Below are 57,435 nucleotides of genomic sequence, written 5' to 3'. Positions count from 1 at the left end.
GCTCCAGCCCGATGCGCTCAGCCACCGCCGGCGACGCGGCGAAGGACAACATGAAGCCGATGCCCATCAGAAAGATGAACATCGCCAGGAAAAAGCGGTCGATGGTCCAAAACCAATCGGCCAGAGGCCCACGTTCCGCGCGGCTTACCATGTCATTTATCTCCTGTTGCCGAACCGATCAGCATGGTGATTCCGTCGAGCGCTGCCACATGGCTGACAAATGCATCGCCCCTGACTTCAAAGTTCTTATATTGGTCGAAGCTTGCGCAAGCCGGGGATAACATCACGGCCGATGGGCCATTTTGATCTTTTTCGGCATCCGCGGCCGCGTGTGCGACGGCTCGTTCCAATGTTCCCGAGATTTCGTAGGCAACGGCGTCCCCCAGGGTCGCCGCAAATTCCGCCGCCGCCTCACCGATCAGGTAGGCCTTGGCGATACGCGGGAAGAAGGGAGCAAGCGTCGTAATCCCGCCAGCCTTCGGCAAGCCGCCTGCGATCCAGTAGATGCGGTCGTAACTCGACAGCGCCGGAGCCGCGGCGTCCGCGTTCGTGGCCTTCGAGTCGTTGACGAAAACGACATTGCCCCGACGACCCACAGGCTGCATGCGATGCTTGAGACCCGGAAACGACGCCAGACCGATACGGATGTCCTCGACGGAGACACCGACGGCCAAACAGGCGGCGATGGCCGCGGCTGCATTCTGGGCGTTGTGGCTCCCGCGCAGGGTCTGGATGCCATCGAGGTTGGCGATCAGATGGGCTGCGCCCTCAGAGGCCTGAAGCAGCTTTGCGCCTTCCGCGTAGATGCCATTGGCCAGCGGCTGGCGTCTGGAAATGCGCATGACCTTGGTCCCAGCCCGCTCGACGTGATCGGCGATCATCTCGCAATAGCTGTCGTCGACGCCGATCACGGCAACGCCACTGCCGGCCACCAGCCGCTCCTTGACGTCGGCATAGTGCTGCATCGTTCCGTGCCGATCGAGATGATCAGGCGTCAGGTTGAGCAGGATCCCGGCGGACGGATTGAGCGTCGGTGCCAGATCGATCTGGTAGGACGAGCACTCGACGACATAAAAGCGCCCGGCCCTCGGTGGCTCCAGCGTCAGCACTGCGGTCCCTATATTGCCGCCGAGCTGCGTATCCCGCCCGCTCGCCTCGAGTATATGCGCGATCAGCGCCGTGGTCGTCGATTTGCCGTTGGTGCCGGTGATCGCGATGAAAGCGCAATCCGGCGCGTGTGCGCGGCGTTCGCGAACGAAGAGTTCGACATCGCCGACGATATCGACGCCTGCGGCGCGCGCCAGATCGACAGTCCAGTGCGGCTTGGGATGCGTCAGTGGCACGCCCGGCGAAAGTACGAAAAGCGACTGGACGCCCCAGTCGATGGTTCTGAGGTCGGCGGTATGAATTCCCTCGGCAGCCGCCTTCGTCACGCTATCAGGATTGTCGTCCCAGGCCGTGACGTCAGCACCGCCAAGGATCAGCGCGCGGGCGGTGGCAAAACCGGAACCACCGAGCCCAAAGAGCGCGACCTTCTTTCCTGCAAGCGTGGTGACCGGGATCATGGCCGTCTCACCGCAGCTTCAGGGTCGAAAGGCCGAGCAGAGCAAGGCCAACCGCGATGATCCAGAAGCGGATCACGACCTGGCTTTCCGTCCAGCCCTTCTTTTCGAAGTGGTGATGGATCGGCGCCATCAGGAACACGCGGCGTCCCGTCAGCTTGAAGAAGCCGACCTGAATGATCACGGACAGCGTTTCCATGACGAAGAGACCGCCGATGATCGCCATGACGATCTCGTGCTTGGTGGCGACGGCAACCGTGCCGATCGTGCCGCCCAGCGCCAGCGAACCGGTGTCGCCCATGAAAATAGCCGCCGGCGGTGCGTTGAACCACAGAAAGCCGAGGCCGGCGCCGATGACCGCGCCAAGCACGACCGAAAGCTCGCCGGTACCAGGTACGAAATTGATCTGCAGATAATTGGCGAAAACCGCGTTACCCGCAAGGTAGGCGATGACGCCGAACGATGCCGCTGCGATCATCACAGGCACGATGGCAAGGCCATCGAGGCCGTCCGTGAGATTCACCGCGTTGCCGGCGCTGACGATCACGAAGCCGCCGAAGACGACGAACATGATGCCGAGATTGAGCATGAAGTCCTTGACGAACGGAAAAGCGATCGACGATCCGAAGGTCGAGCCGGCGGTGCCCGATGCAAGCGCTGCCCGCATCATGAAGAAGACGGCGATGCCGGCGATCACGAACTCGATGCCAAGGCGAGCCTTACCGGAAAAGCCCTTGTGGCTCTGCTTGCTGACCTTGAGATAGTCGTCATAGAAGCCGATCGCGCCGAACCCGAGCGTGACGAGCAGCGTCGCGACGACATAGACGTTGGAAAGATCAGCCCAGAGCAGCGACGAACCGACGATGCCGGCGAGGATCATCAGGCCGCCCATGGTCGGCGTACCGGCCTTCTTGAAATGCGTCTGCGGCCCGTCGGCGCGGATCGGCTGGCCCTTGCCCTGCCGAATGCGCAGCGAATTGATGATCATGGGTCCGAAAAGAAAGACGATCAGCGCAGAGGTAAACAGGGAGGCGCCCGTGCGGAAGGTAATGTACCTGAAGAGGTTCAAAAACTTCAGGTGTTCCGACAGTTCGACTAGCCAAATCAGCATTCAGGGCCCCTTGTTTACCCGCTCAAAATTCGCGTTGCGTGTCGGCAAATGGCGGGAACTTGTCAAGGAGCGCGGCGACAATCTTGCCGAAACCGATGCCCAGTGACGATTTTACCATCAGCACGTCGCCTGGCGCGACCGAGTCCAATACATATTCGATGAGATCTTCCGTCTTCTCGCGGTGCTCGACCTGTACGCTCTCCGGAAGCGATTCCTTGAGCGCGACCATTTCGGGACCAGCAAGCCAGACATGTTCGATGCCGGCCGCAAGCAACGGTCCAGCGAGATCAGAGTGCACCTTCTGGGCGTAGTCGCCCATCTCCAGCATATCGCCAAGCACGGCGATGCGGCGGCCGGTTCCCGTAGGAACCGAGCTTGCGAGCACGGCAATCGCCGCGCGCATCGAAGCCGGGTTGGCATTGTAGCTTTCGTCGACAACAGTAAAGGTGCCGTGATTGATCGACAGCTTGTGGCGTCGGCCCCTGCCCTTTTCCGGCTGGAGCGTCGCGAGCGCCGCGATCGCCTGCTGCAGATCGGCACCAACGATGGTCACCACGCCGAGCGCCGCAAGCGCATTTTCGGCAATGTGACGACCAGGCGCGCCGATCGCGACTTCCTTGGTCTCGCCGTCGATCGTGATCCAGAGCGTCGAGCTCTGATCGGCGCCATTGAATTCCGCAAGCCGGAACTCCGCCTTCGCATGCTGCCCAAACGAGTGGATATGCCCGATGCCGAGCGATTGTGCCGTGCGGTTGAGGAAATTGAACTGGTCGTTGTCGCGATTGAGCACCACATGGCCGCCGGGCACGACGCCCTCGAAGATCTCGGCCTTGGCGGTCGCGATTTCCTTGATGCTCTTGAAATTGCCGAGATGCGCCGGCGCGATCGTGGTAATGACGGCGACATGCGGCTCGATCATCTTCACCAGCGGACGGATTTCGTCGGGGTGGTTCATGCCCACTTCGAAGACGCCGAAATAGGTGTCGAGCGGCATGCGCGCGAGCGTGAGCGGTACACCCCAGTGGTTATTGAAGGATGCGACGGAGGCGTGAACCTTGCCCGACGGAGAAAGGACGCGCCGCAGCATTTCCTTGGTGGTCGTCTTTCCGACGGAGCCGGTGACGGCAATGATCTGTGCGCGGGAACGCGCACGTGCGGCCAGACCGAGCTTGCCGAGCGCCGCCAATACGTCCTCGACGACGATCATGGGAACGGTCAGGCGGCCCATGGCCGGAAGACGTGACTCGCTGACGACGAGAAGAGATGCACCATTGGCCATCGCCATCGACGCATAATCATGGCCGTCGACGCGATCGCCCTTGATGGCGAAAAAAGCTTCGCCGGGACCGATGGAGCGGCTATCGATGGAAATACCGGTAATGCCCTCAGGCAGGGCCCCGAAGGGGCGTCCCGCCATTGCGGCAATCATGTCTTCCGTGGTCCAAAGCCAGTTCACGATTTCAGCTCCTCCAAAGCCTTACGCAATTCGGCATGATCCGAAAACGGTAGGGTGACGCCTCCGATCGTCTGCCCTTCCTCATGGCCCTTGCCGGCCACGATCAGCGTATCGCCCGACGTCAGCATGCCCACAGCTTCACGGATGGCCGTTGCGCGGTCGCCGATTTCGGATGCGCAGCCCGCAGCCGCCATGATCTCGGCACGGATCATGGCGGGCTCTTCCGAGCGCGGATTGTCGTCGGTAACGATCACGACGTCAGCCAGACGGCAGGCGATTTCGCCCATGATCGGACGCTTTCCCCGATCGCGATCGCCGCCACAGCCGAACACGACGATGACGCGACCCGTCGTGAACGGGCGCACGGACTCCAGAACATTGGCCAGTGCATCGGGCTTGTGCGCGTAGTCGACATAGGCCAGCGCGCCATCCCTGGTATGGCCGACGAGTTCGAGACGACCGGACGCGCCCTGAAGCTTCTCCAGCGCTGCCATGGCAACCTTGGCCGGAACGCCTGTGGACATCGCAAGGCCCGCGGCAACGAGCGCGTTAGCCACCTGGAAATCGCCCGCGAGCGGAATATCCACTTCGAAGATCTCGCCGTCGACATGGATCTCCGCGACCTGCTTGTGCCGGAAATGCTCGACACGCTTCAACGTCAGATAATCGCCCTTGCGGCCCACGGTGCGAACATCGTGCCCCGCGTCTTTCGCCGCGGCGATCGCCTGCGCCGACCAGGCATCATCGGCGAAGATCACCGCCGGCGAGCCCTTTGGCAACAGCGTATCGAACAGCCGCATCTTCGCGGCCATGTAGCTCTCGATCGTCGGATGATAGTCCATGTGATCGCGGCCGAGATTGGTGAAGGCGGCAGCCGCGAGCTTCACGCCATCGAGCCGGCACTGGTCAAGGCCGTGGCTGGATGCTTCCATCGACGCGTGGGTCACACCCTCGTCGGAAAGCTCCGCCAGAAGCGCATGCAGGGAAACCGGATCAGGCGTCGTCAGCGAGCCGTATTCGTTGCGGGTTGGCGAGACGACGCCGGTCGTGCCGATCATCGCTGCTGGGTGCCCCGCATGGGCCCAGATCTGGCGGGTGAAGGAGGCGACGGAGGTCTTGCCGGCGGTGCCCGTGACGGCGACCGTCGTTTCCGGCTGCTTGCCGTAGAAATGCGAAGCGCCGATGGACAGGAACCGGCGAGGCTCGCTCACCACAAGAACCGGAATGGAGGCATCGGCGCTGTGGGCAGCAATGGCGACGGCGGCACCGCGCGCCGCCGCGTCGGCGATGAAGCCAGCGCCATCGGCCTTGGTACCGGCAACGGCAACGAACGCCATGCCGGGCGCAATCTTCCTGCTATCGGAGGAAAGGCCGGAAATCTCCAGCCCGCCTACCAGTCCGTCCAGCTGGTCCTTGAGTTCAGGAAACGCGTTTCCCGCGAGGTCTCTCAATCTCATCGAATGTACTTTTCTTCTTCGAGCCGCCGCGCCCCCATGGCGAATCGGCTGCGACATTCATTCAGACTCAATAAGACACCAACATGGCCGATCCGTCGTCACCGAACTTCGGTTCCACACCAAGGATTGGTGCGGCACGTGCAATGATGTTCTTGACCATCGGAGCAGCGGTATAAGCGGCGATGTTCTGCCCCTTCTCGCCATTGTGCGGTTCGTCACAGAATGTCAGCACCACATACTTCGGATCGTCGATCGGAAATGCCGCCAGGAAGGCATTGAAGTTGAGGTTCGACGCATAGCGTCCGTTGACGACCTTGTCGGCCGTCCCGGTCTTGCCGCCGACGTTGAATCCCGGAACGTCGGCGTTACGGCCGGATCCCTTGATGCCGTTCAGCTTGAAGAGATAGCGCACATCATCGCTCGTGGTCTTCTTGACGACCACTTCGGCAACATCGTCTGCCTGTTCGCGCGTTCTGGGCAGGAAGGTCGGCTCGATCAGCTTGCCGCCATTGACGAGTGCGGCACCCGCAACGGCCGTCTGCAGCGGTGTCGTGGAGACACCGTGACCGAAGGAGATCGTCACCGAGTTGATCTTCTTCCAGACTTTCGGCTGGCTCGGCATCTTCACCTCGGGCAGCTCCGTCTGCATCTTCGTCAGCAGGCCGAGCTTCGTCAGGTAGTCCTTCTGCGCGTCGATGCCGACGATGTCGATGATGCGCGCAGTACCGACGTTGGACGAATACTGGAAGACTTCGGGAAGGGTCAGCCAGCGGCGCTGGCCATGGAAATCGTGAATGGTGAAACCGCCGATATGAATCGGCTGCGTCGCGTCGAAGCTATCGGTCAGCTTGACCTTGCCGGTATCGAGCGCCATCGCCAGGGAGAAGGTCTTGAAGGTCGAGCCCATTTCGAACGTGCCGTTCGACATGCGGTTCAGCCAGCCTTCCTTGGCGCCTTCCATCGGATTGTTCGGATCGAAGTCGGGTGCCGAGGCCATGGCCAGCACTTCACCCGTGTGAATGTCGAGGACGACGGCACCGGCGCCCTTGGCCTCGTAGTTGGTGACGGCATTGGCAACGACATCACGCACGATATTCTGGACACGAATGTCGATCGACAGCTTAACCGGCTCAAGCGGCTGGTCGCTCGTCATACCGACGGAAGCGAGATCCGCCAATCCCTGGTCGTCGATATACTTCTCCATGCCGGCAACGCCGCGGTTGTCGATATTGACGTAACCGAGAATGTGCGCGGCCGTCGCGCCGCCCGGATAGAAGCGACGCTTCTCCGGGCGGAAGCCGATACCAGGAATGCCAAGCGCCAGGATCTGGCTCTGCTGCTTCGGCGTAAGCTGGCGGCGCAGCCATGCAAAGTGAGAGTTGCGATTGGCGAGCTTCTTGTACGTACCTTTCACATCAAGGTCGGGCAGAACCGTCGAAAGCTTTTCGACGGCCTCGTCGGCGTCGACGACCTTGTTCGGCTCGGCAAACAGCGAAACGGTGCGGATATCGGTGGCAAGAACCTCGCCATTCCGGTCGAGAATGTCAGGGCGGGACGCCATCAGGCGATCCGGCGGCAGGATGCTCGATACCACATCGGGATCACGGATCGCATATTCCACCAAACGACCGCCGATCACGCAGTAGACGCCAAGGAAGGCGACAATCAGCAGGCCGACGCGGCTTTTTGCCTGTCCCGCGCGCTTCTTGCGCGATCCCTGGATCGCGACGTTGCCTGAGGGGCCGCCAAAACGACTGTAAACGCCGGCGGAAAAATGCGCTTGGCTCTTTGAAACCATGATGCGTGAAAGAAAGGACATCTCTACTCCACAGATCCGGTTGCCATCAAATCGTCGTCCTCAGCTTCGGGCTTCGCGGGCACAGCCTTTGGCTTGCTCTTCGTGCCGCCCGCCTTGGCCTCGGTCACATCAGGCACGGGAACCTGCGACTTCAGCATCGGCAGCTCCTTGGCGTGAACAAGCGACGTCGATGGCGTCGGCTGCAGCTGGAGCTCACTGTTGTAATTATTGACCAGCCGCTCGAGCCGGTTCGGCTGCGACTGCAGCGCCCAATCCGCTTTCAGGAGGTCGATCGTATCCCGTTCGAGCTTGATCTCGGCTTCGAGGCGATGAACCTCTTCCAGCTTCAGCTCGGCACGATGCTTGATCGTATAGGTCACGGCGGCCGCTGCCGTCATGACACCGATGAGGATAAGATCGAAGGTTCTCAGCATATCAGGCTCCGAGCTTTCCGAGACTTGCAAGATTGGGCAGACCGAAGATCGACAGATCCGCAGGTTCAGCGGCAGCATCGGTCCGCAGTCCGGCACGCAGCTTGGCCGAACGCGCCCGCGGATTTGCCTCGGCTTCCGCTTCGCTCGCAGACACCATCGGCTTTCCGATCCGGTCGAAGGTCGCGGCGCGCTCATGCGCGACCGGCAGGTGGCGCGAACCGGAGGCCTTGCCGGCGCGATCGGAGAAGAACGTCTTCACGATGCGGTCTTCCAGGGAATGAAAGGTGACAACGACGAGACGACCACCGGGCTTCAGGGCGCGCTCGGCCGCAAACAGCGCCTGCGCCAGCTCGCCAAGCTCGTCATTCACGAAGATGCGCAGAGCCTGGAATACGCGCGTCGCCGGATGAATCTTGTCCTTCATCTTGCGCGGGGTAACGATCTCGATCAGACCAGCCAGATCGCGCGTCGTTTCAAATGGCTTTTCAGCGCGGCGCTTCTCGATCGCGTGAGCGATACGCGGCGCCTGGCTTTCCTCGCCAAGGAAGTGAAAGATGCGAATAAGCTCGGCCACCTTGGCGCGATTGACGACATCCGCGGCGGACACGCCCGCGGCCGACATGCGCATATCCAGCGGCCCGGACTTCTGGAAGGAAAAGCCGCGCTCGGCCTCATCGATCTGCATCGACGACACGCCGATATCGAGCACGACGCCATCCAGCCCACCGGCGGGCGCGTGATCGGCCAATTGGGAGAACTGCGAGTGAACAAGCCGGAGGTGGCCGCCGTGCGCCGCCACCAATGCCTGACCGGCGGCAATCGCCGTCGGATCGCGATCGAGCGCAACCACATCGGCACCGGCCGCCAGGATCGCCGAGGTATAACCACCGGCACCAAACGTCCCGTCCAGAATAATCTTACCGGAAGACGGCTCAAGCGCCGCAAGAACCTCGTTCAGAAGAACCGGAATATGGCGAATCGATCCGCCACCGGCATCAGATGAACCTCCGCCAGGATTCGCCACCATTCCGTTCCCTCGTTCTAGTTGGAACGCCTGCCCGCCAGCCTGCGTTCCCCTCGTGCCTGTGCCTGGGCAGCCTGAAATGCCTGCGGCTGCCACAGCTGAAAATGATCCGCCCGACCAACGAATGTCACTTCGTCCGAGATACCGGTGAAGTCGCGAATGAAATCCGTGACCATCAGCCGCCCCTCGGCGTCGAGCTTCATGAAGACCCCGCCCCCATGAACAAGAAGCGACATCTCGTTCGCGTCCGGCGAAAACGGATCCTCCGCAGCAATCTGCCGCTCGAACCTTTCGAGAAGATCCGAACCGCCGACGCTGATCGCCGGAAACACAAAGTCCTGAAAGCAATAAAGCTCCTGAACGTTGCGCTGCGCCAGTACGGAACGAAATGCCGCCGGCACGGAAACCCGGCCCTTGGAATCGATCCCGTTGGTCGCATTTGAAAGGAAGCGGCTCATGACACGAAACATCCGTTCCCGAAAGAGCCCGGACAAAAATCAGACGCCCGGAACCTCGAAATTCAGACACGGCCTCGCAAGCCGAACGAGACAAACCTCGTTCGGCGCTCCCACAGCGGGAGGCGCCTTGGCTTTGCGATGAATGGGCACCTGATTGCCCTTGCGCAGTGCATGAATGGGATAACATGGGACCATATGGGCGTCAATGGGAAACGCCCGTCTCACGATGAGCGCAGTATCGAAAATTTATAAGCTGTTAAGTTTAACAAAGGGTTAGGATCGACTGATTATGGGGCAGGCAGGCCGCCCCTTTTGCGCGCCCTGAGTGCGCCGCCAGAAATGGATTACGACTGGAAATAAGTGACCAGAAACAGGCAATTAGCCGCAGCGCCTGCAATCTCTCATCGAGCAAGCAGCACATTTTCCATGTTGGGTGTTATCTTTTGCTCGCCATATAGAGCGATGTAGTCTTCGCGGGTGATGCGCCCGGAAGCGATACCGCTGATGATGCGGTTGCAGGCCACGACACCCACACGATCTTCCGACACCTTCAGCGCCGCAGCCGCCTCCTTGCGCGACTTTTCGGAAATGCGCCTCTCGATGCATGTCTGGATGACGGAGCTTCGTGCCGCGCTGCCACCCCTGAGATAGTAGGCAACGGCGTCATATTCCGAGCCATAGGATGAACAACCGCTTGCCGTTACACATGCCACAAGAACAAACGCTGCTACGCGACGCATACCGATCTCCCAACAGAACGTGAAAGAACTATGCGATGGATCGAGACTTCGCAACCTCAGCGAGACGGCACAACAGCCACTGCCCAGCAGACAACCTGGGCGAGACAAAACTAACCAATCCGATCGAAAGACAGCCGTACGCGCCTTTTTCAAGGGCTCCACCGCACTACCTTCGGATGAGTTTAGATAGTCTAAAATAGCGCTGCACCGGGCAATTGATTACCCGCCATCCGACCACATATTACCAACCTCTAAAACAAAGACGGTGGAGTAATGCGATGACGAACTTCACATTGAAGGGGCTTCTTTCCGGGTGGGCACACGCACAGGTGCCGGTCCCGATCAAGAAGGGCATGACCGCCGACATCCGATGCGACGGCTGCGGAACGATATTCAAGCGCTGGTCCGTTCTCGCACACAGCAGCACTCTTTGCGAAGAGTGCCTGGCGAAATTGCCGACGGCACACTGACCCGATCGGGGCTCGCGGCCGACACGTCGGCGTGTGGAGGGATAATCGCCAGTTGGCCTGTAAGCCGGGTTCTGTATGGCTCCGGCCGAAACCGGAACGTGGCAGCCATTCCTCTGGGACAGCGCTCGCGCGCTGCCTCTCGCAACCCACCCGGATGACTGGCCTGGAAACCAGCCGGCCAGCTTTCGCTGGCCGCGTCATCCCTATTCGGTCTTGCTCCCGGTGGGGTTTACCTTGCCATCGCCGTTGCCGGAGATGCGGTGGGCTCTTACCCCACCCTTTCACCCTTACCTGCCAAGGCAGGCGGTTTGCTTTCTGTGGCACTTTCCCTGAGGTCGCCCTCGCCGGACGTTATCCGGCACCGTGTTTCCGTGGAGCCCGGACTTTCCTCACCCTACCGTCTTTCGACATTGGTAAAGCGCGGCTGCCCGGCCAACTGGCATGGCTCCCTTAACGGACTGTCCTGACGATTGCTACCGAAATATCGGCAGTACTCACCGGAAGTATGGCCGGAAATCGGTCACATAGCCCTGATCGCCGATTTCTCCCTCGATCAGCAGTTCAGCGCCCAGCCTTCCGATCTCGTCGGAACTCTTGGCAGCTGTTCCGCAGCCGCCGGTCAGGACGGCAATGCGCGGTGACGAAGTAAACCCGATCATCGGATAGCCGCTCGGCGTATGCGATACAACGCAGGACGCCGTGGATGTCGAAAGTGGCTCCAGCGATGGCACCAGGCGCGATATGATGCGGGTCAGGTGCGCCTGAACGCTCTCGCGCCCATCCCCCTTGAACCAGCTACGCAGCTCCGGTTCGCTGCCGAGCACCATATCATCAGGGTCGCCGCCAATCTTCAGATAGAGCCTGCCATCGGGATAGCGGATCGGCGGCAGCATATAGATGCTGTCCCGCCCTTCGCCATCATGAGCAATCAGCGCCGGCATATCGCCGAAAGCCCCGGCAGCCGCTTCGCTGATCTCGTAGAAAGCGACGGTGCGGGCATGAACCTTCATGTCAACTGGCCGCGGCAAGAGATTCTCCGCAATGGAAAAACCGCCGGCCGCCAAGAGAACTTTCTCCCCGCGATAGCACGCGCCATCCGATGTCTCGACACAGACGCCATCGGCCGTGTCGCGGATCGAGACGGCGAAATCCCTGATAACGGTGGCACCCGCCCTCTCCGCCGCCAGCGATTGCGCCTTCACGAGATTGCGCGGGCTGACATGGCCGGCCGCAGTCGCCTCGTGAACACCTTCGCTTGCGGAAGGAAAGGCAAAAAATGGAAATCTCTCCCGCAGCTGGTCGTCGCTCAGGATCGACGTCTCGATATCGAGCGAGGCCGCCGCCGCGACCGTCCGGGCCACATAGTCATCGACGCCGCCGCGTTCCGGGCCAACCACCAGGCAGCCCGCCGGCGTGTAGAAACCGATGCCGCTTTCGCGCTCTGTTTCATGATATCGCGCGATCGATCGGTGCGCGAGCAAGGCCCAATCGCGATCCGGATCGATCGTGCGCGTGATCCGGCCTTCGTCGTAATGGCTTCCAAAGACGCCACCGTGATGCTTCCGATCGACGGGTTCATCTGGGCCGATGACCGCGACGCCGTCCACCCTGCGCGCCAGATGGCGTGCCGCAGCAGCGCCCATCAGCCCGCGACCCACAACGATGTACTTGTAATTCCCGATCATGGCCGCCTGCATCTATCGAAACACCGGCGTCAGTTCCCGGCCGAAGTCCTCTTCGCCCAGTCGCCCTTGGGTTATGACGACTGCACCGAGGCGGCCCAGTTCGTCGGAGGATTTCGCGGCCACGAAGTTGCCACCGGTCAGAACGGCAATCCGCGGCGAATCCGTGTAGCCCGCATAGGGATAGCTCGTCGGCGTAAAGGTCGCGACACAGGGCGCCGCGGTGACAGGGCATCCCGCAAGCCCCGGCATCAACTGCAAGGCCGTCTCGACCAACAGGTCGCGCTCGGCGGCATCGCCATCCGAGCGGAACCAGGCACCGGCGTCTTCGAGCGTATCGAAAACCCGGGCTTCCGTATCTCCACCAAGTTTCAGGTAGGTCTTGCCATCGGGGTAGCGCACCGGGGGAAGAATATAGACGTGATCCTCGTCACGATCGCCGAAGACGATGCTGGACGGCATTTTCCCGAACAGCGCCAGTTCGCGTTCGCCGAGTTCAAAGAAGACGACCGTGCGCGCCGCCACGCGAATGTCCACCGGCGCAGGAAGAAGCTGATTGAAATTGCTGAACCCGCCGGCCGCCACGAGGACCCGCTCGGCGGTGTGGATCACGCCAGCCGCTGTGACCTCGACATGCGAGCCCGTGTCGCGAACGGCGGTAACGGTCGCGTCGATGATCGCGACCCCACCCTGCTTGGCGAGTTTGGCCTGGGCCTTGACGAGCGCGCGCGGATTGACGTGCCCCGCCCGGCGCCCTTCAAAGTAGCCCTTGAAAGACGGATCGAGGGAAAATTGCGGGAAGCGCTCGCACAACGCGGAGGGCTCCAGTGTCTCGACAGTCAGCCCGAGCGTTTCGCTGAGCTGAAGTGCCCGACCGATATACCCTTCGCCGGGACGCGGCGAAGGTCCGGCGAACAGGCAACCGGCTTCCGTATAGAAGGAAATACCGCTCTTTTCCTCGATGTCCGCGTAGCGATCGAGAGAGCGTGCCGCAAGCGTTGCCCATACCAGGTTATCGTCGAAAGTGCGCGTAATACGCGCCTCGTCATAATGGCTGGCGAAGACACCATGATGGCTCTTGCGCTCCGCCGGCTCGCGCGGACCAATCAGCGCGACGCCTTCGATCATCCCGGAAAGATGGCGGGCAGCTGCCGCGCCCATCATTCCGCATCCGACCACGATTACCTTGAAATCGACTGCCATGCTTCACCTCGTTTCGAGGTCAGATAGCACGGCTGCCGCGTTGAATCACATTCTTAAGTGGGAGCCTTAAGTGATTCACGAACAAGGATTTGCAGAGGATCAGTCGATCATTGCGAGCACTTTGCCGCAATAAGCCTTCGAAACCGGGTTCATCCGGGTTGCCGCATGTCCTGCATTGTACTTCAGGATCGTGCCACAGGTCTCGCCGCCGCCCAGCTGGTGCGCCGCCGCCAAATACTTCATGCCGTACTTGATGTTGGTTTCCGGGTCGAACAGGCCCTTGCGCGTTCCTGAATAGCCCATCATGCGTGCTGTCGCAGGCTTGATCTGCATGAGCCCGATTTCGCCGGCGCTGCCGCGAGCATTCGGATTGAAGTTACTCTCGACACGAACGACCGCGCTCGCAAGCTCGACGGGAACATTGTACTGCTTGGCGTATTTTACGATGATAGCCGAATACTTGTTGGCTGCATAATTTGGAACTGCGAAACCGGTGGTGCGATCGACAGTCTTCAAAAGCACTGTCTTCTCTGACTCAGGCCCCAATTCACCCGCGAAGGCGCAATTCAATCCCATCAGCAGTGCGCTGGCGCACACCACAGCAGAAATAATCTTTCTCATGTAGTCTATTTTCTCCGACAAAAAGAATTGCCATGGCACAATAAAAGCAATGCCAAGGTACACGTCGGCAGCATTATTCATTTAAGCTGCAGACATTCTTTTATGTTTTCAATTGACGCACACCCAAACCCAAAACAAGACGAACGGCGCCGTTCAGCGAGGCGTTTAGACCATCGCAATGAGGAGATAATAGGGAAATGATGTGGCAGCGCCCCGTACCCCTAAAATCTAGGGATGTCGGGCGTTGCTGGGATGCAGCGTTACGCCGAGTATTCCGGGAGCGTTGTCAGAAGCCGGTGAAGCGTATCGATGGTCGAAAAATCCGCAATTCCGTCAACACGTTCAGGTCGAAAGTGACGCTGGAAGGCCTCGACCTCTCCGGCCATCTTGTCCGAGAATTCGCCTGATATCTCAGTCGCGTAACCGTAGAGCGACAGCATTGATTGCAATGCTTCGACCGGCTGCCCCCGATCGCCACGCTGGAAGAACCGACCGCCGGTGATGGGCGCAGGCTCGACCCAATGGCCCACACCCGCGCGATGAAGCTCCGCCCAAGGGAACTTTTCACCCGGATCCACCTTGCGAACTGGGGCGACATCGGAGTGTCCAAGCACCCTTTCAGGCGAAATTGACCAACGTTGGCCACAATCGCGACACAATTCGATCACTGCCTGGATCTGTTCTGCAGGATAGTCGGGCAACCCGCCCGGGTGTCCGGCATTGGCGATCTCGATGCCAATGGACATGGAATTGATATCGCTCTCGCCACGCCACGTGCTCTTGCCCGCGTGCCAGGCGCGACGCGCCTCCGGCACGAGTTGCACGACCTCGCCGTTCTCGTGAACAAAATAGTGGCTGGAAACCTGGCTCTCTTCCCGACAGAGCCACTCGAGAGCGCCCTCTGGCGTCGGCATTCCTGTATAATGAAGCAGGATCATATCTGGGCGACGATCGCCCACGCGTTCACCATGGTTCGGCGATGCCTTTACGGTCGCCTTCCGATAATCCGCCTCGAACGAGGTCATGCTGCCCGGCGTTCCTTCTCGATCGCTTCATAGGCGGCATTGAGAGCCGCCATGCGTTCATTGGCGATTGCATGGAATTCTGCCGGCACACCACGCGAAATCAGCCGATCGGGGTGATGTTCACTGACAAGACCGTGGTAGCGCCGACGAATGGTCGTGAAGTCATCCGACGGCGAGACACCGAGCACCTTGTAAGGATCCCGGCCCATGGAAACATGGCGCACGGCGATGCGATCGAAGCGCTCGTCGCTCATGTGGAAGATCTCTGCCACATGCCTGAGGAACTCCATTTCTTTCTCGTGGATCAGCCCATCGGCCTTGGCGATATGGAAGAGCCCGTCGAGAACTTCCTCCAGCACGGGGCAATTCGCGGCACAGGTTACGCAAAGCGACGACAGACGCTCCGCATAGGCTTCGTATCCGGCGACGTCCTGACGAGCGAGATTATAGAGACGGGCAACGTTCTTGGCCTGCTCCGGCGGAAACTCGAAGATCTCGCGAAACGCATCGACCTCCTTCTCCGTCACGATCCCGTCAGCCTTGGCCATCTTGGCAGACAGCGCGATGATCGCCACCGAAAACGCGACCTTTCGGCGGGTTTCCGGATCGCCTTCAAAAACCGTGCGGATTGCCTCGACCACTGCGGAAAGCGCGTTTCCGGCGGCATTTCCGATGGCATTCAGCAGTTTTTCCCAGAAGGACATCAACGTCTCGCGTGTAGCAAAAGGAGAAACACCTTGACCAAATAAAGGTTGCGTTTGCAAGACGACGATTGGTCGTAGCGTTGAAAACATCTTTCACAATTCGGTAATTATCGCCGTGGATTGCGCATTCATCGCATTCGCGTGGCGTCGCATAAATCAAATGAATTGGACACAATCGCGTGACGATGGCAGCGCTCTCGCCATTCATTTGCGAGAGATTCCATGCCATTTTCCGACCGACCGCAGATCTTCGGGCTCATTCTGGGCTTTATAGGGGTTCTCATTTTTGGCGCGACGCTGCCGATGACGCACATCGCCCTGCAAGGTTTCTCGCCATACTTCATCACTCTGGGGCGCGCCGCGATCGCCTCCGTTGCCGCCATGATCGCTCTGGCTGTCTTCCGCCGCCCGTTTCCGAGGAAGCATTTTCCAGCGCTCTTCGGCGCCGGTGTCGGCGTCGTCTTCGGCTTTCCCGGTTTTTCCTCGATCGCCATGCAGACGATCCCGGCGACCCACGGCGGCGTCGTGCTCGGCGTCCTGCCGCTGCTGACATCGATCTTCGCGGCGATCATCGACGGCGAGCGACCCGGCCCGCTCTTCTGGGCATGCGGCGTGGCCGGCGCGCTGATCGTCATCATCTTCTCGATAAGAGGCAGCGGCTTTCATCTCTCCGCCGGCGACCTCTGGCTTCTCGCTGCGGCCGTGTCGGCAGCGCTTGGATATGTGCTCCTTGCCCGCCTGTCGCGCGACCTGTCCGGCTGGGAGGCGATTTCCTGGGCCTTGGTGGTTACGTTTCCGCTCTCGCTGCTCGGCACCATTCTCGTCGCGCCATCCGGTATTCACGCCCCCGGCGCCGGTGAATATGGAGCGCTTGCCTATCTCAGCCTGATGTCGATGTTCGGCGGTTTCGTCTTCTGGAACGCCGGGCTTGCGATTGGCGGAATCGCGCGGGTGGCACAGGTCCAGCTGCTCCAGTCCTTCGTGACGCTGGCGATTTCCACAACCCTTCTGAAAGAGCAACTCGGGCTTGAAACGATTATATTCGCACTTCTCGTCGCCTTCGTGGTTTGGCTGGGGCGAAAGGCTCGATTTTCATAGAAACAACACTTTACAGGTCTCTTTCCCTGCCGCATCCATGCGTTACCTACGCCGCACATAACAGTGCAGATACGATCGAGGAGAGATCATGGCCAAACAGAAAGTCGCGTTGCTCACCGCCGGAGGCCTGGCCCCTTGTCTCTCCTCCGCGGTCGGCGGCCTTATCGAACGCTACAGCGACGTAGCTCCCGACCTCGAGCTGATTGCCTATCGCTCGGGCTACCAGGGCGTGCTGCTGGGCGACAGCATCAAGATCACCCCCGAGATGCGGGAAAAGGCCCCTCTCCTGCACCGCTATGGTGGCTCGCCGATCGGCAATAGCCGCGTCAAGCTCACCAACGCCGCCGATTGCGTCAAACGCGGACTGGTCAAGGAAGGCGAAAACCCGTTGCGCGTCGCCGCCGAGCGCCTCGCGAACGACGGCGTCACCATCCTCCACACTATCGGTGGCGATGACACCAACACCACCGCCGCCGACCTCGCTGCCTATCTGGCTGCAAACGGCTACAATCTGACCGTCGTCGGACTGCCGAAGACGGTCGACAACGACGTTGTTCCGATCCGTCAATCGCTCGGCGCATGGACGGCTGCTGAAGTCGGTGCTCACTTCTTCGACAATGTCAGCAACGAGCAGACGGCCGCGCCGCGCACGCTGATCATTCATGAAGTCATGGGACGCCATTGCGGCTGGCTGACGGCTGCCACCGCCCGCGCATACCTGCAGCGCACCAAGCATTATGAATATGTCGATGGCTTTATGACCAACACCAAAATGAAGAGCATCGATGCGGTCTACTTGCCTGAAACGGTCTTCGACCTCGACCAGGAAGCCGCGCGCCTGAAAGAGGTCATGGACCGTACCGGCCATGCAACGGTGTTCGTCTCGGAAGGCGCCTGCCTCGACGCGATCGTAGCCGAGCGCGAAGCAGCCGGCGATACCGTCAAGCGCGACGCTTTCGGCCACGTCAAGATCGACACGATCAATGTCGGCGCCTGGTTCCAGAAGCAGTTTGCAAGCCTTCTGGATGCCGAACGCTCGCTGGTTCAGAAGTCCGGTTATTTTGCGCGCTCCGCACCGGCAAATGTCGACGATCTACGCCTGATCCAGAGCATGACCGACCTTGCCGTCGAAAGCGCTCTCAACAAGGTATCGGGCGTCACCGGCCACGACGAGGCGCAGAATGGCAAGCTCCGCACGATCGAATTCCCACGGATCAAGGGCGGCAAGGCCTTCGATACGTCGGTTGCCTGGTTTGCGGAAGTGATGGACACGATCGGGCAGAAATACAAAGAAGCATGATTGACGCAAGGCCGATATGGTGTCTTTGCTTCTATCGTAATGGATAGGAGGAGATTCCATGTCGCTCGAAGCTTGGCTCGCTTTCGCCGCCGCGTCCGCCATTATGCTTGCCATTCCCGGACCGACGATCCTGCTCGTCGTTTCCTATGCGCTCGGGCATGGCAAGAAGACGGCGTTTGCGACGGTCAGCGGAGTGGCACTCGGCGACTTCACCGCCATGACGGCATCGTTGTTCGGCCTCGGTGCTGTTCTCGCGGCATCGGCGACGCTCTTTACAGTGCTCAAATGGATTGGCGGCGCCTATCTCATCTGGCTCGGCATCAAGCTCTGGCGGGCGCCTATCCTGAGTGAGCCGATGGCTGACAACGACAATCTGCCGGAGCAGAAGTCGCTGAAGATTTTCCTCCATGCCTACATCGTTACGGCCCTGAACCCGAAGAGCATCGTCTTCTTCGTTGCCTTCGTTCCGCAATTTCTCAATCCGGCCCTGCCCTTCTTCGGCCAGATGCTGATCATGGAAGCGACATTCCTGGTTCTTGCGACCATCAATGCCTCCACCTACGCACTGGCCGCCCACGCAGCGCGTGGCCTGATCCGCAAGGCGAGCGTGCAGCGCGCTGTCAACAGGACAGGCGGCACATTGCTGATCGCCGCGGGCGCCGTTACCGCCGGATACCGGCGTATCGCTGCGTAACGAAATCCGGCGGGTTGCCGGGAAGCAACGAATAGGTTAATTGGCAAATCAGGGCATAAGGTTCTTGGTAACTTTTAACGCTGCCGGGGCGGCGCGTTTCACGAGAGTGAGAGTATGGTAGCGATCGGATTTTCCGGCCTTAGACGCAGTTTCATCGTGTCCACGATGCTGTGTGGCGTAGTGGCTGGATGCTCCAGTGTCGAATACACGTCCCAGGCGGACCTGATGGCCGAACAGATGGTCATCCCAACACCGAAGCCCGGCGAAGATGCGACGTTCGCAGCCATTCCCGCCGGCGAAGGCACGCCTGCCTCCTCCCCGATCGCCGATCAGATAGCACCGTCGGTTGCGACAGCTGCCATGCCAGTTACCGATCCGGCTCAGCCGGACGCCCAGCTCCAGCCGGCGGCTTATGCACAGATTCCACTCACGCCCGAGATGACCGCGATTCAGTCGGTCGTCCCGACGCCACGGCCCGGTACGCCGTCTCCGTCGACCCAGCTTGCTTTCGCAGCGACACCGCAGAACGGCGCGATTGCCGCACTGTCGGCGATCGATACGACCCCGCACGCGATGATGGACTACGGCTTCGACACATCCGGCCCGATGGATCCACCGACAGCACCGCCGATGTTCAGCGATGACGACACCGACGATGGCGCTCCGACTGTGGAAAAGAGCGAGATCACGAAGATCATCGAGAAATACTCGAAGATCTATCAGGTCCCGGCATCGCTGCTTCACCGCGTCGTTCATCGCGAAAGCCGTTACAATCCAAAGGCCTATAACAAGCGCGGCTATTTCGGCCTGATGCAGATCAAGTACAATACCGCGAAGTCCATGGGTTACGAGGGGCAGCCAGAAGGCCTGTTCGATGCCGAAACCAACATCAAGTACGCCGCAAAATACCTGCGTGGCGCATGGCTGGTGTCGGATAGCAGCGAAGACAATGCGGTCCGTCTCTATGCACGCGGCTACTATTACGACGCCAAGCGCAAGGGCATGTCCGACGTGGCCCAGGGCAGCTACTGATCAGGTTGACTGATCGCCTGCCGGCAAGACCGCCAGAATTTCCTTCAATAGTGACTGCGATGTGTATTTGTAGCTGCTCGGCGTCAGTCCCATTCTGACGACAACGAGCTTGGCGGATGGCACAATCGCCGTGCTCTGCCCGTCATGCCCTTCCATCCAGAAGGTGTCGGACGGAAGCCCGGCCTCCGCATTGGTCACGGCACCAGGCAACTTCGCCCAGGCTTGGCCAGCCGTATAGCGTCCGTCGGATGCCTCGGTCGGCGTTCGCATCATGGCGACAAATCCCTCCGGCAACAGCTGCTGCTCTTTCCATTTCCCATCCATCAGCAGGAACTGACCGAAGCGCGCCCAGTCTCGTGCCGTCGCATAGAGGTAGGAGCCGCCAGCGAAGGTTCCGTGCGCATCCGCCTCGAAGACCGCACTCGACATGCCGAGAGGCCCGAACAGCGCCTGCCGCGGATAGTCAAACGCGGTCTGCGGGTTACCGACGCGATCCATCCAGATTCGTGAGAGCAACACCGACGTGCCACTGGAGTAGTTGAACGTCCCTCTGTCGGCCTCCTTCAGCAATTTGCCGGCCGGAAGCTGTGTCTGGTCCGTATTCAAATACAGCATGCGCGTGACATCGGAGACGATGTCATAGTCTTCGCTGAATTGGAGACCGCTCTCCATCGCAAGCAGGTTTGCGACAGTGATCTTCGATCGCCAGTCGCCCGCCCATTGTGGCAGAAGATTTGCGTCGTCGAGCCCGACCCTGTGCTCTTCCACCGCACGCCCGAGGATGGCCGCGTTGACTGTCTTCGTCATAGACCAGCCGATGAGCGGTGTCGTTGGCCCGAATCCGTCACCGTAGGTCTCAGCCACGATGCGCCCGTCATGAACCACGACGACGGCACGCATCCCCTCGCCCGTGAGCGCGGGTCTTGTCAGCAGCGTTGCGATTCGCGGATCACCGTCGTCGGCGGTATCATCGCCATCCGGCCAAGGCGCATGGCGTTCTGCTAGCGGCTGGCGAGGTTCGTCGGGAACCGAGCGCCGCGCCGCCTCAAAGTCTCCGTCAGGCACGTTGGCGCAGCCAAAGGTCCCACGATAGACCGCGTAGTTCGGCGCAAGCCATCCGAGGATGCGCGCCGTCACCCGCTTTTGCTCGTGGTCGACATCGACCCGCACCAGCTTCAACAGCGGATTGCCCGGCGCCTGAACGTCCTTGGACAAGATCGTATCGGGATCCCGCCCAGCGATAAAGACGTTTGAACACATGATCTTAGCGGCATAGCCGTCTCCGACCTTGAGGAGATCCGACAGAGTCACGAAAAGCCAGGCAGCGCCAACGACAATTGCGGAAACGGCCACAACGGCCAGTGTTTTAAGGATACGTCGCAGAAGTCGCATATGTCTCCTCCATCGCCCTAGAGAAGCAGGAAATCTCGCGACACGGAAGCCCCCCACATATCGGCACCGCCGGCACACCGGAAATCGTCGTCAACCACGTCCACAGCCCGCGTCATCAAACTGTAGTGCCGGCGCGCTAAACGCCCTGAACGCTAAATGGGTGAAAGACTCACATGACGGAATTTGCACCGGATGCCGGCTTCCGCAAGAACCGGAAACTCAAGGCAGCCCTTCTCCGCCACAAGGCACTTTCCAAGGACGGCCTCTCGGAGCGCCTGTTCGGATTGCTGTTCTCCGGCCTCGTCTACCCGCAGATCTGGGCAGACCCCGATCTGGACATGCAGGCGATGGAGCTCCAGCCTCACCATCGCATCGTCACGATCGGCTCCGGCGGCTGCAACATGCTCGCCTACCTCTCCAAGAGCCCAGCCTCGATCGACGTCGTCGACCTCAACCCGCACCACATCGCCCTCAATCGCCTGAAGCTCGCGGCATTCCGCAACCTTCCTGGCCATGCCGACCTCGTGCGCTTCCTTGCCCAGCCGAACGAAGCCACCAACAGCAGCGCTTTCGATCAGTTTCTCGCGGCAAACCTCGACGAGACCACGCGCAGCTACTGGAACGGCCGCAAATTCGGACGTCGGCGTATCACCGTATTCGACCGTAACATTTACAAGACGGGCCTTCTCGGTCGCTTCATCGGCGCCGCCCACCTGCTGGCGCGCCTGCACGGCATCGACCTCACCGAGATCACCAGAACCCGCTCGGTACGCGAACAGCGCCAGTTCTTTGACGAGAAGATCGCTCCGCTGTTTGAAAAGCCCATCGTCCGCTGGATCACCAGCCGCAAGAGCTCGCTCTTCGGACTCGGAATTCCGCCGCAGCAGTATGACGAGCTGGCAAGCCTTGCCGCCGATCAGTCGATCGCGCCCGTGCTTCGCCACCGCCTCGAAAAGCTCGCCTGTCATTTCCCGATGCGCGACAACTACTTCGCCTGGCAGGCGTTTGCGCGCCGCTACGCACCAGAAGGCGAAGGTCCGCTGCCGACCTATCTGAAGCGGGAGCACTATGAAGCGATCCGCGACAACGTCGACCGTGTCGGCGTACACCACGCAAGCTTCACCGAACTGCTCTCACGCGAACCGGCCGCATCGCGCGACCGCTATGTCCTGCTCGATGCCCAGGATTGGATGACGGACCAGCAGCTGAACGACCTATGGACGGAAATCACGCGCACGGCCCGAAGCGGCGCCCGGGTCATTTTCCGCACGGCGGCTGAAAAGAGCATCATTGAAGGACGGCTGTCGCCGGCGCTCCGCGACCAGTGGACTTATCTGGAAGATCGCTCGCGCGAACTCACATCCCTAGACCGCTCGGCGATCTATGGCGGCTTCCACATCTACGAGAAGACGGCGTGAGCAAAGTCGAAACGACCACCGCACCCTCCGACGATCATGCCGGCCTTATGGACGGCATGTACAGGTACCAGCGGCATATCTACGACCTCACCCGCAAATACTACCTGCTCGGCCGTGACCGCACCATTCGCGGTCTCAATGTACCGGCGGGAGGCACCCTGCTCGAGGTCGGCTGCGGGACCGGCCGCAATCTGGCGCTCGCGCACCAGCACTTCCCTCAGGCGGCACTCTACGGCCTCGACATATCGCAGGAGATGCTGATCTCCGCGCGCAAGACCTTTGCGGGCAAGGCAGTCGTCCCGGAGTTCCGCGTGGCCGATGCCACCGCTTTCACGCCAGGCGAATTCGGCTGCACGGGTTTCGACCGGATCCTGATCTCCTACGCGCTGTCGATGATTCCCGATTGGGAGCGTGCGATAGCCTCCGCCATCGCCGCGCTCAACCCCGGCGGCGAGTTGCACGTCGTCGATTTCGGTCAGCAGGAGCGCCTGCCCGGCTGGTTTCGAGCGGTCCTGAAATCTTGGCTGTGCAAATTTCATGTCACGCCGCGCGCTACCTTGCGTGAAACACTCCAGGTGCAAGCAACTGAAAATGATGCACAATTTCACTTCACGTCGGTGTATGGCGGCTACGCGTGGCAGGCGCGCATTATTACCAAGCGCTAACATTTCGCTTGAAACTAACCGATTTTTTACGTTGATATGATTAAAAGAGGGGCATCTCTCTGCTGGACGCGTCTTTCACGAAGGTCGAGCTGTGGGGCACAAAGATCATTCGGTTCACGATGGAACACCTATGCGCCGGCTCCTGTTTTGCGTCTTGCCGTTGGCTGTCTTGCTCGCCGGTTGCACTTCGTCGGGCTATGACTATCTCGAAACAGCGTCCGTAAAGCCGAAAACCCGGTTCCAGGACACCGATCCGCAGGACTTCGGACCGAAGCATCCGCAGCAGAACCCTGTTCACGGCATCGACATCTCCAAGTGGCAGGGCGATATCGACTGGCAGACGGTTAAGAATTCCGGCGTTGCCTTCGCCTTCATCAAGGCCACGGAAGGCAAGGATCGCGTCGATCCTCGCTTCAACGAGTACTGGCAACGTGCCCGGGCGGTCGGCATCCCGCACGCCCCCTATCATTTCTACTACTTCTGCTCGACGCCGGACGAGCAGGCCGACTGGTTCATCAGCAACGTGCCGAAGGAGTCCATGCGCCTGCCGCCGGTGCTGGACGTTGAATGGAACTCGGAATCCAAGACGTGCCGCCTCCGCCCGGATCCGGCAACAGTGCGCGCGCAGTTGCAGCGCTTCATGGATCGCCTCGAGGCCTATTACGGCAAGCGCCCGATCATCTACACCTCCGTGGACTTCCACCGCGACAATCTGGTCGGATACTTCCAGGACTATCACTTCTGGGTCCGCTCGGTCGCAAAGCACCCCGAAGTCACCTATGCCGACCGCCGCTGGGCCTTCTGGCAATACACATCCACGGGTGTTATTCCCGGCATCAAGGGACCGACTGACATTAATGTGTTCGCTGGTTCGGCGAAGAACTGGAACAACTGGGTAGCGGCGGTTTCCAAAGACACGAATTCTTAGTAACGTCCCGCCTTCTTTCTTGCTTCTGTCACAATCATTTGGGACATCGACAGCAATTTTAGCAATGACGAGGATTAAAGCTATGTTCCGCACGCCCGCAAGCCGTTCTGCGCTCGCTCTCCTGTTCGCCGCCGGTATCGCCACGGGTGCTGCAGCACAAACAGCGGCACCTGCCGCTCAGGCTCCCGCAGCAGCTGCGGCACCGGCTCCTGCCTGCGATGGCGACCTCTCCGCGTTCCTGGCTGGCATCAAGGCCGAGGCGATCGCTGCCGGCGCATCCGCCGAAGCAGCCGACAGGGCGCTTGCCGGCGCACAGATCGATCCCAAGGTGATCAGCCGCGACCGTGCCCAGGGTGTGTTCAAGCAGACCTTCCTGGAATTCTCGCAGCGCACCGTGAGCCAGGCGCGCCTTGATATCGGCCGCCAGAAGATGAAGCAGCACGCCGACGTCTTCGCCCGCGCAGAACAGGAATTCGGCGTCCCGGCCGGCGTCATCACCGCCTTCTGGGCGATGGAGACCGACTTTGGCGCCGTGCAAGGCGATTTCAACACCCGCAATGCTCTCGTGACCCTCGCTCACGATTGCCGCCGCCCCGAACTCTTCCGTCCGCAGCTGATCGCGCTCATCGAGATGGTTCAGCACGGTGACCTCGACCCGGCAACCAACACCGGCGCCTGGGCCGGCGAAATCGGCCAGGTCCAGATGCTGCCGCGCGATATCGTCGCCTACGGCATGGACGGCGATGGAGATGGGCATGTACGCCTCAAGCAGAGCGGCCCGGACGCCATCCTGACCGCCGCCAAGTTCATCCAGCATCTCGGCTTCCAGAAGGGTCAGCCGTGGCTGCAGGAGGTCACCATTCCTGAAAGCCTGCCCTTCGAGAAGTCCGGCCTCGGCGGCACGATGACCGCTGGCGAGTGGTTCGCGCTTGGCGTCAAGCCGCGCAACGGCGACACGAGCTTCGGTAGCCTGCGTGGTGACCTGGTCCTGCCGCAGGGTCGTCTCGGACCTGCCTTCATCGCCTACCCCAACTTCGGCATCTATCTCGAGTGGAACAAGTCGTTCATCTACACCACCTCAGCCGCTTACTTTGCGACCCGGCTTGCTGGCGCGGAGCCCTACCTGAAGGGCACCCCGGAACAGGGCCTGACCAACGACCAGATGAAAGAGCTTCAGACCAAGCTCGACACCCTCGGTCATGATGTCGGCGCGATCGACGGCATTCTCGGTTCGGGCACGCGCATAGCCATCCAGAAGCAGCAGCAGCGATTGGGCATGCCTGCCGACGGCTGGGCAACGCCAGCCCTGCTCGGCGCACTCTGATAACAGGCTGAAATCTGCTGCTGAAGCCGGGCCATTGGCCCGGCTTTTCAGTCCCCGGATTTCCCTCATGTTTTCAGGAGGTTCGGGCACGCCCTGATCTTGCCGCAGCGGTAAACGCCCCATTCGCCGGATTTTACACTTCGTTAAAATCTGTGAATAATTTTGCACCCAGGTTTTCTATTGAATTTCAGATGCTTGGCGTCTTCAGTGTCGCAGAGATGTGACATTTTCGCCGCACCGCAGCATAAAATGTGCTTTTCAAGCGTCGTTTTCCCGACATATTATCCGGCTGTTAACGCGAGGAGACAGACATGGGACTCACACGATCCTTGAATGTCCTTTTGATCGGTGCGGCGTTTTTATTTGTGTTGTCGATGCTTTTCATCTGACCTGCCTGCCGCCCGAAATGGACTATGCCGAGACTCCTGAGTAGCGAACATCTCTGCGGAATTAAAAAAGCGCATGCCTTGAGAGCATGCGCTTTTTTAACGTCTGGAGTGTCCTGAAAGACCCGGCAGGCCTATGCGGCGGCCCCGGCCTTTTTCGTCGCCTCGCGCTTGAAGCCAAGATTAGTCAGAACCGCCGATACCAGCGGCGCGCGGTTCATCGTATAGAGATGAAAATCCTCGATCCCCCGGCGGGCAAGATCTTCGATCTGCTCCGCGGCGACCTCGGCAGCAACTTTCGCCCGCTCTTCCGGCTTGTCGTCGAAGCCCGCGAAGCGCTCGTCGAGAAATTGCGGAACGACGGTGCCGCAGGCGCCGGCGAAGCGCTTCAGCTGCGTCAGGTTCTGGATCGGCATGATACCCGGAACGATAGGGATGCGAATGCCGGCCGCGCGGACCTTTTCGAGGTACCGCTCGAAATTGTCGTTGTCGAAGAAGAACTGCGTCAGTGCGCGATCGGCACCGTTGTCCGCCTTGCGCTTCAGCATCTCGATGTCAGCGGCAGTGTCGCGGCTTTCGGGATGCTTTTCCGGATAGGCGGAAACCGAAATCTCGAAGTCGCCGATATCGCGCAACCCAGCAACAAGCTCAGCCGCATTGGCATAGCCGCCCGGATGCGGTTGATAAGGCGCACCGACGCCACCAGGCGCATCGCCGCGCAGTGCGACGAAATGCTTGACCCCAACATTCCGGAAGCTTTCGATGACGCTATGCGTCTCTTCCTTCGTCGCACCGACACAGGTCAGGTGCGAAGCGGTAGCAAGCGGCGTCGCCGAAAGGAACCGCGAGACCGTCGCCAATGTCGGCGCCTTGGTGGTGCCACCCGCGCCGTAGGTCACAGATACGAAGTCAGGGTTCCAGTCCTGCAGCTCGTTGACCGTATTCCACAGCTGGCCTTCCATCTCCTCCGACTTCGGTGGGAAGAACTCGAAGGAAATGCCGATCCTGCGGCGCGCGTCGGTGTTCGAAGCCATGTTTACTCTCTCCCGGCAAATGTGGGTACGGCGCTGTCGCTCTCGATGGAAGCCATCAAGCGCCTCGGGTCGCGGGCGAGCCAGATAGTGACTGTCAGCCCCTGCCCGCCTTGATGCCCCGGATGAAGATCGACGACCTGCTCGACGTCGAGCCCGGCCTTGCGCAGCCAGTCGGACATCGACTGATGCGAAAAACCGAGACGGACATGCGCGTGCTCGTCGCGAAGATATTCCAGCGTATGCGGCGCCAGATCGATCACGACCAGCCGCCCACCGGGCCGCAACATACGCGCCGCCTCGCCGATGGCGATTTCGGGCTGGTCGAAAAAATGAAGAACCTGATGGATCGTGACCAGATCGAAATCCTGCGCCTCGAACGGAAGGTTCAGGATGTCGGCATGACGAACCGAGGCCTTGTTAATGCCTGACTTATCGAGGTTGGCGCGCGCCACGCTCAGCATGTCACGGCTGGCATCGACACCGATTGCGCGGCGATAGATACCCGAAAGCAGCTCGAGGATGCGGCCGGTACCGGTACCGAGGTCCAGCAGCGAGTCGATCGGCTGGTTGCCGACCAAGCGGATAACCGCGGCATCGACCTCCTCGTCGGCCGCATGCAGCCGGCGCAATTCGTCCCACTCGGCGGCGTTGCGACTGAAATAGGCTTGCGCACGCTCGGCACGCTGGCGCTTGACGGCAGCGAGCCGCTCGCCGTCGCGCTGGATGACCGGGTCGTTCTCCGAGGCGTGCGTCAGCAGGCTCCGGACGAATGCGACCGCCTTGCCCTCCTGACGCAGTCGGAAATAGGCCCAGGCGCCTTCCTGATAACGATCGATGAGGTCAGCCTCACCAAGCAGCTTCAGGTGGCGGGAGATGCGCGGTTGGGATTGGCCGAGAATTTCGGTAAGATCGGTCACCGTCAGATCGCCGGCGGCGAGAAGCGAAAGCAGACGAAGGCGCGTCGGCTCTCCGGCCGCCCTCAAGACGTCCACCAACGCATCCAATCCCAGTCTGATAGGCTCACCCATACTCGATCCAATCAACATATAAAGATATCTTTATGTGAATTGCATTGGGCTGGCAAGCAGCAATTCCACCCATTCACGAAATTCGCTGCGCAAATAGCGACATAGGGCACCCCACAAAAAAGCCCCGGCGAACCGGGGCTTTTGTCGTCATCCCTAGAATGCAGGAATTAGCGCGTCAGGCGCTTGTAAGCCTGGCTGCCCGGGTTCAGCGCGTCGGCACCGAGGCGGCGAACCTTGTCTTCCTCGTAGTCTTCGAAGTTACCTTCGAACCATTCGACATGGCCATCGCCTTCGAAAGCGAGGATGTGCGTCGCCAGACGATCGAGGAACATGCGATCGTGGCTGATGATGATGGCGCAGCCGGCGAAGGCTTCGAGCGCGCTTTCAAGCGCACCGAGCGTTTCCGTATCGAGGTCGTTGGTCGGTTCGTCGAGCAGGAGAACGTTGCCGCCCGCCTTCAGCATCTTGGCGAGGTGAACGCGGTTGCGCTGACCACCCGAGAGGTTGCCGACCTTCTGCTGCTGGTCGCCACCCTTGAAGTTGAAGGCGCCGCAATAAGCACGGCTGTTCATATCGAACTTGCCGAGCTTGATGACTTCGGCGCCACCGGAGATTTCTTCCCAGACGGTCTTGTTGCCGTCGAGCGCATCGCGGCTCTGGTCGACGTAGCCGAGATGAACCGTTTCACCGATGCGGATCGAGCCCGCGTCCGGCTTTTCCTGGCCGGTGATCATCTTGAACAGCGTCGACTTGCCGGCGCCGTTCGGGCCGATGATGCCGACGATACCGCCCGGCGGCAGCTTGATCGTGAGATCGTTGATCAGCGTGCGGCCTTCGAAGCCCTTGTTGATACCATCAAGCTCGATGACAACCTGACCGAGACGCTCGGACACGGGAATAATGATCTGCGCGTCGCCGGGCCGGATGTTCTCGGCCGCATCCACCAGCTGTTCGTAGGCCTTGATACGGGCCTTAGACTTTGCCTGACGGGCCTTCGGGCTGGAGGCGATCCATTCCTGTTCGCGCGACAGCGCCTTCTGGCGGCCGGCTTCTTCGCGGCTCTCCTGCTGCATGCGCTTGGCCTTCGCCTGCAGGTAAGCGGAATAGTTGCCTTCGTAAGGAATGCCACGGCCGCGGTCGAGCTCGAGGATCCAGCCGGTGACGTTGTCGAGGAAGTAGCGATCGTGGGTGATCATCATCACGGCGCCCGGGTAATCGCGCAGGTGCTTTTCCAGCCAGGCGATCGTTTCGGCGTCGAGGTGGTTGGTCGGTTCGTCGAGCAGCAGCAGGTCCGGCTGTGACAGAAGCAGGCGGCAGAGCGCGATACGGCGACGCTCACCACCCGACAGGTTGTCGACGGCGGAATCCTTCGGCGGGCAGCGCAGCGCTTCCATCGCCATTTCGACCTGCTGTTCAAGATCCCAGAGGTTCTGGCTGTCGATGATGTCCTGGAGCTTCGCGCCTTCGTCCGCCGTCTCGTCGGAATAGTTCATCATCAGTTCGTTGTAACGGTCGAGCACCGCCTGCTTGTCGGCAACGCCTTCCATGACGTTTTCGAAAGCGGTCTTCGCAGGATCGAGCTTCGGCTCCTGCTCGAGGTAGCCAACGGTCGCACCTTCGGCGAGCCAGGCTTCCCCGGTGAATTCCTTGTCCTGGCCGGCAATGATGCGCAGCACGGTCGACTTACCGGCGCCGTTCGGGCCCAGGATACCGATCTTGGCGTCGGGGTAGAACGACAGGTTGACGTTCTCGAGGATTTTCTTAGCGCCGTAGGACTTGTTCAGTCCCGACATGTGGTAGATGAACTGACGTGCCATCGGTAATTCTGCTCCGGGGGAAATTGGTTTGCCGCTATGTAGGCGAATTGGCGCCCGGGAGCAACGCGGTAGAGGCAAAATCCAAGCGCTTTGTCGCAGATGGCCTGCGGGAAACGGCTGAAGATCACCTCAGCCTATCGTAGCGCGGCATGATCAATCCGGAAAAGCTGGAAATTGCTGGGTGTTGGAGAAACCACCCGCTCTAGCCCCGGCCAGTCATCACCACCCGCGAGCGCGGCATAAAGAGGCGCCTGTGCGGGATCGGCTTTAAGTGGGAAGCGGCAGACGGCGACATAGTCGAAAGGTGCGAGTGCCTCCCGACGCAGCTGCGGATCCGAGGTCATGAACACGTCGAACATGCGCTTCATCCCGGGCGACGCGCGATGGAACGGTATCGCACCAACCGAAAAGCCCGATGGAGCAGCGAAGATCACGGGTAGCGCAATCCCCTGCGGCACGGCAACGCGCCCCGGAGGGACGGTTTGAAGCACCGAGAAATCCTGTTGCGGACATTCACTCGCCGCCATGTAGTCGACGGCATCGAACTCATGCTCGAGCGGCGGCAGCAAGACGAAGAAAAGGCAAAGCGCGCCTGCAATCATGGCCGCAACCATTGTGGGGATCCGATAGGCCTTCTCGAACCCCGGAGGCCTCATGGTCATCATTGCGACGACGGCAGGCAGGAAAACCGGCATAAGCGCTATCGGGAAGCGAATGTTTCGCGTCACGAAGGCCGTCAGGATGAGCGCGCTCATTACCATAAGATAGGCAATCACCGGGCCGAACGACTTCTCTCTCATTCTAAACCGGAGCAGCGGAACGACATATGCCGCAAAGGCAGCCGTCAATGCGACGAGCATGAGCAGATCGTATTGGCCGTTTTCGTAGAAGTACCGAATGCTCTTTTCCTGCCAGATTCGATTGAACCAGAGCTCACGCGACAGTGGATCGATGATGCCGTAGGGTCCCGACATGCAGGACGGGAAAAGGAAGGCCGCACCGACCAGAAGAGCAACGCCGGGAAGCGCCAGCGCGAGGAGCCGGGCGAACGGCCCCGTGCGCTCATTCTGGATGAACGCACACACGCCGAGTATCGTGGAAAATCCACATAGCAGCAGGATATACGGAGCAGAGAAAGCGTCGCATTGCGTCGAAACCGCACCGGACGGGCCGATGAACGCCATTGCCGAAAGAAGCGTGACGGTCGCCATCGAAACGGACGCAGCAACGATGACCGTGCGCACCTGGGCAACATTTCCGAGATAGCAAAGAACGAGTCCGCCATAGGCAACCGCGACAAATGGCAAGCACTCAAGGCCGATTACCGTCGAGATTGCGGCCCCCGCGCCGATCATTAGGCCCCCTGTCCGCCCCCAGCGGACAAGTCCTGCCACGATCATCATAAGGGCGACAATCTGAACGTTGTGGTGATCGATGCGCCCAGGTGAAAACTCCAGCACGCCCATGCTCATGAGAATGGTCATGAGTATGAGCGACAGAATAAGAGCCGTCTCCGTCAACGCGAACCCGGCCATCAGGCGGCGCGCCGTCGATGCAACCAGCAGGCTGAAAACCGCCAGCAGCATCGGCGGCCAGACGTGGAAGGCAACAGTAAGCGCTTGTGCGGTCGGCAGGAATAATTGCAGCAGCCAGGCAATCGCCACATAGGGAAGATCGACCAAACGGGACCAAGGCGAGACGTAAACCGCAGGCATTGAGATGAATGGCAGCGAAAGATCGAACCAATGGCCTTGTGGCGACATCAAGTGGCGGATCTGGAGCTCGCGCAACTGGTCGTCGACATCGCCAACAAACCTGATGCCATCGGTAAGATCGACCACCAGCATCGCCAGCGCGGTCGCGTAGACCACGATGAACATCCGCCACAATGGCGTTTCTCGTACGGCACTCTCGTTGCTTTCAGATGCAACTATGTCGGACATTGATCGTCACTCGAGCTGTTGGGTCGCCGCCAGCCCGAGATGATATGTGTCAAAAATTGAGATTATCCTACACTTCAAAAACCCGCGGCGTCGACGACACCTTCGTCGCAGCCGAACGACGTTTTGCCAGCGCCCTGGATCAGATCGCCCAGGGCCGCGCCATCACTGGTCGCCTCCTCGGAAAGCCCGATGGTCAGCTCGCTGATGACACGATCGCGCCCTGCCCTTCGGCAGCTCATTTTCACGCGGTCGCCGGCGCCCGGACCAAAGCTCTTGTCGAATGCAGCCTTGATCTCGGGGGCTGTCAGCGTCTTTCCGATCCGTGAGACAAAGAGATCGCGGACGGCCGAAGCATTCAGTTCGCCAACCAGGCGTACAGCCGTGCCGAAATAGGCGTCGGCGCTCATCTTCGTGCAGGTGCCGTGTTTCAGCCATTCGTGCCGTTCGAGCCCAGACTGTGTGCCCGGCATGACCTTGTCGAGGTCCGCCTTGCCCTGGGCGGAAAGCGTCACTTCAGGCAGCTCGTTCCAGTCGCCCTCCTTATCGGCGGTGCGCAGTGCGCCGGAAACGCCGCAATAGTTGTCCCGCATCGGCCAGAGGCCGTGCAGCGAAAAGTGCGTCGCATCCAAGCGGTCGCCGGTCTGGCTGCCGCACTCCGCCTTGCGTTGATTGGTTTCGCAAAACGCCGGCTGCCAGCTCGCGGCGAGAATATACCGCGTGTGTCCGCGGCCTAGCTCCTGTGCCGTGGCCCCGCCGGCGGCGGTTATCATGGCAAGAAAAACAGACGCGCATGCCCTGAAATTGCTCATCTCGACCCCCAGGAACAATCCATGAACAGATAAGCACGTCATCTCGGGTTTCGCAACCCTTCGTGGATGACCGCCAAATTCCCATCGGATAGGCATCCCGGTCTGTTGCTTTTGCCGTCCGATCTGGTCAGTTCCAGCGACGGAGGAAACAATGTTCGCAGAAACACAGCGCGTCGCAACGACGGGGGCGTCGCTTGCATTTCACTATGAACCGGCGGCAGGACATGAGCGTGGCGTCATCCTGATCTGCCACGGCCTGGCAGAACACTCCAGGCGCTATGCCGGATTTGCGCAGACCATGGCCGCGCGCGGCTATCATGTCTATGCCCACGATCATCGCGGCCACGGAGAGACGACGGCGCCGGATGCGCCGATCGGCCGCTTTGCCCGCCGCGACGGCGTGCGGCAAGTCATCGACGATGTTGCAGCGATGCGCGACCATGCGGCCCGGCTGCATCCGGGACTTCCCATCGTGCTCTTCGGTCATTCGATGGGTGGCCTGATCGCGCTCAATGCAGCGGTGACCTATCCCGGCAAGTTCGATGCGCTTGCCATCTGGAACTCCAATTTCAATCCTGGGCTGGCCGGACGCGCGGCCCAGGCGATCCTGCTTACGGAACGCGCACTGAAGGGCTCGGATGTTCCGAGCACCCTGCTTCCAAAACTCACCTTCACCACATGGGGCAAGTCGATTGCCGACCACCGGACCGATTTCGACTGGCTGTCGCGAGATCCAGCCCAGGTCGACAAATACATCGCCGATCCGCTGTGTGGTTTCGACGCATCCGTGTCGCTATGGCTGGACATCTTCGAACTGACCTTCCGGGCACCGCAGGCATCGCATCTGGCAAACGTGCCGAAACAGTTGCCCATCCATCTGGTCGGCGGCGGTCGGGACCCGGCAACAGACAACGGAAAAGCCGTCACATGGCTGTCAAACCATTTGAAAGCGGCCGGCTTCTCTCGTATCACCACGCAGATATATCAGGATATGCGCCACGAGACCCTCAATGAGATCGGTGCGGATGCAGCGATGGCTGCTTTCGCCGACTGGTGTGACGGAGCGCTCGCCAAGGCGTGAAAGAGGACCCGAAATGAGCAATAGCAACGCCAGCCGATCCATGTCCGCCTCCTCCGAGGTGATGTTGGGGATCGTGCTGATGTCTCTGTCGGTCCTGATCTCGCCGATCATCGATATCTTCTCGAAGCTTGCCATTGCCACGGTTCCTTCCGCGCAAATCACCGCCGCGCGATTTGCCGTACAGGCCCTCTGCATGCTGCCCATCGTGTTGTGGCGAAACAACCTGACGAATATCACCTGGAAGCAGAGCTTTTTTCACGCGATCCGCGGCGCCATCATTACGGTATCGATGATCTCCTTCGTGACGACGTTGAAGTACATGGCCGTTGCTGACGCGATCGCGATCTTCTTCGTCGAGCCCATCATCCTCACTATCCTCAGCAGCATCTTCCTGAAAGAAACGATCGGCTGGCGGCGCTACACCGCCTGCGGCGTCGGCTTCTTCGGTGCGGTGCTCATCATCCAGCCCAGCTTCGAGGAGGTAGGCTATGTAGCGCTGCTTCCGATCGTAAGCGCTCTCTGCATCGCCATCTATGCCATGATGAACCGGGCCCTTGCGCAGCGCGAGGATCCCTGGCTGATGCAGTTTCATATGGGTCTGTGGGGCCTGCTGATCTGCGCCGTGCTTTTGTATTTCGGCCACGGCAGCGGTTCTGATGTCCTTGATCCTGTCATGCCGGACAGCCGCGGCTTCCTGTACCTTCTCGGTGTCGGCGTCTCCGCGGCGATTGCCGGCATTCTGGGCGTCTACGCCTATCGCTCCGCGCCGGCCTCCACCCTCGCCCCGCTGCAGTATTTCGAGATCGTCTCTGCCACCATTTTCGCCTGGCTCGTCTTCGGCGACTTCCCGGATGCGGTCAAATGGCTCGGCATATCAATCATCATGGGGTCGGGCTTCTACATCATCTGGCGCGAGCGGCGCTTTGCATCGAAACCCGTATCCGATACATCTCAATCGACACGGGCACCTTGATCTGATCGTGGGAGGAACATGACGGAGACCCAGCTTAGCAACGCACCGCTTGCGGGCATTCGCGTCATCGAACTCGCCCGCGTGCTCGCCGGACCTTGGGCAGGCCAGATGCTGGCCGATCTCGGCGCCGACGTCATCAAGGTGGAAAATCCCGATGGCGGCGATGATACCCGCCAATGGGGGCCGCCCTTCGTCGAGAGCGCCGATGGCGAGAACCTCTCCGCCGCCTACTATCACTCCGCCAATCGCGGCAAGCGCTCGATCACGGCAGACCTGAAAAGCGAAGACGGACAGTCCCTCGTTCGCCGCCTCGTGGCAACGGCCGATGTCCTCATCGAGAATTTCAAGGTTGGCGGGCTCGTGAAATACGGCCTGGATTACGAGAGCTTGCGGAAGATCAATCCGAAGCTGGTCTATTGCTCCATCACCGGCTTCGGCCAGACGGGCCCTTACGCCGGACTGGCGGGCTATGACTATATCGTCCAGGGCATGTCGGGCTTCATGTCGATCACCGGCGAGCCGGACGGACAGCCGATGAAGGCCGGCGTTGCGATCGCCGATATCTTCACGGGAATCTATGCCGTCTCGGCCATAGAGGCAGCCCTCATCCATGCCTTGAAGACCGGCCAGGGTCAGCTTGTCGACATGGCCTTGCTCGACGTCCAGTCCGCCGTGCTCGCCAACCAGAACATGAACTATCTGGTATCCGGCCGCGCCCCGACCCGGCTGGGAAACGCCCATCCCAACATCTCTCCCTACGAGGTGGTGCCGACGGCAGACGGCTATCTCATTCTCGCTGTTGGAAATGACGGCCAGTTCCGCCGCCTGTGCACGATCCTCGGCCTTGACGAAGTGGCCGACGACGCGCGCTTCGCCACCAACAAAGCCCGGATCGCGCATCGCGACGAGGTCCGCCGGCTGGTGACGACCGAAACGCTGAAGTGGCCGAAGGCCGATCTGCTGAAGGCCTGCGAGGCGAATGCCGTTCCGGCCGGAGCGATCAACACGATCGAGGAAATGTTTGCCGATCCGCAGATCAAGGCGCGCGGCCTGCGTGTCGATCTCGAGGACGCAGCTGGTACTGTCATCCCCGGCGTGAGGACACCGGTGGTCCTGTCGCAGACGCCGTTGCGCTACGAGCGGCCCAGCCCGCGATTGGGAGAGCATCAGGAGGAAGTTCTGGCGGAGCTCGCCGAACTGGAGGGGAAAAAGCCATCATGAAAAGAACCGGCGGGGAACTGATCGTCGAGGCCTTGAAAGCGAATGGGGTGAAACGCCTCTCTTGTGTGCCCGGCGAGAGTTTTCTCGCTGTTCTCGATGCGCTTCATGACAGCGACATCGACGTGGTCGTCTGCCGCCAAGAGGGCGGTGCCGCGATGATGGCCGATGCCTGGGGACGCCTCACCGGCGAGCCCGGGATCTGCATGGTCACGCGCGGCCCCGGCGCAACCAACGCCTCCGCCGGCCTGCACATCGCCAGGCAGGATTCCATTCCGATGATCCTGTTCATCGGCCAGGTCCAGCGCGATGCACGTGAACGCGAAGCCTTTCAGGAGGTGGAATACCGCCGCGCCTTCACCGAATTCGCCAAGTGGGTAGGCGAAATCGACGATGCTGCACGCATTCCCGAATTCGTTACCCGCGCCTTTGCGATCGCGACCTCCGGGCGGCCCGGTCCGGTCGTCTTGTCACTGCCCGAAGACATGTTGCGCGAAGAGGTCGAAGCGCCACGCGCCAAGCGCTATGCCCGCGTCGAGGCTCATCCCGGCAGCAGCCAGATCGACGACCTCTATCTTCGCCTTCTCAAAGCCGAGCGGCCGATGGTCATTCTCGGCGGCACGCGTTGGGATGCCGATGCCGTTGCCGACTTCCAGACCTTCGCCGAGCGCTTCAAGCTGCCCGTCGGCTGCTCCTTCCGCAGGCAGATGCTCTTCGACCATCTGCATCCAAGCTATGCCGGAGATGTCGGGATCGGCATCAACCCCGAGCTCGCAAGAGAGATCAAGGAAAGCGACCTGCTGATCCTCATCGGCAGCCGCATGTCGGAAATGCCGTCGTCAGGCTACACGCTGCTCGACATCCCCTACCCGCAGCAGCAGCTTGTCCACATTTATCCCGATGCATCAGAGCTGGGACGCCTTTACCGACCGGACCTCGCCATCTGCGCGAGCCCGCAGGATTTCGTGGGGGCCCTGGCCGACCTGGAAGCACCGGCGGAGGCGCATTGGGCCGAGCGGACCGAGCGCATGCATCAGGCCTACCTCACCTGGTCGAAGCCGCCGCAGACCGGCCCCGGCGACGTCCAGATGGGACCTATCATGGCGTGGATCGAGGAAAACACGCGGCCCGATACGATCTTCACCAATGGCGCCGGCAACTATGCGACCTGGGTCCACCGCTTCCACCGGTTCCGGCAGTTCAACACGCAGGCCGCTCCCACCTCCGGCTCGATGGGCTACGGGTTGCCTGCAGCCGTTGCAGCCAAGCGCCTCTTCCCCGACCGCGAAGTGATCTGCTTTGCCGGCGATGGCTGCTTCATGATGCACGGGCAGGAATTCGCCACTGCGGTGCGCTACGGACTGCCCATCATCGTTGTTGTCGTCAACAACGGCATCTACGGCACGATCCGCATGCACCAGGAGCGGGAATACCCCGGCCGGGTCAGCGGAACAGATCTCACCAACCCTGACTTCGCGGCGCTTGCCCGCGCCTATGGCGGACATGGAGAGACGGTAGCGAAGACGGACGAGTTCGCCCCAGCGTTCGAGCGGGCACGAGCGAGCGGCAAGCCGTCGATCATCGAGATCAAGCTCGATCCGGAAGCGATCACGCCGACGCGAACGCTGTCAGAAATTGCGCAAACAAAAAGCCGGTGAGCGGCTGAACGCCCACCGGCCTCAGGAATCGAAAAGACGACGATCTTAGATCGCGGCCGTAACGATGAACTCGACCTTGTACTTCGGAGCAGCGAGCTTGGCTTCGCTGGTGGCGCGTGCCGGCGTGTTTGCCGGATCGACCCAGGCTTCCCAGGCAGCGTTCATTTCAGCGAAATCCGAGATGTCGGAGAGATAGATCAGCGTCTGCAGGATCTTCGACTTGTCGGAACCGGCAGCGGCCAGCAGGCGATCGACTTCGCCCAGAGCGTCCTTGCACTGTTCGGTCACGGTGGCGCCTTCGCCAACCTGGCCAGCGAGATAAACGGTGTTGCCGTGGATGACTGCGCCGCTCATGCGGGCGCCGGCGTCGATGCGCTTGATGCTCATGATGTTCTCCTTGTTATGAAATGAAAGGCGCCGCACGAGAGGCGGCGCCGAATGGGCTGCTCAGCTCAGGACTAAGCGCGAATGTGATGTGTCTTCTGGTAGATCGCTGTCGAGCGTGCGCCGGAGCGGCAATAGCCGAGCATCGGACGCGGGAATTCGTCGAGCGCGTCAACCATGCCGGCCACGGCTTCTTCCGTCACACCCATCGGGCCGACCGGAACATGCGCGATCTCGATGCCGAGTTCCTTCGCACGTGCTTCGATCACGGCAAACGGCGTCTGGTCCATGCTCTCCTGGTCCGGACGATGGCAAACGATCGACTTGAAGCCCAAAGCCTTGATCTGATCGAGGTCCTCGACCGTGATCTGTCCCGACACCGAATATTCGTCGTCGATCTGGCGAATGTCCATCGTAAATCCTCCTGAAATCGTGGGCTGAATGACTACGCCGCCCGTTGCCCAGCGTCAACCACGCATCGCCTACACAAAAGCGAAGCTGAGCCCATAATTGCGGCTCTCGCCCGGCTTGAGCGTCACGAACTCGCCCGCTGCTTCAAGCTCCGAGCGCGGCACCCAGCGATGCGACACCGGCTCGATGCCAAGCACGTCGGCGGGGGCCGTCTGATTTCGCCAAACCTGCAGGTGCGGCAGGGTATCGGCCATCACCCGAACCCGCAGCGTCTTGCCACCGATGGCGGCGATCGGCCCGAGCCGGATTTCGGACAGACCATTGTCGGTCGCAGGGGCCTCGACGCAGAATATGTCGCCGCCTTCTTTGCCGAACTTCCAAGGGAATCCGCCACCGTCGAGCATTTTCCCTTCAAGCCGCGTCCCCGCGTCGAACCATTTCCCGCCGATGTTCATGTGGTACATCAGGAATGTCGGGACAGTCTGGTCGCTGGTGTTGATCACCGTGTCCCTGAGATGGGTCTCGCCGGTACTGCCATCCATGAACCAGTGCCGCTCGATGCGCGCCGGCAGTCCTTCCACGGTTGTAATGTCGATATCAGCGCGGCACTCGGCGTTGCCGTTCTCGAACTTCGTCCAGAGTATTTTGGCCGCGTGCCCGGCGGCCGAACCGTGCAAGGGAAACACCAAACCATCGGTGCGACCGGGGATCGGATCGCGATGGCGAATGTGGTCAGGCCCGCAGGTAAACAGGAAACCTTCGACGGAATGCGAGATGCGTGCATCGCCATCATCCGGGACCGCCTTCTTCGGTGCGATATCGACGCCACCGACAACGCAGCCACCGATATCCATCAGCGAGGTTTCGTCCAGCATCAGGCGCGGTCCGCTGGCGGCGGCAAATTCCATCATGATCTCATCTCCCCATTCATGAACCGCCGTAGCGTTAGGTTCTGCGCGGCATTTCGTCAATCTTCACGAACCGTAGAGCGAGCGGGAATTTCATTGGAACGGATGGCGATCTCAAATGTTTATCACTAAAGGGAAAATCACGATTTTTTTATCTTTTGTTCAGCACGATTTCATAAATTCCACACTAGCGTCAAAATTCGCAGGTGTGTGTCGGCCAAGTCACTGAGGGATACGAAGACGTGAATCGCTTTCTGAAATCGACATTGCATGGGGCAATCATCGTGGTGGGTTTTGCCGCGGCAGCCCCGGATGCGGGCGCGCAGCAATTCTACAACCGCCGCCCGAGCGTCGTTTTCGTCACCCCCGAGGGTGAGATTCTCGACTATGTGCCGGCCGGTACCGGCTATGCGCGAGACCGCCGCGGCAACCGTGTCCTCGTCGATCCCTACGGCAACATCATCGCAACGGAAGCGCGCGCGCGCAATTACTTCCCGCGCCCGCCGGTTCGCGAGGCTGAAAGCAACGACCCTTATTACGGCAATGGCGATGTCTACGGCGATACCCGTTATGCCGAGCGCGGCGCAGTCACGGGCTCGATCCCGCGCGACGCCTCGATCGACCGGCAACCGCTGGACGACCAGCCCTACCCACAGAGCGGCGACTACGCCTCGATCGAACCGGATCAGCAGAATCCGGAGATCACGCAGCCAAAGCCGCAGGCCGAACCGGTAATCACGCTCAAGAACAAGTCGAAGTCCGAAATCGTGGCGCTTCAGGTCTTCCTCGATCGCGCCGGCGTTTCCCCGGGCGCAATCGACGGGCACATGGGCTCGAACGTCACCAAGGCAATCTATGCCTACCAGGAGATGACGGGCGAAACGCTCGATCCGAACAACACCGACGCGATCCTCGAGCAGCTCCGCATGTCCGGTGGCCTGCCGCTGGTCAGCTACACCATCACGCAGTCTGATGCAGCCGGACCTTATGTTGCTGAAATCCCGGAAGACTATGCCCACAAGGCGGCACTTTCGTCGCTTGGCTTCACCTCCACGACCGAGGCGCTGGCCGAACGCTTCCATATGGACGAAGGCTTCCTGAAGGAAATCAATCCCGGCGCCGACTTCACGCTGCCTGGCACGATCATCAAGGTCGTCAACCCCGGCGAAGCGAAGACCGGCGCGGTTACGCGCATCATCGCCGACAAGGGCAAGAAGCAGGTCTTTGCTTATGACGCTTCAGGCGGCCTGATCGCCGCCTATCCCGCCTCGATCGGCTCAACCGACACCCCCTCGCCCTCCGGCACGGTGACGGTCGAGCGTGTCGCCTTCAATCCTGGCTACACCTACAATCCGAAGATCAACTTCCAGCAGGGCGCCAACGACAAGATCCTCAACATTCCGCCGGGCCCGAACGGTCCCGTCGGCACGGTCTGGATGGCACTCTCGAAGCCGACCTACGGCATTCACGGCACGCCGGAGCCTTCCAAGATCGGCCGCACCCAAAGTCACGGCTGTATCCGCCTGACCAACTGGGACGCGACCGAGCTGGCAAAGATGGTCAAGCCCGGCGTCACCGTCGAATTCGTCGACTGACGTTCAGCGGGGCTCCCGGGCAGACCTTCCCCCACCAACAAAAATGCGCCCCAGCGGACTGGAGCGCATGTTCATTTCCCGAAGCGATCGGATTAAGCCGCAGAACGGATCAGCGGGCCGGTCATACGCGCAGCGGCAGGGAGACGGACCGGCAACTTGCGCATGATCTCTTCGGCGAAACACTGGGCATTCTCGCGTGCCCGGTCGAGGTTGCTGACGCGAGCCGGATCCATCGAATGCAGCGTGCCGCCACAATCGAAAATATCGCGGAACGCGGAGCGCTCGATGATCGCGGTATCGAGAACCGGCACCTGACGCTCGCTGAGCAGTGACTTCACCAGCGACAGCGCACGCGTCGTGACCATCGAGTTGACGCGTGTCAGCACGACCGAATGGCCGATCTTGATCCCCGCCTTCTCGTCAAGATACTGGAGCAGTTCCAACACCTGCGCACCGCCGCGCGCATCCATCGCACAGCCCTGGATCGGGATAAGGACGTGGTCGGACAGGCCGATCGCCGTTGCCAGCAGCGGATTGCGCGCACCCGGCAGGTCGACGATGAAATAGTCGGTGTTCTGCTTGTTCTCGGAAATGTGCTGCGGCAGCGATGCCGAAGTCACGAAGTCGATGACCGAGACATTGTGCACGTGGCCTGAAACTTCGTGCCAACGGGAAATCCAATGCTGCGGATCTGCATCGAGGATGGTGACGCGATAACCCTTGCGGGCAAGTTCGGTGGCAAGAAGAAGCACGGCCGTGGTCTTGCCGGCGCCGCCCTTGGTGTTTGCAAAAGTAATCACAGGCATGTCTGGTCCTCGAAGGGAAATTGCACGAGCTGGATATCGCTCTGTTGCGCACTTTCGGATGCATCGTGCGGTTAATGCATCCTTTCCAATCATGGTTAACAATACCTAAACACCGCGACCGAAAATTGCGGCGACCATTTCTCGCATCCCAGGAACGCCGGATCAAAAGCAGGCGAGCGGGCAACAAAAAAGCCCGGAAAGCCAGTGCTTTCCGGGCCAGGTTCAGGTCCGCCTTTTGTCTCAGAAGCAATCCTTGAAAAGCGCCTTGGTGTTCTCAAGTGTTAACGCGACGGGGTTTCCGCCGGCGCTCGGGTCCTCGATCGCCATCGCAGAAAGCTCATCGATGCGATCCGGGGTGATTCCCATAGCCGACAGATTCTGCGGTACGCCGAGTTCGGCACGCAGCTGCAGCACATAGTCATAGAAGCCATCAAAGCCGCCGGAGATGCCGAGATAAGCCGCCGCACGCGCGATCTTGTCTTCGATCGCCGAACGGTTGAAACGCAGCACAGCCGGCATCACAACGGCGTTCGTCATGCCGTGGTGCGTGTTGTAGACGGCGCCGATCGGGTGCGACAGCGCATGGATCGCACCGAGGCCCTTCTGGAACGCAACGGCACCCATGGCTGCGGCCGACATCATGTTGGCGCGAGCTTCGAGATCCGTGCCCTCCTTGTAGGCGCGCGGCAGGTATTCCTTGACGAGACGCATACCCTCGAGCGCGATGCCCGCCGACATCGGATGGTAGAAGGGCGAGGAATAGGCTTCGAGGCAATGCGCGAAGGCATCCATGCCAGTGCCGGCGGTGATGATCTTCGGCATGCCGACCGTCAGTTCCGGATCGGCGATGACGACGCCTGGCAGGAACTTCGGATGGAAGATGATCTTCTTTACATGCGTTTCGGAATTGGTAATGACGCTGGCGCGACCGACTTCCGAGCCGGTGCCTGCCGTCGTCGGCACGGCGACGATCGGCGCGATGCCTTCAATGCTGGCGCGCGTCCACCAGTCACCGATATCCTCGAAGTCCCAGACGGGCCGCGTCTGGCCGGCCATGAAGGCCACGCACTTGCCGAGATCAAGGCCGGAACCGCCGCCGAAGGCAACGACGCCATCGTGGCCACCGTCCTTGAACGCCTTGACGCCGGCGTCGAGGTTCTTGTCGTTCGGGTTCGGATCGACATCGGCGAATATCGCGCGACCGAGACCGGCTTCTTCGAGAATGTCGAGCGCAGTCTGGGTGATCGCCATCGATGCGAGGCCGCGGTCGGTGATCAACAGCGGCTTCTTCATGCCGAGGCTCTTGCAGGCGTCCGCCAGTTCCTTGATGCGGCCCCGGCCGAGCTTGAAGGCGGTCGGATAGCTCCAGTTGGCTGTGATGTTGCTGCTCATGCTGTGACTTTCTTCAGATGGTAGGATTTCGGACGCGTCAGGTTCTGGAAGCCGATGATCGACAGCGAGCCGCCGCGACCGGTTTCCTTGACGCCGGTCCAGCAGAGTGCCGGATCGAGATAGTCTGCGCGGTTCATGAACACGGTGCCGGTTTCGATCTCGCGACCAAGCCGCCCTGCCCGTTCCGCATCCTGCGTCCACAGCGATGCCGTCAGGCCATACTGGCTGTCGTTCATCAGCGCCAGCGCCTCATCGTCGCTCTTCACCTTCATGATGCCGACGGCAGGACCGAAGGTCTCTTCGCGCATGAAGGCCATCGAGTGATCGACGTTGACGAGGATCTGCGGCGCTAGATAGGCGCCGCCATCATCCTGCGGGAACAGCTTGGGATCGACCAGCGCCTTGGCGCCCTTCGAGACGGCATCGGCGATCTGCTCGCGCACGACCTTGGCGAAACGCTTGTTCGCCATCGGACCGAGCGACGTCTCAGGATCGAGCGGATTGCCGAGCTTGTAGTTCGACACCCATGCGACCGACTTCTCGACGAAGCTGTCGTAGAGCGACTCGTGCACATAGATGCGCTCAATGCCGCAGCAGCACTGCCCCGAGTTATACGTCGCGCCGTCCATCAGCGTATCGACCGCCGCATCGAGGTCGGCGTCTTCCATGACATAGCCAGGATCCTTGCCGCCGAGTTCGAGGCCAAGGCCGGTAAAGGTGCCCGCCGCCGCACGCTCCATCGAGCGTCCGCCTTCGACCGAACCGGTGAAGTTCACGAAATTGAAGCTGCCGGCTGCAATCAGCGCCGACGTCGTCTCATGATCGAGAACGATGTTCTGGAACACATCATCAGGAACGCCAGCCTCGACGAAGGCCTGCACCAGCCGCTCGCCGACGAGAAGCGTCTGCGACGCATGCTTCAGCACAACCGTATTGCCCGCCATCAGCGCCGGCGCGATCGTATTGATCGCCGTCATGTAGGGATAGTTCCACGGCGCCACGACGAAGACGACACCATGCGCCTCGCGCTCGATGCGGCGCTCGAACTTGTCGCTTTCTTCAACGACGAGCGGCGCCAGCGCATCGGCTGCGATCGAGGCAACGTAGTTGGAGCGCTCGTTGAAACCCTTGTACTCACCGCCATAGCGGATCGGCCGGCCCATCTGCCAGGCAAGCTCGGGCACGACGACGTCGGACATCTCGTTCAAGCGCGCAACGCCCTTGAGGACGAGCTGCACGCGGTCTTCCAGCGGCCGCTTCGCCCAGGACTTCTGCGCCTTGCGGGCGCGCGCCACCACATCCTTCGCCGCCTCCAGCGACAGCGCCGGACGCTCAGCGTAAACCGATCCATCGATCGGCGAAATGCATTGGATCATTCCCATGATCATCTTCCTATGTTTTCGCGTGCCGAAGCCGGCCGCCGCCTACAGACAATCTCGCAAGATATGGAGATCGTATGACAGGACGTCGTCCGGCCTTTGCTACGCCTATTATGCTCTTTCGAAACCGCGCGCCACTTCCCAGTCGGTGATGCGGCGATCGTATTCTTCCTGCTCCCATTCGGCAGCACGGGTGTAGTGATCGATGACGTCGTCGCCGAAGGCATTCCGCAACATCTTCGATTTGGTCATGGAAACCGTCGCCGCGCGCAGCGTGCGCGGAATCTCGCGAACCTTGCGCGCGCCATAGGCGTCACCGACGAACGGCGCTTCGAGTTCCATCTTGTTCTCGATGCCGTCGATGCCAGCCGCCAGCAGTGCCGCAAAGGCGAGATAGGGGTTGAGGTCGGACCCGCCGACGCGGCACTCGATGCGGATCGCCTTCGTACCATCGCCGCAGAGGCGATAGCCGGCCGTACGGTTGTCCTTGCTCCAGATCGCTTTGGTCGGCGCGAAGGTGCCGGCCATGAAACGCTTGTAGGAGTTGATATAGGGCGCCAGGAAATAGGTGATCTCGCTCGCATGCGCGAGCAGCCCGGCAATGTAGTTTTCCATCAGCGGCGACATGCCGTATTTGCCCTTGTCGTCGGCAAACAACGGTGTCTTGCCATCCGCGCTCCAGAGCGACTGGTGGATATGCGACGAACTGCCGGCGGCGTTGTAGTGCCACTTGGCAAGGAAGGTGATGGCCTTGCCCTTCGACCAGGCGATTTCCTTGCAGCCGTTCTTGATGATCGCGTGCCGGTCCGCCATCGTCAGCGCGTCGGCGTAGCGGACGTTGATCTCTTCCTGGCCGGCGGACGCCTCGCCCTTGGAGTTCTCGACCGGAATGCCGGCGCCCTGAAGACCGGTGCGGATCGCTCGCATGACCTCTTCTTCCTTGGTTGTCTGGAAGATGTGGTAGTCTTCGTTGTAGGCGCTGGCGAGCTTGAGGTTGCGATAGCCGGAGGCGTGCGCCGACTCGTAGGTCTGGTCGAACAGGAAGAACTCGAGCTCGGAGGCCATGAACGCCTTCATGCCCATGTCTTCGAGGCGCTTGACCTGCTTCTTCAGGATGGCGCGCGGCGAGTGGGGCACCTCCTCATGCGTGTGGTGGTCGAGCAGGTCGCAAAGCACCAGCGCCGTCCCTTCAAGCCAGGGAATGCGGCGCAGCGTCGAAAGGTCCGGCTTCATGGTGTAGTCGCCGTAGCCCTTTTCCCAGCTTGTCGCCTTGTATCCGGAGACGGTTTCCATCTCCATGTCGGTGGCGACCAGATAGTTGCAGCTGTGGGTCTCTTTCCAGGCGCTCTCGATGAAATATTCCGCCTGGAAGCGCTTGCCCATCAAGCGACCCTGCATGTCCACCTGGCACGCCAGAACCGTGTCGATGCGGCCGTCGGCAACATCCTGCTTGAGATCGTCGAGAGTATAGATGCTCATATTGAATCCGCCTGAACTTTGAATAGGAAAATCGGGGCAACGAAAGAGCATGCCTTGGCGCGAGGCTGAGGCGCCCGATGCATTTTCGTTGAGCCGGGGGAACGGGGCTGCACAGGGCAGCCCCGCCATTGATATGAAAAGTCTGAAGCTTAGTGTTCGCCAACGGCCTTTTCGGCAGCCGCAATCTCGGCCTGGCGACGTGCCACTTCCTCGCCGATCGGCGGGCCCTTGAAGCGGCGGCTTTCGAAGCCGAACCACACGATCGCGGTCAGCACAAGGAAGCCCACGGTGATGTAGAGCGCCCACTCGTTCGGCGGCTGAACGCCGAGAACGAAGATAAGGATCATCGCGAGGATCGTGAGAACGGAGAAGAGCTTGTACATGCCCTCGCCGATGTTCCACGGACCCATCTTGTCCCACTTCGACGTGCCCCAGGCGAAGAGACCGAGCGTGATCGGGATCGCGAAGGAGAAGAACAGGAAGATGACCGTGCACGAGACGACGATCGTGTAAACCGGCGTATCACCGATAGAGACGAGCGACGAACCCCAGACGAACAGGACCGAAAGGATCGAACCCGTCCAGATCGCAGCCACCGGCGTGCGATACTTCGGGCTGACCTTGGCGAGCGCCTTGGATGCCGGCAGACCGCCGTCACGCGAGAACGCGAAGATCATGCGCGAGACCGAGGTGACCGTCGCAAGACCGCACAGCCACTGGCTGACGAGGATGGCGAAGTAGAGCAGATCCTTGACGACAGGGTTGACCTGGCTGTCCATGGCCCAGAAGAACACGTTCCAGCCCTGCTTGGCGGCATCGTCCATGTTCGGGAGCATCAGGACGAACGAGCACAGCATGATGTAGCCGAAGAGCGCCGACCAGAGAACGGAGGAGACCATGCCGCGCGGAACGGAATGGGCAGCCTTGACCGTTTCTTCCGACGTATGCGCCGACGCGTCATAGCCGGTGATCGTGTAGATTGGCAGCAGCAGACCGAGCAGGAATACCCAGGTGCCCGACGTTGCTGGCCAGACATTGCCGCCAGCTTCGCCGGAATAGTTGGCGAAGGTGAAGAGGCGCGCCAGGTCATAGGACGGTGCTGCCAGCAGGCATACCGCCGAAAGAGCAATCGCCGTTGCGAAGATCAGATAGCCCGAGAAGTCGGTGAGCTTCGCTGTCAGCCCGATCCCCATGTGGTTCACGAGTGCCTGCGCACCGGTGATGATCACCAGGAAGAGAATGCGAACGGTGGTGGTATCCGTCAGACCGAAATAGCCCGTGCCGAAGGAACCCATGAAGAAGTAGTAGGTACCGACGTTGATCGCACCAAGAACGGTGACAAGACCGAGCAGGTTGAACCAGGCGGTCAGCCAGCCGGTGAAGCGGTTACCGAGGATCGAACCCCAGTGGTAGAGACCACCGGCCGTCGGATAGGCGGAGCTGATCTGCGCCATGGCAACGGCAAACACTAGCGAAACGAAGCAACCGACCGGCCAGCCGATGCCGATAGCTGCACCGCCGGCGCCCGCAGTTGCCTGCGCCAGCGAGTTGATACCACCGGAAAGAATGCAAATGATGGAAAATGAAACAGCAAAATTCGAGAACGAGCTCATCCGTCGTTCCAGCTCCTGGGCATAGCCCATGGAGTGCAGGATGTGCACATCCTGCTTTTTGTCGAGTTCCGTATAATCGGACATGACTTCCCCCTGTATAGCGATCAGCCGCGGAATTGCGAATGATCATCCAGTGCCAAAGTGCCCGCGGCGTCTTCGCCTACGGGCGGCGCAGTTAAACTGCTCCCTGGGGTCTTATCGTTGCTATTCAGGCGTCCAGGCTTTGCTGGAGCAGCCCCGTCAGATACCCGGCCATGACCCCTTGACCGGTTTCGTCCGAGATGAGGTCGTTGCGGACCTCGATCATTACATTGCGAAACCCATTCGAAACCCCGTGCAGGATCAGCGTGTGGGTCACGCCGTCGGCCGGGCCGTAGGGTTCGTTGCGTTCGATTTTATAACGGTGCGGGCCGGCTTCGGCGGCCTCGAGCATGCCGTCTGCCAAGCGGCTGTCTTCATCGTGCAGAATACCAATCTCCACGGCACGCGTCTTGCCGTGGTAGATGGGCGTGAAGCTATGGACTGTTGCGATCACGGTCTCCTGCCCCCTCGCCTTGCGGTCGCGAATCAGCGCCCGGATGGCATCGTGGAAAGGAATATACAACGCTTTCGTCCTCGCGTGGCGCTCTTCATCGCCGAGGCGGGCATTGCCCGGAATATCGTAGACTTCGCTCTTCTCGGGCATGGCGCCCGGGGATTCAGGCGGGCGATTGCAATCGTAGATCAGCCGGGAAAACCGCTGATAGACGAGCGTTGCATCCAGAGCCTCGGAAATACCGCGAGCGACCGCCAAGGCACCGGGATCCCAGGCTATATGGCTACGCAGGGCCTCTTCGGAGAGGCCGAGCGTGCCGAAGCGCTCGGGAAGCCGTCGGGAAGCATGTTCGCAAATGACAAGCAGCGGGCTCGGGCCGTTCGGTCGTTCCACCGCGACGCATTCCCCGTCCGCTTTGCTGAGAACCTCGACTTGAGCAGGCACCACAGGCGCACCATCCCGACATTAATAAATTATTTATAGAAAAGAATTCTTCAGGTTCTGAGCCCTGTCAAGCACACTCTGAAAATTTCTTTTCATGACAACAGTTGACATGGATTGTGACAGCGTTGTTAACTTTCAGTGGGAAAGTGGCACAAGACCAATCCCGGGGAGCAAGATCGCGTGACCGCTGCGTCGAAGACAGTTTCGGACGTAATCCATTCGCATTTTGGCGCGCTCACACGTGCCGAAAAGCAGTTGGCTGAAAGTCTGCTGGACAACTACCCCGTCTCCGGACTGGGGAGCATCACGACGATCGCCGAAAATGCCGGCGTATCGACGCCGACAGTCGTGCGCATGGTCCAGAAGCTGGGCTACAAGGGCTATCCTGATTTTCAGGCCCACCTCCACCTGGAGGTCGAGGCCACCATCTCGAACCCGATTGCCAAGCACGATCGCTGGGCAAGCAACGCCCCCGGCACGCATATTCTGAACCGATTTGCCGATGCCATAATGGGCAATCTCCGGCAGACGCTGAGCGGCCTGGATACCGCGACATTCGACAGCGTCGCGGCGCTGCTGTCGGACCGCAAGCGCGGCCTCTATTTCGTCGGAGGCCGCATCACCGGCGCGCTGGCTGAATACTTCTTTACACATATGCAGGTCATTCGCCCGAACACGACATTGCTGTCGTCAAATTCGAGCAGCTGGCCGCAATATGTGCTGAACATGAGCCAGGGCGACCTGTTGATCATCTTCGATATCCGCCGCTACGAGCAAGAGATGGTCAGCCTAGCCACGGCCGCGCGCAAGAGCGGCGCCGAGATCATCCTTTTCACCGACCAATGGAGTTCACCGGCCGCCAAGCTCGCACGCCACACATTTCGCGTGCAGATTGAAGCGCCGTCAGCCTGGGATTCCTCCGTCGTCACTCTTTTCATCGTCGAAGCGCTGATCGAAGCGGTTCAGAACTCGACATGGGATGAAACGAAGGAGCGCATGAAAACCCTGGAAGGCTTGTTCGAACAGACCAAGCTCTTCCGCAAACTCGGTTAGGAGGGAAAAAACGACAGAAAAATGACAACGCGGCAGAAGCGAAGAACGGTGTCGTAAATGAAACATCCCCGCCAACTGCCTGCGATACAAAGAAAAATGAACGTCATTGAACTGTCACGAAAGCTTCACGTAACGTCAGTAACAGCATCGTCGGACACTGAAACCTGAAGGAGAACAACAGTGATCTCTAATATTTATAGACTGCTTTCGCTTTCGACTGCAATTGTTGTGGCTTCAACTGCTATTGCCGCTGCCGAACCCAGCGCCGAACTCATCGCTGCCGCCAAGAAGGAAGGCACGCTGACCACGATCGCGCTTCCGCACGACTGGTGCGGCTACGGCGACGTCATTGCCGGCTTCAAGGCAAAGTACGGCCTGGAAGTCAACGAACTGAACCCGGACGCCGGTTCGGGCGACGAAATCGAAGCGATCAAGGCCAACAAGGGCAACACCGGCCCGCAGGCTCCTGACGTCATCGACGTTGGCCTCTCTTTCGGCCCGTCCGCAAAGGCCGATGGCCTGATCCAGCCCTACAAGGTCTCCACCTGGGATTCCATCCCGGATAGCGCCAAGGATGCCGACGGCTTCTGGTACGGCGACTACTACGGCGTTCTCTCCTTCCTCGTGAACAAGGATCTCGTCAAGGAATCCCCGGCTGACTGGGCAGACCTGAAGAAGAGCGACTATGCCAACACCGTTGCTCTCGCCGGTGATCCGCGTAGCGCGAACCAGGCTGTTCAGGGCGTCTTCGCGTCCGGCCTCTCGGCAGCAGGCGGCGACGTTGCGAAGGCTGGTGAAGAAGGCCTGAAGTTCTTCGCCGAACTCAACAAGAGCGGCAACTTCGTTCCGGTCGTCGGCAAGGCAGCACCGTTTGCTCAGGGCTCGACCCCGATCATCGTCGCCTGGGACTACAACGCCCTCTCCTGGGGTGAAAGCCTGAAGGGCAATCCTCCGTTCGAAGTCGTCGTTCCGAAGACCGGCGTTGTCGCTGGCGTTTACGTCCAGGCGATCTCGGCATTTGCTCCGCATCCGAACGCCGCAAAGCTCTGGATGGAATACCTCTACTCCGACGAAGGTCAGCTTGGCTGGCTGAAGGGCTATTGCCACCCGATCCGCTTCAACGACCTAGCGAAGAACAACAAGATCCCGAAGGACCTTCTTGACAAGCTTCCGCCGGCCGCAGCGTATGAGAAGGCAATCTTCCCGACGCTCGAACAGCAGGCAGCAGCCAAGGAAACCATCACCAAGAACTGGGATTCCGTGGTCGGCGCCAACGTCAAGTAATCTTTGAAACTGCCTCTCCGTCACCAGGCGGAGAGGCATCCCCAGTCAGTTGCCCGATAAGGCTGTCCGTCTATGAGCAGTGTTTCAACCTCCGTGGCCAGTTCCACGCCCCTGATAAATCGCGACAGGGTCATAGACTGGCTCGGCATCGCGCCCTTCATGATTTTCGCGCTGTTGTTCCTGATCATCCCGACGGTTTATCTGGTAGCGGGCGCGTTCCTCACGCCCGAAGGCGACCTGACCCTCAAGAACATTGCCGATCTCTTTACGCCGTCGATCCTCAGCGCCTATTGGATCAGCATCAAGGTGTCGGTTGCGTCTGCCGTTGGCGGCGCGCTGATCGGATTTCTGCTCGCCTGGGCCGCGGTGCTCGGCGGCCTGCCCAACTGGGTCCGCTCCGGGCTCCTGACCTTTTCCGGCGTAGCCTCCAATTTTGCCGGCGTCCCGCTTGCCTTCGCTTTCCTCGCCACGCTCGGTCGCACCGGTCTGGTGACTGTCCTGATGCGCGACTGGTTCGGCTTCAACCTCTATTCGACCGGCTTCAATCTGCTGAGCTTCGTCGGATTGACCATCACCTACATGTACTTCCAGATCCCGCTGATGGTGCTGATCCTGACGCCGGCGCTCGACGGCATGAAGAAGGAATGGAAGGAAGCCGCCTCCATTCTCGGTGCCACCAACGGCCAATACTGGCGCATGGTCGCCTTCCCGATCCTCTGGCCGAGCCTGATGGGCACCACGTTGCTTCTGTTCGCGAACGCCTTTGGCGCCATCGCCACGGCCTACGCCCTGACGGGCAGCTCGCTCAACATCGTACCGATCCTGCTCTATGCGCAGATCCGCGGCGACGTTCTTCACAACGCCAACCTCGGCTATGCCCTGGCGCTCGGCATGATCGTCATCACCGGCCTGTCCAACCTCGTTTACATCCTGCTGCGCATGCGCGCTGAACGGTGGCAAAAATGAAAACTTCACGCCTTGGAGCCTGGATCGCCATTGCGATCGGCGCGATCTACTTCGTACTGCCACTGCTCGCCACCGTCGAATTCTCGCTGCGCATGCGGCGCGGCACCTATAGTCTCGATGCCTACGCATCGGTCTTTTCCGATGTGCAGTTCCGGCAGACGTTCGGCTTTTCCATGCTGATGGCGCTTCTGACCATCGTCTTCGGCATGCTGCTCGTCGTGCCGACCGCCTATTGGGTCCGCCTGCGCCTGCCGCAGATCCGCCCGGTGGTCGAGTTCATCACGCTGCTGCCGCTGGTCATCCCGGCGATCGTCATCGTCTTCGGCTACCTCAGAATGTATAACTCGTCCTCGATCCTGCCGCTCACGGGTTCGACCTCGGGCACCAACGTGCTGCTGGTCCTCTCCTACATCACGCTGTCCCTGCCTTACATGTACCGCGCGGTTGACACCGCGATGCGCGCGATCGATGTCCGCACGCTCACCGAAGCGGCCGAGAGCCTCGGTGCAAGCTGGACGACCATCATGTTCAAGTGCATCTTCCCGAACGTCATGAGCGGCGTTCTCTCCGGCGCCTTCATCACGCTTGCGATCGTCATGGGCGAATTCACCATGGCCGCCCTGCTCAATCGTCCGGCCTTCGGCCCCTACCTGCAGCTGGTCGGTGCCAACCGCGCCTACGAGCCGTCGGCGCTGGCGGTCATCGCCTTCTCGATCACGTGGCTCAGCATGGGCCTTCTCAACCTCGTCTCCCGCTTCCACCGGGCCGCTCCGGCCAAGTCGTAAGGTATCTGGTTTTCATGGCTTTCCTCGAACTCGCAAACCTCAAGAAATCCTTCGGCGCAACGCAGGTCGTGCATGACTTCAACATGCAGATCGAGAAGGGTGAATTCATCTCCTTCCTCGGCCCGTCGGGCTGCGGCAAGACGACCGTCCTGCGCATGATCGCGGGCTTCGAAACACCTTCCTCCGGTCGCATCGCGATCGGCGGCAAGGAACAGGGCAATCTGAAGCCGAACAAGCGCAACATCGGCATGGTCTTCCAGGCCTACGCGCTGTTCCCCAACATGACGGTTCACGACAACGTTGCCTTCGGCCTCAAGGTCGCCGGTGCGCCGCAGGCGGAAATCGACCAGCGCGTCAAGGAAATGCTCGGGCTGATCAAGCTCGATCATCTTGCCGATCGCTATCCCTACCAGTTGTCCGGCGGCCAGCAGCAGCGCGTGGCACTCGCGCGTGCGCTTGCGGTGAAGCCTCAGGTACTGCTGCTCGACGAGCCGCTGTCAGCGCTCGACGCCAAGATCCGCGTGTCGCTGCGCGAGGAAATCCGCGCCATCCAGCAGAAGCTCGGCATCACAACCGTCTTCGTGACGCACGACCAGGAAGAAGCCCTTTCGATCTCCGACCGCATCGTCGTCATGAACGCCGGTCGCGCCGACCAGATCGGAACCCCCTTCGAGATCTACAACACGCCGGCCACACGCTTCGTCGCCTCCTTCGTCGGCACGCTCAACATGATCGAGGCGAAGGTCGTCGATCCCGTGGTCAACCGCATCCAGATCGGCGATCAGGGCGTCACGCTGAAGCAGTCCGTTGCCGCCTACAAGGCCGGCGACACGGTCTCGCTGGCGCTGCGCCCGGAAGCAGGATCGCTGGCCGAAAGCACCCCGAGCGACACGAAGCTGACGGGCCAGGTCGTCTCTGCCCATTTCCTCGGCTCGGTCATCCGCACCCGCATGAACGTCGGCGGCAACGTCATCTCTTTCGACATGTTCAACAGCCCGGGCGTCACCCCGCCGGCTGCCGGCGAAACCGTGACGCTGCGCTTCATGGCGGCCGACCTCCTCGTCATCCGCGACTGATCAGGCCGCCGCACCAGTTTTGCGGCTTTGCCACACTCGCTTCCACATTTCCGGCGCTGTATTTCGCAGCGCCGGAAATTGCTTGAAATGACATCCTCGATGCGCAACGACTGCTTAAACGTTTTTCGTCGAGCAAAGTCAGCATCATGTCCCCCACCACACCAGTCGCCCCGCCCCGTCGCCTCACCGCGCAGGATTTCCGCACACTTGGCCTTTCGGCCCTCGGTGGCGCGCTTGAGTTCTACGATTTCATCATCTTCGTTTTCTTCGCGGCGGTAATCGGCAAGCTGTTCTTTCCGGCCGACATGCCGGAATGGCTGGTGACCATCCAGACCTTCGGGATCTTTGCCGCGGGCTATCTGGTCCGTCCGCTCGGCGGTATCGTGCTTGCCCACTTCGGCGATCTCTTCGGCCGCAAGCGCGTCTTCGCCTTCTCAATCCTGCTGATGGCGCTCTCGACGCTTGGCATGGCCGCCATGCCGACCTACGCCACGATTGGCGTTGCCGCTCCGATCCTGTTGATCCTGATGCGCATTCTGCAGGGTGCGGCGATCGGCGGCGAAGTGCCCGGCGCCTGGACATTCGTGGCCGAGCACGTACCCTTCCGCCGCGTCGGCTTTGCCTGCGGTTTCCTCTGCTCCGGCCTGACGCTCGGCATCCTGCTCGGATCCTTCATCGCCACGATCATCAATTCCGTCTTCACGCCTCAGGATGTCGCTGCCTATGCATGGCGCATCCCGTTCCTGCTCGGCGGCATCTTCGGCCTCGTTGCGGTCTACCTCCGCCGCTGGCTGCAGGAAACGCCGATCTTCGCGGAAATGAAGCAGGCTCGCTCGCTTACGCCTGAACTGCCGCTGAAGGCCGTCCTGCGCGACTACCCGCGCGGCGTCATCGTCTCCATGCTGCTCACCTGGATCCTGTCTGCCGGCATCGTCGTCACGACGCTTATGACGGCAACCTTCCTGCAGAAGCTCTATGGCTACACCGCGCAGCAGTCGCTTGCCGCGACCAGCTTCGGCACGCTCTTCCTGATCTTCAGCACGGCAGCAGCCGGCGCGATCGTCGACCGGGTTGGGTCAGGACGTTTCTTCGTCGTCGCCAGCATCTTCTTTGCTGCTGCGACCTTCGCCTTCTACACCTACGCCGCAACGTCGCTGACGGTGCTGTTCGTGCTCTACGCGATCATGGGCCTGTCCGTGGGCATGGTCGGCGCCGTGCCCTATGTCATGGTGCGCGCATTCCCGGCACGCGTCCGCTTCAGCGGCCTCTCCTTTTCCTACAACGTCTCATACGCCATCTTCGGCGGCCTGACGCCGCTTGCCGTGGCCTCGCTGCTGCCGCTGAATCCGATGGCGCATGCCTATTATCTGCTGTTCATCGCAGCGCTGGCCTTTGCGCTCGGGCTATACCTGATCGCCAAGGGCGACAGCGTCGAAGCCGAAGTCGGCATCGAGGAACTGAACGAACGTCTTGCCACGAGCGCCTGACGACAACACACTAAGTTAGCAACCGGCCGGCAGGCGTCTCTGCCGGCCCATCGATCAGAGATATTTCAATGATTACTTGCCATCTGCGCTACGTCATCGACCCCTACAAGGTCGCCGAATTTGAAGAATATGCCAGGCTCTGGATTCCGATCGTCAACCGCATGGGCGGCAACCATCACGGCTATTTCCTGCCCTCCGAAGGCGCCAACAACATCGCGGTTGCATTGTTCTCCTTCCCCAGCCTTGCCGCCTATGAAGACTACCGCACGCGAATGGCCGTCGATCCCGAGTGCCAGGCGGCATTCGATCTGGACAAGCGCAACCGCAGCATCATCAGCTACGAGCGCAGTTTCATGCGCCCCGTTCTCGGCTGACCGAGACGTCACCAAATCCGCGAAGGCCGAGCTGTTCGGCCTTCCTTTGCCCCATGACGAGGAATTGAAGAACGATGCCGGCACCTGCGATCAAGATCCTCGACGCGCGCTCCGTACCGGGAAATCCGGCCAAGCCGAACGACGACCGCTTCGGATACAACGAGGCCTGCGCCTTCGTGATCGATGGCGCGACCGGCCTCGGTGACCGCCAATACATGGACGCATCAGGCAGCGACGCCGCCTGGATCGCGGCACGCTTCGCGGATGGCTTCACGCAAGAGATCACGCGCCAGACGCCGGTCTCCGATGTCGCCCGGGCCGTGTCACGGGAGGCCAGAGCCACATTCCTCGGCAGCAACCCCGATGTACCGCGCTACGCCTGGCCGCTCTCCGCCTTTTCGATGATCCATGCCACCGACAACGGTTTGACCTTCTATGGCCTCGGCGATTCCTGCGTCTTCCTCTTGCAGGAAGATGGATCGGTGAGCTTTCACATGGCCATTCCCGACGCCTATGTCAGGGAGCAGGCACAAGCGCAAAGCCATATCGCCCGCACCGGCGGCATCACCAAGGATGGCGGCGCGCTAGGCAATGCGGAAACGCTGGCCGCTCTGCGCCGGCACCGTGAGAGCCAGAACACCGCAGGCGGCATCTGGACCTTGGGCCTCGTGCCGGAATCAGCGGATCATCTCGTGTCGGAAAAATTGAAGATCAACGGCACGGCGCACGCCATCATCTGTAGCGACGGCTTCGCGGATCTCGTGGTTCTTTACGCCGCCTATGATACGGCAAGCCTCATTCGAACAGCGCTGGAAAAGGGTCTCGCGCCGATGATCGAGGAGCTCCGTCGCTTCGAACGGGAAATGGATCCGGAAGGTCTCCGCTATCCCCGCTTCAAGCAGAGCGACGACACGACGGCAATTCTCGTCGAACTTACCGCCTGAGCAAGAGCTGATTTCGATTCAGGATCAGGGCCTTGCGGCGACAAGCTGAATCAATCTGTCTAGCCCTTGAATCAGATCATGAAGACGCAGCCGGTCAGGCCGCGTCCTCGATGTCCTCGTCGCGCTTGCGCGGCACGTAGTTGAGAACCGGCCCAAGCCAGCGCTCGACTTCCGCAACATCCATGCCCTTGCGGTTCGCGTAATCCTCAACCTGATCCCGCTCTACCTTGGCAACGCCGAAGTAGTAGGAATCGGGGTGACCGATATAGATGCCGGAAACGGAAGAGCCCGGCCACATAGCGTAGCTCTCGGTGAGCGTCACGCCGGCAGCCTTCTCCGCATCGAGAAGGCTGAACAACGTCTTCTTCTCGGTATGGTCGGGCTGAGCCGGATAACCGGGCGCTGGGCGGATACCGGCGTATTCCTCGCTGACGAGCTGCTCGTTGCTGAGATGCTCATCTACGGCGTAACCCCAGTATTCGCGACGAACCTGCTCGTGCATGCGCTCGGCAAAGGCTTCGGCGAACCGATCGGCCAGCGCCTTCACGAGGATCGACGAATAATCGTCGTTGGCGCGCTCGAAGCGCTCCGCGATCGCGACTTCCTCGATCCCCGCCGTGACGACGAAGCCGCCGACATAGTCCTGAACACCGCTATCGACGGGTGCAACGAAATCCGACAGCGCAACATTCGGCCGGCCGTCACGCTTCGACAACTGCTGGCGCAGCGTGAAGAAGGTGGCAAGCTCTTCCTTGCGGCTGTCGTCCTTGAACAGACGGATATCGTCGCCAACCGCGTTCGCCGGCCAGAAGCCGATGACGGCGCGCGGATGGAACCACTTCTCGTCGATGATCTTCTTGAGCATCGCCTGCGCGTCAGCCCACAGCGCACGAGCCGCCTCGCCCTGCTTCTCATCCTCGAGAATGGCCGGGAACCGGCCGCGCAACTCCCAGGTCTGGAAGAACGGCGTCCAGTCG

At 60.6% G+C, this 57,435-nt stretch carries 54 protein-coding genes and 1 other RNA gene (2 of these 55 cut by a window edge); 22 read left to right on the top strand and 33 right to left on the bottom strand.

What is annotated here, in order from left to right; translation table 11 throughout:
• From ftsW to A6U87_RS22760, 10 genes are all read right to left on the bottom strand, one after another.
• Positions 1–151: the 5' end (the start) of a putative lipid II flippase FtsW gene (gene ftsW / locus A6U87_RS22805; protein ID WP_065693594.1), read on the bottom strand. The gene continues 1,004 nt to the left of window position 1, outside the view; 151 of the gene's 1,155 nt are visible here — the first part of the coding sequence; the start codon lies at positions 149–151; its stop codon lies off the left edge, out of view.
• 1 nt (position 152) lies between these two features.
• Positions 153–1,565, bottom strand: a complete 1,413-nt coding sequence (murD, locus tag A6U87_RS22800) for a UDP-N-acetylmuramoyl-L-alanine--D-glutamate ligase (protein ID WP_065693593.1) — start codon at positions 1,563–1,565, stop codon at positions 153–155.
• Positions 1,566–1,572: 7 nt separating this feature from the next.
• Entirely contained in the window at positions 1,573–2,673 is a 1,101-nt protein-coding gene (gene mraY / locus A6U87_RS22795) for a phospho-N-acetylmuramoyl-pentapeptide-transferase (protein ID WP_065693592.1), read from the bottom strand.
• A 22-nt stretch (positions 2,674–2,695) separates the two neighbouring features.
• Positions 2,696–4,129 (bottom strand): UDP-N-acetylmuramoylalanyl-D-glutamyl-2,6-diaminopimelate--D-alanyl-D-alanine ligase, encoded by a 1,434-nt coding sequence (locus A6U87_RS22790; protein ID WP_065693591.1) that lies wholly within the window; start codon positions 4,127–4,129, stop codon positions 2,696–2,698.
• Positions 4,126–5,586, bottom strand: coding sequence for a UDP-N-acetylmuramoyl-L-alanyl-D-glutamate--2,6-diaminopimelate ligase (locus A6U87_RS22785; RefSeq protein WP_065693590.1), 1,461 nt, complete (start codon positions 5,584–5,586; stop codon positions 4,126–4,128). Before A6U87_RS22785 ends, A6U87_RS22790 begins: the two co-directional genes overlap by 4 nt.
• A gap of 67 nt (positions 5,587–5,653) precedes the next feature.
• A complete protein-coding gene (locus A6U87_RS22780) occupies positions 5,654–7,405 on the bottom strand; it encodes a penicillin-binding protein 2 (protein WP_065693589.1) in 1,752 nt (583 codons plus the stop codon).
• A 2-nt stretch (positions 7,406–7,407) separates the two neighbouring features.
• Complete coding sequence (locus A6U87_RS22775) at positions 7,408–7,818, bottom strand: hypothetical protein (protein WP_065693588.1); 411 nt, start codon at positions 7,816–7,818, stop codon at positions 7,408–7,410.
• A gap of 1 nt (position 7,819) precedes the next feature.
• Positions 7,820–8,845 (bottom strand): 16S rRNA (cytosine(1402)-N(4))-methyltransferase RsmH, encoded by a 1,026-nt coding sequence (rsmH, locus tag A6U87_RS22770; protein ID WP_065693587.1) that lies wholly within the window; start codon positions 8,843–8,845, stop codon positions 7,820–7,822.
• A gap of 14 nt (positions 8,846–8,859) precedes the next feature.
• Positions 8,860–9,300, bottom strand: coding sequence for a division/cell wall cluster transcriptional repressor MraZ (gene mraZ, locus A6U87_RS22765; RefSeq protein ID WP_065693785.1), 441 nt, complete (start codon positions 9,298–9,300; stop codon positions 8,860–8,862).
• A 401-nt stretch (positions 9,301–9,701) separates the two neighbouring features.
• Positions 9,702–10,040, bottom strand: coding sequence for a hypothetical protein (locus A6U87_RS22760; RefSeq protein ID WP_065693586.1), 339 nt, complete (start codon positions 10,038–10,040; stop codon positions 9,702–9,704).
• A gap of 278 nt (positions 10,041–10,318) precedes the next feature.
• Here A6U87_RS22760 and A6U87_RS22755 point away from each other — a divergent pair, with 278 nt between their 5' ends.
• Entirely contained in the window at positions 10,319–10,510 is a 192-nt protein-coding gene (locus A6U87_RS22755; protein WP_065693585.1) for a hypothetical protein, read from the top strand.
• 44 nt (positions 10,511–10,554) lie between these two features.
• Here A6U87_RS22755 and rnpB read toward each other — a convergent pair.
• The 6 genes from rnpB to A6U87_RS22725 all read right to left on the bottom strand — a co-directional run bounded on the left by rnpB (position 10,555) and on the right by A6U87_RS22725 (position 15,745).
• Positions 10,555–10,950, bottom strand: an RNA gene (gene rnpB / locus A6U87_RS22750) — RNase P RNA component class A.
• Positions 10,951–11,004: 54 nt separating this feature from the next.
• Positions 11,005–12,195 (bottom strand): FAD-binding oxidoreductase, encoded by a 1,191-nt coding sequence (locus A6U87_RS22745; protein WP_065693784.1) that lies wholly within the window; start codon positions 12,193–12,195, stop codon positions 11,005–11,007.
• Between the two features lie 12 nt (positions 12,196–12,207).
• A complete protein-coding gene (locus tag A6U87_RS22740) occupies positions 12,208–13,395 on the bottom strand; it encodes an FAD-binding oxidoreductase (protein ID WP_065693584.1) in 1,188 nt (395 codons plus the stop codon).
• A 99-nt stretch (positions 13,396–13,494) separates the two neighbouring features.
• The gene (locus A6U87_RS22735) at positions 13,495–13,971 is read right to left on the bottom strand and encodes a lytic transglycosylase domain-containing protein (protein WP_244499561.1); all 477 of its coding nucleotides are present in this window, start codon (positions 13,969–13,971) and stop codon (positions 13,495–13,497) included.
• Positions 13,972–14,276: 305 nt separating this feature from the next.
• The gene (locus A6U87_RS22730; RefSeq protein ID WP_065693582.1) at positions 14,277–15,041 is read right to left on the bottom strand and encodes an N-acetylmuramoyl-L-alanine amidase; all 765 of its coding nucleotides are present in this window, start codon (positions 15,039–15,041) and stop codon (positions 14,277–14,279) included.
• Entirely contained in the window at positions 15,038–15,745 is a 708-nt protein-coding gene (locus A6U87_RS22725) for a DnaJ family molecular chaperone (protein WP_065693581.1), read from the bottom strand. Before A6U87_RS22725 ends, A6U87_RS22730 begins: the two co-directional genes overlap by 4 nt.
• A 222-nt stretch (positions 15,746–15,967) precedes the next feature.
• Between A6U87_RS22725 and A6U87_RS22720 the strand changes: the two genes are divergently transcribed.
• The 4 genes from A6U87_RS22720 (at position 15,968) to A6U87_RS22705 (ending at position 19,869) form a co-directional block, all read left to right on the top strand.
• A complete protein-coding gene (locus A6U87_RS22720) occupies positions 15,968–16,843 on the top strand; it encodes a DMT family transporter (RefSeq protein ID WP_065693580.1) in 876 nt (291 codons plus the stop codon).
• Between the two features lie 88 nt (positions 16,844–16,931).
• Positions 16,932–18,143: a pyrophosphate--fructose-6-phosphate 1-phosphotransferase gene (locus tag A6U87_RS22715; RefSeq protein WP_065693579.1), complete on the top strand. Its 1,212-nt coding sequence runs from the start codon at positions 16,932–16,934 to the stop codon at positions 18,141–18,143.
• Positions 18,144–18,201: 58 nt separating this feature from the next.
• Entirely contained in the window at positions 18,202–18,837 is a 636-nt protein-coding gene (locus tag A6U87_RS22710; RefSeq protein WP_065693578.1) for a LysE family translocator, read from the top strand.
• Positions 18,838–18,951: 114 nt separating this feature from the next.
• Positions 18,952–19,869: a lytic transglycosylase domain-containing protein gene (locus tag A6U87_RS22705; RefSeq protein WP_065693577.1), complete on the top strand. Its 918-nt coding sequence runs from the start codon at positions 18,952–18,954 to the stop codon at positions 19,867–19,869.
• On the opposite strand, the gene A6U87_RS22700 is transcribed toward A6U87_RS22705, so the two are convergent.
• Positions 19,870–21,261, bottom strand: coding sequence for a serine hydrolase (locus A6U87_RS22700; protein ID WP_065693576.1), 1,392 nt, complete (start codon positions 21,259–21,261; stop codon positions 19,870–19,872).
• 173 nt (positions 21,262–21,434) lie between these two features.
• Here A6U87_RS22700 and A6U87_RS22695 point away from each other — a divergent pair, with 173 nt between their 5' ends.
• From A6U87_RS22695 to A6U87_RS22680, 4 genes are all read left to right on the top strand, one after another.
• The gene (locus tag A6U87_RS22695; protein ID WP_065693575.1) at positions 21,435–22,679 is read left to right on the top strand and encodes a DUF3419 family protein; all 1,245 of its coding nucleotides are present in this window, start codon (positions 21,435–21,437) and stop codon (positions 22,677–22,679) included.
• Complete coding sequence (locus A6U87_RS22690; RefSeq protein WP_065693574.1) at positions 22,676–23,344, top strand: class I SAM-dependent methyltransferase; 669 nt, start codon at positions 22,676–22,678, stop codon at positions 23,342–23,344. The genes A6U87_RS22695 and A6U87_RS22690 overlap by 4 nt, the downstream gene beginning before the upstream one ends.
• 130 nt (positions 23,345–23,474) lie before the next feature.
• Entirely contained in the window at positions 23,475–24,272 is a 798-nt protein-coding gene (locus A6U87_RS22685; RefSeq protein ID WP_065693573.1) for a GH25 family lysozyme, read from the top strand.
• 82 nt (positions 24,273–24,354) lie between these two features.
• The gene (locus A6U87_RS22680; protein ID WP_065693572.1) at positions 24,355–25,596 is read left to right on the top strand and encodes a lytic murein transglycosylase; all 1,242 of its coding nucleotides are present in this window, start codon (positions 24,355–24,357) and stop codon (positions 25,594–25,596) included.
• Between the two features lie 520 nt (positions 25,597–26,116).
• Here the strand turns inward: A6U87_RS22680 and metF are convergent.
• The 5 genes from metF to A6U87_RS22655 all read right to left on the bottom strand — a co-directional run bounded on the left by metF (position 26,117) and on the right by A6U87_RS22655 (position 32,613).
• Positions 26,117–27,016, bottom strand: a complete 900-nt coding sequence (gene metF, locus A6U87_RS22675) for a methylenetetrahydrofolate reductase [NAD(P)H] (protein WP_065693571.1) — start codon at positions 27,014–27,016, stop codon at positions 26,117–26,119.
• 2 nt (positions 27,017–27,018) lie between these two features.
• Complete coding sequence (locus tag A6U87_RS22670; protein ID WP_065693570.1) at positions 27,019–28,044, bottom strand: metalloregulator ArsR/SmtB family transcription factor; 1,026 nt, start codon at positions 28,042–28,044, stop codon at positions 27,019–27,021.
• A gap of 167 nt (positions 28,045–28,211) precedes the next feature.
• Complete coding sequence (gene ettA, locus A6U87_RS22665) at positions 28,212–29,861, bottom strand: energy-dependent translational throttle protein EttA (protein WP_065693569.1); 1,650 nt, start codon at positions 29,859–29,861, stop codon at positions 28,212–28,214.
• A 134-nt stretch (positions 29,862–29,995) separates the two neighbouring features.
• Positions 29,996–31,804, bottom strand: coding sequence for a hypothetical protein (locus tag A6U87_RS22660; RefSeq protein WP_244499558.1), 1,809 nt, complete (start codon positions 31,802–31,804; stop codon positions 29,996–29,998).
• 74 nt (positions 31,805–31,878) lie between these two features.
• A complete protein-coding gene (locus A6U87_RS22655) occupies positions 31,879–32,613 on the bottom strand; it encodes a ribonuclease (protein WP_065693783.1) in 735 nt (244 codons plus the stop codon).
• 151 nt (positions 32,614–32,764) lie between these two features.
• Between A6U87_RS22655 and A6U87_RS22650 the strand changes: the two genes are divergently transcribed.
• The 4 genes from A6U87_RS22650 to A6U87_RS22635 are packed head-to-tail and all read left to right on the top strand — an operon-like array spanning position 32,765 to position 37,543.
• The gene (locus A6U87_RS22650) at positions 32,765–33,694 is read left to right on the top strand and encodes an alpha/beta hydrolase (RefSeq protein WP_065693567.1); all 930 of its coding nucleotides are present in this window, start codon (positions 32,765–32,767) and stop codon (positions 33,692–33,694) included.
• Positions 33,695–33,707: 13 nt separating this feature from the next.
• Complete coding sequence (locus A6U87_RS22645) at positions 33,708–34,667, top strand: DMT family transporter (RefSeq protein ID WP_065693566.1); 960 nt, start codon at positions 33,708–33,710, stop codon at positions 34,665–34,667.
• Between the two features lie 18 nt (positions 34,668–34,685).
• Entirely contained in the window at positions 34,686–35,888 is a 1,203-nt protein-coding gene (locus A6U87_RS22640; protein ID WP_065693565.1) for a CaiB/BaiF CoA-transferase family protein, read from the top strand.
• Positions 35,885–37,543, top strand: coding sequence for a thiamine pyrophosphate-binding protein (locus A6U87_RS22635; RefSeq protein ID WP_065693564.1), 1,659 nt, complete (start codon positions 35,885–35,887; stop codon positions 37,541–37,543). The genes A6U87_RS22640 and A6U87_RS22635 overlap by 4 nt, the downstream gene beginning before the upstream one ends.
• 45 nt (positions 37,544–37,588) lie before the next feature.
• On the opposite strand, the gene A6U87_RS22630 is transcribed toward A6U87_RS22635, so the two are convergent.
• The 3 genes from A6U87_RS22630 to A6U87_RS22620 all read right to left on the bottom strand — a co-directional run bounded on the left by A6U87_RS22630 (position 37,589) and on the right by A6U87_RS22620 (position 39,249).
• A complete protein-coding gene (locus A6U87_RS22630; RefSeq protein ID WP_037178894.1) occupies positions 37,589–37,930 on the bottom strand; it encodes a RidA family protein in 342 nt (113 codons plus the stop codon).
• Positions 37,931–38,001: 71 nt separating this feature from the next.
• The gene (locus A6U87_RS22625) at positions 38,002–38,340 is read right to left on the bottom strand and encodes a TIGR01244 family sulfur transferase (protein ID WP_065693563.1); all 339 of its coding nucleotides are present in this window, start codon (positions 38,338–38,340) and stop codon (positions 38,002–38,004) included.
• Between the two features lie 69 nt (positions 38,341–38,409).
• A complete protein-coding gene (locus A6U87_RS22620; RefSeq protein ID WP_065693562.1) occupies positions 38,410–39,249 on the bottom strand; it encodes a DUF4432 family protein in 840 nt (279 codons plus the stop codon).
• Positions 39,250–39,488: 239 nt separating this feature from the next.
• Here A6U87_RS22620 and A6U87_RS22615 point away from each other — a divergent pair, with 239 nt between their 5' ends.
• On the top strand, positions 39,489–40,841 hold the full coding sequence (locus tag A6U87_RS22615) for a L,D-transpeptidase (RefSeq protein WP_065693561.1): 1,353 nt from the start codon (positions 39,489–39,491) through the stop codon (positions 40,839–40,841).
• Positions 40,842–40,933: 92 nt separating this feature from the next.
• On the opposite strand, the gene A6U87_RS22610 is transcribed toward A6U87_RS22615, so the two are convergent.
• From A6U87_RS22610 to A6U87_RS22585, 6 genes are all read right to left on the bottom strand, one after another.
• Positions 40,934–41,647, bottom strand: coding sequence for a ParA family protein (locus tag A6U87_RS22610; RefSeq protein ID WP_065693560.1), 714 nt, complete (start codon positions 41,645–41,647; stop codon positions 40,934–40,936).
• 240 nt (positions 41,648–41,887) lie between these two features.
• On the bottom strand, positions 41,888–43,039 hold the full coding sequence (locus A6U87_RS22605) for an iron-containing alcohol dehydrogenase (RefSeq protein WP_065693559.1): 1,152 nt from the start codon (positions 43,037–43,039) through the stop codon (positions 41,888–41,890).
• The gene (locus A6U87_RS22600; RefSeq protein WP_065693782.1) at positions 43,036–44,421 is read right to left on the bottom strand and encodes an aldehyde dehydrogenase family protein; all 1,386 of its coding nucleotides are present in this window, start codon (positions 44,419–44,421) and stop codon (positions 43,036–43,038) included. Before A6U87_RS22600 ends, A6U87_RS22605 begins: the two co-directional genes overlap by 4 nt.
• Positions 44,422–44,529: 108 nt before the next feature.
• Positions 44,530–45,897, bottom strand: coding sequence for a glutamine synthetase family protein (locus A6U87_RS22595; RefSeq protein ID WP_065693558.1), 1,368 nt, complete (start codon positions 45,895–45,897; stop codon positions 44,530–44,532).
• A gap of 149 nt (positions 45,898–46,046) precedes the next feature.
• Positions 46,047–47,594, bottom strand: a complete 1,548-nt coding sequence (locus tag A6U87_RS22590) for an amino acid permease (protein ID WP_065693557.1) — start codon at positions 47,592–47,594, stop codon at positions 46,047–46,049.
• 124 nt (positions 47,595–47,718) lie between these two features.
• Entirely contained in the window at positions 47,719–48,492 is a 774-nt protein-coding gene (locus A6U87_RS22585; protein WP_065693556.1) for an N-formylglutamate amidohydrolase, read from the bottom strand.
• 177 nt (positions 48,493–48,669) lie between these two features.
• Here A6U87_RS22585 and A6U87_RS22580 point away from each other — a divergent pair, with 177 nt between their 5' ends.
• The 5 genes from A6U87_RS22580 to A6U87_RS22560 all read left to right on the top strand — a co-directional run bounded on the left by A6U87_RS22580 (position 48,670) and on the right by A6U87_RS22560 (position 53,653).
• Positions 48,670–49,542 (top strand): MurR/RpiR family transcriptional regulator, encoded by an 873-nt coding sequence (locus A6U87_RS22580; protein WP_065693555.1) that lies wholly within the window; start codon positions 48,670–48,672, stop codon positions 49,540–49,542.
• A 180-nt stretch (positions 49,543–49,722) separates the two neighbouring features.
• Entirely contained in the window at positions 49,723–50,826 is a 1,104-nt protein-coding gene (locus A6U87_RS22575) for an ABC transporter substrate-binding protein (protein ID WP_065693554.1), read from the top strand.
• Between the two features lie 72 nt (positions 50,827–50,898).
• On the top strand, positions 50,899–51,792 hold the full coding sequence (locus A6U87_RS22570) for an ABC transporter permease subunit (RefSeq protein WP_065693553.1): 894 nt from the start codon (positions 50,899–50,901) through the stop codon (positions 51,790–51,792).
• On the top strand, positions 51,789–52,577 hold the full coding sequence (locus A6U87_RS22565; RefSeq protein WP_065693552.1) for an iron ABC transporter permease: 789 nt from the start codon (positions 51,789–51,791) through the stop codon (positions 52,575–52,577). Before A6U87_RS22570 ends, A6U87_RS22565 begins: the two co-directional genes overlap by 4 nt.
• Positions 52,578–52,591: 14 nt before the next feature.
• On the top strand, positions 52,592–53,653 hold the full coding sequence (locus tag A6U87_RS22560; protein WP_065693551.1) for an ABC transporter ATP-binding protein: 1,062 nt from the start codon (positions 52,592–52,594) through the stop codon (positions 53,651–53,653).
• On the opposite strand, the gene A6U87_RS29960 is transcribed toward A6U87_RS22560, so the two are convergent.
• Complete coding sequence (locus A6U87_RS29960; protein WP_158007292.1) at positions 53,640–53,801, bottom strand: hypothetical protein; 162 nt, start codon at positions 53,799–53,801, stop codon at positions 53,640–53,642. The genes A6U87_RS22560 and A6U87_RS29960 overlap by 14 nt on opposite strands.
• On the opposite strand from A6U87_RS29960, the gene A6U87_RS22555 reads away from it, so the two are divergent.
• The 3 genes from A6U87_RS22555 (at position 53,800) to A6U87_RS22545 (ending at position 56,458) form a co-directional block, all read left to right on the top strand.
• Positions 53,800–55,140 carry an MFS transporter gene (locus A6U87_RS22555; RefSeq protein WP_065693550.1) on the top strand — a complete coding sequence of 447 codons (1,341 nt, stop codon included), beginning with the start codon at positions 53,800–53,802 and terminating at the stop codon, positions 55,138–55,140. The genes A6U87_RS29960 and A6U87_RS22555 overlap by 2 nt on opposite strands.
• A 68-nt stretch (positions 55,141–55,208) precedes the next feature.
• Positions 55,209–55,514, top strand: a complete 306-nt coding sequence (locus A6U87_RS22550; RefSeq protein ID WP_047505879.1) for an NIPSNAP family protein — start codon at positions 55,209–55,211, stop codon at positions 55,512–55,514.
• A 74-nt stretch (positions 55,515–55,588) separates the two neighbouring features.
• Positions 55,589–56,458, top strand: coding sequence for a hypothetical protein (locus tag A6U87_RS22545; protein ID WP_065693549.1), 870 nt, complete (start codon positions 55,589–55,591; stop codon positions 56,456–56,458).
• Positions 56,459–56,552: 94 nt separating this feature from the next.
• On the opposite strand, the gene metH is transcribed toward A6U87_RS22545, so the two are convergent.
• Positions 56,553–57,435, bottom strand: partial view of a methionine synthase gene (metH, locus tag A6U87_RS22540; protein WP_065693548.1) — the end only. It continues 2,891 nt past the right edge of the window; only the last 883 of its 3,774 coding nucleotides appear in the window; the start codon falls outside the window, past its right edge; its stop codon occupies positions 56,553–56,555.

It is taken from the genome of Rhizobium sp. AC44/96, from assembly GCF_001692185.1.
Taxonomy (GTDB): Bacteria; Pseudomonadota; Alphaproteobacteria; order Rhizobiales; family Rhizobiaceae; genus Rhizobium.
Note: the sequence above shows the minus strand (reverse complement) of the source record. Positions and strands in the feature narration are given on the sequence as shown.

Coding starts and splice junctions, on each gene's coding strand:
- A6U87_RS22705 (WP_065693577.1), top strand. CDS start 18,952: ATGGTAGCGATCGGATTTTCCGGCCTTAGACGCAGTTTCATCGTGTCC.
- A6U87_RS22670 (WP_065693570.1), bottom strand. CDS start 28,044: ATGGGTGAGCCTATCAGACTGGGATTGGATGCGTTGGTGGACGTCTTG.
- A6U87_RS22630 (WP_037178894.1), bottom strand. CDS start 37,930: ATGAGCATCAAGCGCATCGACGCCGGCGCCCGCATGAGCGGCGCAGTC.
- A6U87_RS22735 (WP_244499561.1), bottom strand. CDS start 13,971: ATGGGATTGAATTGCGCCTTCGCGGGTGAATTGGGGCCTGAGTCAGAG.
- A6U87_RS22775 (WP_065693588.1), bottom strand. CDS start 7,818: ATGCTGAGAACCTTCGATCTTATCCTCATCGGTGTCATGACGGCAGCG.
- A6U87_RS22570 (WP_065693553.1), top strand. CDS start 50,899: ATGAGCAGTGTTTCAACCTCCGTGGCCAGTTCCACGCCCCTGATAAAT.
- metF (WP_065693571.1), bottom strand. CDS start 27,016: ATGGCTTCGAACACCGACGCGCGCCGCAGGATCGGCATTTCCTTCGAG.
- A6U87_RS22595 (WP_065693558.1), bottom strand. CDS start 45,897: ATGAGCATCTATACTCTCGACGATCTCAAGCAGGATGTTGCCGACGGC.
- A6U87_RS22600 (WP_065693782.1), bottom strand. CDS start 44,421: ATGGGAATGATCCAATGCATTTCGCCGATCGATGGATCGGTTTACGCT.
- A6U87_RS22625 (WP_065693563.1), bottom strand. CDS start 38,340: ATGGACATTCGCCAGATCGACGACGAATATTCGGTGTCGGGACAGATC.
- A6U87_RS22640 (WP_065693565.1), top strand. CDS start 34,686: ATGACGGAGACCCAGCTTAGCAACGCACCGCTTGCGGGCATTCGCGTC.
- A6U87_RS22565 (WP_065693552.1), top strand. CDS start 51,789: ATGAAAACTTCACGCCTTGGAGCCTGGATCGCCATTGCGATCGGCGCG.
- A6U87_RS22760 (WP_065693586.1), bottom strand. CDS start 10,040: ATGCGTCGCGTAGCAGCGTTTGTTCTTGTGGCATGTGTAACGGCAAGC.
- A6U87_RS22755 (WP_065693585.1), top strand. CDS start 10,319: ATGACGAACTTCACATTGAAGGGGCTTCTTTCCGGGTGGGCACACGCA.
- murD (WP_065693593.1), bottom strand. CDS start 1,565: ATGATCCCGGTCACCACGCTTGCAGGAAAGAAGGTCGCGCTCTTTGGG.
- A6U87_RS22560 (WP_065693551.1), top strand. CDS start 52,592: ATGGCTTTCCTCGAACTCGCAAACCTCAAGAAATCCTTCGGCGCAACG.
- A6U87_RS22685 (WP_065693573.1), top strand. CDS start 23,475: ATGCGCCGGCTCCTGTTTTGCGTCTTGCCGTTGGCTGTCTTGCTCGCC.
- A6U87_RS22660 (WP_244499558.1), bottom strand. CDS start 31,804: ATGTCCGACATAGTTGCATCTGAAAGCAACGAGAGTGCCGTACGAGAA.
- A6U87_RS22720 (WP_065693580.1), top strand. CDS start 15,968: ATGCCATTTTCCGACCGACCGCAGATCTTCGGGCTCATTCTGGGCTTT.
- A6U87_RS22555 (WP_065693550.1), top strand. CDS start 53,800: ATGTCCCCCACCACACCAGTCGCCCCGCCCCGTCGCCTCACCGCGCAG.
- A6U87_RS22715 (WP_065693579.1), top strand. CDS start 16,932: ATGGCCAAACAGAAAGTCGCGTTGCTCACCGCCGGAGGCCTGGCCCCT.
- A6U87_RS22645 (WP_065693566.1), top strand. CDS start 33,708: ATGAGCAATAGCAACGCCAGCCGATCCATGTCCGCCTCCTCCGAGGTG.
- A6U87_RS22725 (WP_065693581.1), bottom strand. CDS start 15,745: ATGTCCTTCTGGGAAAAACTGCTGAATGCCATCGGAAATGCCGCCGGA.
- A6U87_RS22545 (WP_065693549.1), top strand. CDS start 55,589: ATGCCGGCACCTGCGATCAAGATCCTCGACGCGCGCTCCGTACCGGGA.
- mraY (WP_065693592.1), bottom strand. CDS start 2,673: ATGCTGATTTGGCTAGTCGAACTGTCGGAACACCTGAAGTTTTTGAAC.
- A6U87_RS22780 (WP_065693589.1), bottom strand. CDS start 7,405: ATGTCCTTTCTTTCACGCATCATGGTTTCAAAGAGCCAAGCGCATTTT.
- A6U87_RS22590 (WP_065693557.1), bottom strand. CDS start 47,594: ATGTCCGATTATACGGAACTCGACAAAAAGCAGGATGTGCACATCCTG.
- A6U87_RS22785 (WP_065693590.1), bottom strand. CDS start 5,586: ATGAGATTGAGAGACCTCGCGGGAAACGCGTTTCCTGAACTCAAGGAC.
- A6U87_RS22695 (WP_065693575.1), top strand. CDS start 21,435: ATGACGGAATTTGCACCGGATGCCGGCTTCCGCAAGAACCGGAAACTC.
- A6U87_RS22650 (WP_065693567.1), top strand. CDS start 32,765: ATGTTCGCAGAAACACAGCGCGTCGCAACGACGGGGGCGTCGCTTGCA.
- A6U87_RS22730 (WP_065693582.1), bottom strand. CDS start 15,041: ATGACCTCGTTCGAGGCGGATTATCGGAAGGCGACCGTAAAGGCATCG.
- A6U87_RS22680 (WP_065693572.1), top strand. CDS start 24,355: ATGTTCCGCACGCCCGCAAGCCGTTCTGCGCTCGCTCTCCTGTTCGCC.
- A6U87_RS22605 (WP_065693559.1), bottom strand. CDS start 43,039: ATGAGCAGCAACATCACAGCCAACTGGAGCTATCCGACCGCCTTCAAG.
- A6U87_RS22550 (WP_047505879.1), top strand. CDS start 55,209: ATGATTACTTGCCATCTGCGCTACGTCATCGACCCCTACAAGGTCGCC.
- rsmH (WP_065693587.1), bottom strand. CDS start 8,845: ATGGTGGCGAATCCTGGCGGAGGTTCATCTGATGCCGGTGGCGGATCG.
- A6U87_RS22655 (WP_065693783.1), bottom strand. CDS start 32,613: ATGAGCAATTTCAGGGCATGCGCGTCTGTTTTTCTTGCCATGATAACC.
- A6U87_RS22740 (WP_065693584.1), bottom strand. CDS start 13,395: ATGGCAGTCGATTTCAAGGTAATCGTGGTCGGATGCGGAATGATGGGC.
- A6U87_RS22700 (WP_065693576.1), bottom strand. CDS start 21,261: ATGCGACTTCTGCGACGTATCCTTAAAACACTGGCCGTTGTGGCCGTT.
- A6U87_RS29960 (WP_158007292.1), bottom strand. CDS start 53,801: ATGATGCTGACTTTGCTCGACGAAAAACGTTTAAGCAGTCGTTGCGCA.
- A6U87_RS22635 (WP_065693564.1), top strand. CDS start 35,885: ATGAAAAGAACCGGCGGGGAACTGATCGTCGAGGCCTTGAAAGCGAAT.
- A6U87_RS22745 (WP_065693784.1), bottom strand. CDS start 12,195: ATGATCGGGAATTACAAGTACATCGTTGTGGGTCGCGGGCTGATGGGC.
- A6U87_RS22610 (WP_065693560.1), bottom strand. CDS start 41,647: ATGCCTGTGATTACTTTTGCAAACACCAAGGGCGGCGCCGGCAAGACC.
- A6U87_RS22710 (WP_065693578.1), top strand. CDS start 18,202: ATGTCGCTCGAAGCTTGGCTCGCTTTCGCCGCCGCGTCCGCCATTATG.
- ettA (WP_065693569.1), bottom strand. CDS start 29,861: ATGGCACGTCAGTTCATCTACCACATGTCGGGACTGAACAAGTCCTAC.
- A6U87_RS22620 (WP_065693562.1), bottom strand. CDS start 39,249: ATGATGGAATTTGCCGCCGCCAGCGGACCGCGCCTGATGCTGGACGAA.
- mraZ (WP_065693785.1), bottom strand. CDS start 9,300: ATGAGCCGCTTCCTTTCAAATGCGACCAACGGGATCGATTCCAAGGGC.